At 63.8% G+C, this 56188-nt stretch carries 53 protein-coding genes, 4 tRNA genes and 1 pseudogene (1 of these 58 cut by a window edge); 21 read left to right on the forward strand and 37 right to left on the reverse strand.

The features are described from left to right. The 3 genes from L0G76_RS00005 to L0G76_RS00015 form a co-directional block, all read right to left on the reverse strand. Positions 1-261, reverse strand: a 261-nt coding sequence (locus L0G76_RS00005; protein ID WP_304355392.1) for a hypothetical protein, incomplete at its 3' end; no start/stop codon positions are given. Between the two features lie 96 nt (positions 262-357). Beyond that, complete coding sequence (locus L0G76_RS00010) at positions 358-1212, reverse strand: hypothetical protein (RefSeq protein WP_127364047.1); 855 nt, start codon at positions 1210-1212, stop codon at positions 358-360. Beyond that, complete coding sequence (locus L0G76_RS00015) at positions 1209-1469, reverse strand: helix-turn-helix domain-containing protein (protein ID WP_096158417.1); 261 nt, start codon at positions 1467-1469, stop codon at positions 1209-1211. The genes L0G76_RS00010 and L0G76_RS00015 overlap by 4 nt, the downstream gene beginning before the upstream one ends. Before the next feature lie 185 nt (positions 1470-1654). On the opposite strand from L0G76_RS00015, the pseudogene L0G76_RS16230 reads away from it, so the two are divergent. After that, positions 1655-1819 (forward strand): annotated as a pseudogene (locus L0G76_RS16230) (helix-turn-helix domain-containing protein); the annotation flags it as partial. A gap of 47 nt (positions 1820-1866) precedes the next feature. On the opposite strand, the gene L0G76_RS00020 reads toward L0G76_RS16230, so the two are convergent. From L0G76_RS00020 to L0G76_RS00030, 3 genes are all read right to left on the reverse strand, one after another. Next, a tRNA-Met gene (locus L0G76_RS00020) sits at positions 1867-1943 on the reverse strand. Between the two features lie 27 nt (positions 1944-1970). Then, positions 1971-2043 (reverse strand) — tRNA-Thr (locus L0G76_RS00025). Positions 2044-2121: 78 nt separating this feature from the next. Next, on the reverse strand, positions 2122-2922 hold the full coding sequence (locus L0G76_RS00030) for a glycerophosphodiester phosphodiesterase (RefSeq protein WP_304355393.1): 801 nt from the start codon (positions 2920-2922) through the stop codon (positions 2122-2124). Between the two features lie 249 nt (positions 2923-3171). Between L0G76_RS00030 and L0G76_RS00035 the strand changes: the two genes are divergently transcribed. Continuing rightward, positions 3172-4344, forward strand: coding sequence for a hypothetical protein (locus L0G76_RS00035; protein ID WP_304355394.1), 1173 nt, complete (start codon positions 3172-3174; stop codon positions 4342-4344). Continuing rightward, positions 4341-5546, forward strand: coding sequence for a M20 metallopeptidase family protein (locus tag L0G76_RS00040; protein ID WP_304355395.1), 1206 nt, complete (start codon positions 4341-4343; stop codon positions 5544-5546). The genes L0G76_RS00035 and L0G76_RS00040 overlap by 4 nt, the downstream gene beginning before the upstream one ends. Here L0G76_RS00040 and L0G76_RS00045 read toward each other — a convergent pair. Next, the gene (locus L0G76_RS00045; RefSeq protein WP_304355396.1) at positions 5543-6028 is read right to left on the reverse strand and encodes a DnaJ family domain-containing protein; all 486 of its coding nucleotides are present in this window, start codon (positions 6026-6028) and stop codon (positions 5543-5545) included. The two genes, L0G76_RS00040 and L0G76_RS00045, sit on opposite strands and share 4 nt — an antisense overlap. Positions 6029-6150: 122 nt before the next feature. Then, positions 6151-6232 (reverse strand) — tRNA-Tyr (locus L0G76_RS00050). A 145-nt stretch (positions 6233-6377) separates the two neighbouring features. On the opposite strand from L0G76_RS00050, the gene L0G76_RS00055 reads away from it, so the two are divergent. From L0G76_RS00055 to metE, 3 genes are all read left to right on the forward strand, one after another. After that, positions 6378-6869 (forward strand): YajQ family cyclic di-GMP-binding protein, encoded by a 492-nt coding sequence (locus L0G76_RS00055; RefSeq protein ID WP_304355397.1) that lies wholly within the window; start codon positions 6378-6380, stop codon positions 6867-6869. A gap of 186 nt (positions 6870-7055) precedes the next feature. After that, positions 7056-8108, forward strand: coding sequence for a methylenetetrahydrofolate reductase (locus L0G76_RS00060; RefSeq protein WP_304355398.1), 1053 nt, complete (start codon positions 7056-7058; stop codon positions 8106-8108). Further along, positions 8105-10417, forward strand: a complete 2313-nt coding sequence (metE, locus tag L0G76_RS00065) for a 5-methyltetrahydropteroyltriglutamate--homocysteine S-methyltransferase (RefSeq protein ID WP_304355399.1) — start codon at positions 8105-8107, stop codon at positions 10415-10417. Before L0G76_RS00060 ends, metE begins: the two co-directional genes overlap by 4 nt. A 60-nt stretch (positions 10418-10477) precedes the next feature. Here metE and L0G76_RS00070 read toward each other — a convergent pair whose 3' ends face one another. The 3 genes from L0G76_RS00070 to L0G76_RS00080 all read right to left on the reverse strand — a co-directional run bounded on the left by L0G76_RS00070 (position 10478) and on the right by L0G76_RS00080 (position 13593). Then, entirely contained in the window at positions 10478-11089 is a 612-nt protein-coding gene (locus L0G76_RS00070) for a TetR/AcrR family transcriptional regulator (protein WP_304355400.1), read from the reverse strand. Positions 11090-11160: 71 nt separating this feature from the next. Continuing rightward, positions 11161-12057 carry a GTP pyrophosphokinase gene (locus L0G76_RS00075; protein WP_304355401.1) on the reverse strand — a complete coding sequence of 299 codons (897 nt, stop codon included), beginning with the start codon at positions 12055-12057 and terminating at the stop codon, positions 11161-11163. Positions 12058-12174: 117 nt separating this feature from the next. Beyond that, on the reverse strand, positions 12175-13593 hold the full coding sequence (locus L0G76_RS00080) for an FAD-dependent oxidoreductase (RefSeq protein ID WP_304355402.1): 1419 nt from the start codon (positions 13591-13593) through the stop codon (positions 12175-12177). 139 nt (positions 13594-13732) lie between these two features. Here L0G76_RS00080 and rarD point away from each other — a divergent pair, with 139 nt between their 5' ends. The 4 genes from rarD (at position 13733) to L0G76_RS00100 (ending at position 16838) form a co-directional block, all read left to right on the forward strand. Beyond that, positions 13733-14647, forward strand: coding sequence for an EamA family transporter RarD (gene rarD / locus L0G76_RS00085; RefSeq protein WP_304355403.1), 915 nt, complete (start codon positions 13733-13735; stop codon positions 14645-14647). Positions 14648-14766: 119 nt separating this feature from the next. Further along, entirely contained in the window at positions 14767-15168 is a 402-nt protein-coding gene (locus tag L0G76_RS00090; RefSeq protein WP_304355404.1) for a GntR family transcriptional regulator, read from the forward strand. Between the two features lie 3 nt (positions 15169-15171). Then, a complete protein-coding gene (locus tag L0G76_RS00095; RefSeq protein WP_304355405.1) occupies positions 15172-16098 on the forward strand; it encodes an ABC transporter ATP-binding protein in 927 nt (308 codons plus the stop codon). An 80-nt stretch (positions 16099-16178) separates the two neighbouring features. Further along, entirely contained in the window at positions 16179-16838 is a 660-nt protein-coding gene (locus L0G76_RS00100; protein ID WP_304355406.1) for a hypothetical protein, read from the forward strand. 36 nt (positions 16839-16874) lie between these two features. Here L0G76_RS00100 and L0G76_RS00105 read toward each other — a convergent pair whose 3' ends face one another. Genes L0G76_RS00105 through L0G76_RS00120 form a run of 4 tightly spaced genes read right to left on the reverse strand, consistent with a single transcriptional unit; the run spans position 16875 to position 21014 of the window. Beyond that, entirely contained in the window at positions 16875-17966 is a 1092-nt protein-coding gene (locus L0G76_RS00105; RefSeq protein WP_304355407.1) for a permease, read from the reverse strand. Positions 17967-17968: 2 nt separating this feature from the next. Continuing rightward, positions 17969-18994 (reverse strand): polyprenyl synthetase family protein, encoded by a 1026-nt coding sequence (locus L0G76_RS00110; protein ID WP_304355408.1) that lies wholly within the window; start codon positions 18992-18994, stop codon positions 17969-17971. 29 nt (positions 18995-19023) lie between these two features. Then, positions 19024-20325 carry a geranylgeranyl reductase family protein gene (locus L0G76_RS00115; RefSeq protein WP_304355409.1) on the reverse strand — a complete coding sequence of 434 codons (1302 nt, stop codon included), beginning with the start codon at positions 20323-20325 and terminating at the stop codon, positions 19024-19026. Continuing rightward, positions 20322-21014 (reverse strand): demethylmenaquinone methyltransferase, encoded by a 693-nt coding sequence (locus L0G76_RS00120; protein WP_304355410.1) that lies wholly within the window; start codon positions 21012-21014, stop codon positions 20322-20324. The genes L0G76_RS00115 and L0G76_RS00120 overlap by 4 nt, the downstream gene beginning before the upstream one ends. Before the next feature lie 148 nt (positions 21015-21162). Between L0G76_RS00120 and L0G76_RS00125 the strand changes: the two genes are divergently transcribed. Together L0G76_RS00125 and L0G76_RS00130 are read left to right on the forward strand one after the other, a co-directional pair. Further along, entirely contained in the window at positions 21163-22527 is a 1365-nt protein-coding gene (locus tag L0G76_RS00125) for an isochorismate synthase (RefSeq protein ID WP_304355411.1), read from the forward strand. Between the two features lie 137 nt (positions 22528-22664). After that, complete coding sequence (locus L0G76_RS00130; protein WP_304355412.1) at positions 22665-24134, forward strand: HNH endonuclease; 1470 nt, start codon at positions 22665-22667, stop codon at positions 24132-24134. A gap of 47 nt (positions 24135-24181) precedes the next feature. Here L0G76_RS00130 and L0G76_RS00135 read toward each other — a convergent pair whose 3' ends face one another. Further along, entirely contained in the window at positions 24182-25861 is a 1680-nt protein-coding gene (locus L0G76_RS00135) for a thiamine pyrophosphate-binding protein (protein ID WP_304355413.1), read from the reverse strand. A 77-nt stretch (positions 25862-25938) separates the two neighbouring features. Between L0G76_RS00135 and L0G76_RS00140 the strand changes: the two genes are divergently transcribed. Both L0G76_RS00140 and L0G76_RS00145 read left to right on the forward strand, forming a co-directional pair. Then, positions 25939-27495, forward strand: coding sequence for an alpha/beta hydrolase (locus L0G76_RS00140; protein ID WP_304355414.1), 1557 nt, complete (start codon positions 25939-25941; stop codon positions 27493-27495). 170 nt (positions 27496-27665) lie between these two features. Then, positions 27666-28376 (forward strand): hypothetical protein, encoded by a 711-nt coding sequence (locus L0G76_RS00145; RefSeq protein ID WP_304355415.1) that lies wholly within the window; start codon positions 27666-27668, stop codon positions 28374-28376. A 6-nt stretch (positions 28377-28382) separates the two neighbouring features. On the opposite strand, the gene L0G76_RS00150 is transcribed toward L0G76_RS00145, so the two are convergent. Next, the gene (locus L0G76_RS00150) at positions 28383-29483 is read right to left on the reverse strand and encodes an o-succinylbenzoate synthase (RefSeq protein ID WP_304355416.1); all 1101 of its coding nucleotides are present in this window, start codon (positions 29481-29483) and stop codon (positions 28383-28385) included. Positions 29484-29527: 44 nt separating this feature from the next. Here L0G76_RS00150 and L0G76_RS00155 point away from each other — a divergent pair, with 44 nt between their 5' ends. The 3 genes from L0G76_RS00155 (at position 29528) to L0G76_RS00165 (ending at position 32716) form a co-directional block, all read left to right on the forward strand. Continuing rightward, the gene (locus L0G76_RS00155; protein ID WP_304355417.1) at positions 29528-30445 is read left to right on the forward strand and encodes a 1,4-dihydroxy-2-naphthoyl-CoA synthase; all 918 of its coding nucleotides are present in this window, start codon (positions 29528-29530) and stop codon (positions 30443-30445) included. Positions 30446-30458: 13 nt separating this feature from the next. Beyond that, positions 30459-31697: an AMP-binding protein gene (locus tag L0G76_RS00160; protein ID WP_304355418.1), complete on the forward strand. Its 1239-nt coding sequence runs from the start codon at positions 30459-30461 to the stop codon at positions 31695-31697. 86 nt (positions 31698-31783) lie between these two features. Then, positions 31784-32716: a 1,4-dihydroxy-2-naphthoate polyprenyltransferase gene (locus tag L0G76_RS00165; protein WP_304355419.1), complete on the forward strand. Its 933-nt coding sequence runs from the start codon at positions 31784-31786 to the stop codon at positions 32714-32716. Between the two features lie 24 nt (positions 32717-32740). On the opposite strand, the gene L0G76_RS00170 is transcribed toward L0G76_RS00165, so the two are convergent. Beyond that, positions 32741-33007 carry a DUF4229 domain-containing protein gene (locus tag L0G76_RS00170; RefSeq protein ID WP_304355420.1) on the reverse strand — a complete coding sequence of 89 codons (267 nt, stop codon included), beginning with the start codon at positions 33005-33007 and terminating at the stop codon, positions 32741-32743. An 84-nt stretch (positions 33008-33091) separates the two neighbouring features. On the opposite strand from L0G76_RS00170, the gene L0G76_RS00175 reads away from it, so the two are divergent. Beyond that, entirely contained in the window at positions 33092-33529 is a 438-nt protein-coding gene (locus tag L0G76_RS00175; RefSeq protein ID WP_304355421.1) for a PLD nuclease N-terminal domain-containing protein, read from the forward strand. A 343-nt stretch (positions 33530-33872) separates the two neighbouring features. On the opposite strand, the gene ccsB is transcribed toward L0G76_RS00175, so the two are convergent. The 14 genes from ccsB to L0G76_RS00245 all read right to left on the reverse strand — a co-directional run bounded on the left by ccsB (position 33873) and on the right by L0G76_RS00245 (position 48165). Beyond that, positions 33873-34877 (reverse strand): c-type cytochrome biogenesis protein CcsB, encoded by a 1005-nt coding sequence (gene ccsB / locus L0G76_RS00180; RefSeq protein WP_304355422.1) that lies wholly within the window; start codon positions 34875-34877, stop codon positions 33873-33875. Between the two features lie 114 nt (positions 34878-34991). After that, complete coding sequence (gene resB / locus L0G76_RS00185; protein ID WP_369696150.1) at positions 34992-36662, reverse strand: cytochrome c biogenesis protein ResB; 1671 nt, start codon at positions 36660-36662, stop codon at positions 34992-34994. Further along, complete coding sequence (locus L0G76_RS00190) at positions 36662-37417, reverse strand: cytochrome c biogenesis CcdA family protein (protein ID WP_304355458.1); 756 nt, start codon at positions 37415-37417, stop codon at positions 36662-36664. The genes resB and L0G76_RS00190 overlap by 1 nt, the downstream gene beginning before the upstream one ends. A 5-nt stretch (positions 37418-37422) precedes the next feature. Beyond that, positions 37423-38037 (reverse strand): TlpA family protein disulfide reductase, encoded by a 615-nt coding sequence (locus tag L0G76_RS00195; protein ID WP_304355423.1) that lies wholly within the window; start codon positions 38035-38037, stop codon positions 37423-37425. Continuing rightward, the gene (locus tag L0G76_RS00200) at positions 38034-38675 is read right to left on the reverse strand and encodes a histidine phosphatase family protein (protein ID WP_304355424.1); all 642 of its coding nucleotides are present in this window, start codon (positions 38673-38675) and stop codon (positions 38034-38036) included. Before L0G76_RS00200 ends, L0G76_RS00195 begins: the two co-directional genes overlap by 4 nt. Beyond that, on the reverse strand, positions 38675-40012 hold the full coding sequence (gene hemL / locus L0G76_RS00205; RefSeq protein ID WP_304355425.1) for a glutamate-1-semialdehyde 2,1-aminomutase: 1338 nt from the start codon (positions 40010-40012) through the stop codon (positions 38675-38677). Before hemL ends, L0G76_RS00200 begins: the two co-directional genes overlap by 1 nt. A 37-nt stretch (positions 40013-40049) precedes the next feature. Further along, positions 40050-40565 carry a MarR family winged helix-turn-helix transcriptional regulator gene (locus tag L0G76_RS00210; protein ID WP_304355426.1) on the reverse strand — a complete coding sequence of 172 codons (516 nt, stop codon included), beginning with the start codon at positions 40563-40565 and terminating at the stop codon, positions 40050-40052. Continuing rightward, positions 40565-41569: a porphobilinogen synthase gene (hemB, locus tag L0G76_RS00215; protein ID WP_304355427.1), complete on the reverse strand. Its 1005-nt coding sequence runs from the start codon at positions 41567-41569 to the stop codon at positions 40565-40567. Before hemB ends, L0G76_RS00210 begins: the two co-directional genes overlap by 1 nt. A 1-nt stretch (position 41570) precedes the next feature. Beyond that, on the reverse strand, positions 41571-43163 hold the full coding sequence (locus L0G76_RS00220) for a bifunctional uroporphyrinogen-III C-methyltransferase/uroporphyrinogen-III synthase (protein WP_304355428.1): 1593 nt from the start codon (positions 43161-43163) through the stop codon (positions 41571-41573). Next, positions 43160-45637: a glutamyl-tRNA reductase gene (gene hemA / locus L0G76_RS00225; RefSeq protein ID WP_304355429.1), complete on the reverse strand. Its 2478-nt coding sequence runs from the start codon at positions 45635-45637 to the stop codon at positions 43160-43162. The genes L0G76_RS00220 and hemA overlap by 4 nt, the downstream gene beginning before the upstream one ends. Then, positions 45634-46329 (reverse strand): redox-sensing transcriptional repressor Rex, encoded by a 696-nt coding sequence (locus L0G76_RS00230; RefSeq protein ID WP_304355430.1) that lies wholly within the window; start codon positions 46327-46329, stop codon positions 45634-45636. Before L0G76_RS00230 ends, hemA begins: the two co-directional genes overlap by 4 nt. A gap of 27 nt (positions 46330-46356) precedes the next feature. Further along, complete coding sequence (locus L0G76_RS00235) at positions 46357-46602, reverse strand: glutaredoxin family protein (RefSeq protein WP_304355431.1); 246 nt, start codon at positions 46600-46602, stop codon at positions 46357-46359. A 75-nt stretch (positions 46603-46677) separates the two neighbouring features. Next, the gene (locus L0G76_RS00240; protein WP_009882927.1) at positions 46678-46776 is read right to left on the reverse strand and encodes a 30S ribosomal protein bS22; all 99 of its coding nucleotides are present in this window, start codon (positions 46774-46776) and stop codon (positions 46678-46680) included. A 183-nt stretch (positions 46777-46959) separates the two neighbouring features. After that, a complete protein-coding gene (locus L0G76_RS00245; protein ID WP_487246971.1) occupies positions 46960-48165 on the reverse strand; it encodes an acetoin utilization protein AcuC in 1206 nt (401 codons plus the stop codon). A gap of 59 nt (positions 48166-48224) precedes the next feature. Between L0G76_RS00245 and L0G76_RS00250 the strand changes: the two genes are divergently transcribed. Continuing rightward, positions 48225-49634, forward strand: coding sequence for a TrkH family potassium uptake protein (locus L0G76_RS00250; RefSeq protein WP_240520299.1), 1410 nt, complete (start codon positions 48225-48227; stop codon positions 49632-49634). Beyond that, positions 49627-50289 carry a potassium channel family protein gene (locus tag L0G76_RS00255; protein WP_092103199.1) on the forward strand — a complete coding sequence of 221 codons (663 nt, stop codon included), beginning with the start codon at positions 49627-49629 and terminating at the stop codon, positions 50287-50289. Before L0G76_RS00250 ends, L0G76_RS00255 begins: the two co-directional genes overlap by 8 nt. A gap of 357 nt (positions 50290-50646) precedes the next feature. Here the strand turns inward: L0G76_RS00255 and L0G76_RS00260 are convergent, their stop codons facing one another. From L0G76_RS00260 to L0G76_RS00275, 4 genes are all read right to left on the reverse strand, one after another. Beyond that, positions 50647-51600: a hypothetical protein gene (locus tag L0G76_RS00260; protein ID WP_304355433.1), complete on the reverse strand. Its 954-nt coding sequence runs from the start codon at positions 51598-51600 to the stop codon at positions 50647-50649. Positions 51601-52145: 545 nt separating this feature from the next. Further along, a tRNA-Gly gene (locus L0G76_RS00265) sits at positions 52146-52219 on the reverse strand. Positions 52220-52518: 299 nt separating this feature from the next. Then, a complete protein-coding gene (locus L0G76_RS00270) occupies positions 52519-54165 on the reverse strand; it encodes a solute symporter family protein (protein ID WP_304355434.1) in 1647 nt (548 codons plus the stop codon). After that, positions 54162-54503, reverse strand: coding sequence for a DUF485 domain-containing protein (locus L0G76_RS00275; protein WP_101583976.1), 342 nt, complete (start codon positions 54501-54503; stop codon positions 54162-54164). The genes L0G76_RS00270 and L0G76_RS00275 overlap by 4 nt, the downstream gene beginning before the upstream one ends. A 111-nt stretch (positions 54504-54614) precedes the next feature. On the opposite strand from L0G76_RS00275, the gene L0G76_RS00280 reads away from it, so the two are divergent. Continuing rightward, positions 54615-55496: a helix-turn-helix transcriptional regulator gene (locus L0G76_RS00280; protein ID WP_304355435.1), complete on the forward strand. Its 882-nt coding sequence runs from the start codon at positions 54615-54617 to the stop codon at positions 55494-55496. A 45-nt stretch (positions 55497-55541) separates the two neighbouring features. On the opposite strand, the gene proC is transcribed toward L0G76_RS00280, so the two are convergent. Next, positions 55542-56188 carry the 3' portion of a pyrroline-5-carboxylate reductase gene (proC, locus tag L0G76_RS00285; protein WP_304355436.1) on the reverse strand. It continues 190 nt past the right edge of the window, so only the last 647 of its 837 coding nucleotides appear in the window; the start codon falls outside the window, past its right edge — the gene reads right to left on this strand; its stop codon occupies positions 55542-55544.

A 56188-nucleotide genomic window follows, 5' to 3' on the forward strand; every position in this document is an offset into this window, starting at 1 on the left:
CCCTGCATCAGTCCCTCCGCCTTGCCCGTTGTCACCGTCGTAGACGACGCAGGTGATCGTCCGCCCGTCTTCGAGGACGATGGGTTCTTCGTGCAGTCCTTGCCCGTCGCCTCGTTCATCAACAACCGAGGGGTCGTTAGTCTCGTTAGATTCGTCTTCGGGAGCGTCCTCGACCTTGGTGGGCTGGCATCCCGCCAATGCGGCGGTCAGGATCACTGTTGCCAGAAGAACGATCGGCCTTTTCACGGATGTGGTCTTCATGGGTCTTCCAATCACTTGGTCTTCGTGGTCGTGATCTGCTTCATCACGAACGGTTCGATTTCAGGGATCTTCACCACTTGGTCTCCGACGACGGGGTCATCCCCGGCCCCGGTCGATGACTTGGAGGTTCGTCATGGTCTTCTTGATAGACCCGACTGTGTCCGAGTGGGTCAGCGCGGCCTGGAACGTGGGTGCCGGCTGGGTTGCCATAGCGGAGAGCAGATCGGAGAGGACGCCGAGGGCATCGGCGACATCCCGGCCAAGATCTTCAACCTTGTCGGCTTCGAGAGTCGCGAGGTCGGACACTCCCCCGCTGAACGCAACTTCGAGGAGCTTTGACTGTTTCTTCACCATCGGCAGGGGTGCCGCTGCTCCGTAGTGGAGTTCCCGGATCGCACGCACGACATGCTCGCGGCCAGGAGTGTTGCTCGACTCAGTGAGATCCACGGAGGCGGGTTCGAGACCAGACGTAGAAGCGAGACCGAAGTCTTCCGTCTCGTCTTCGTCGATAACTTCAGCATCAACGATGTGCTCGTCCGATGGAGATTCAGGTGCTGGTTTCGGCATTGCCGCGGGACGAGCTTTCCCGTCCAAGCCGATCACCCGAGAGTCATCGTCAACTGTGCCATTTGGCACAGTTGAGTTCTCCACCCGCCGTGCCACGGTACGAGGGGCCATATCAACCGCTGACGCGATGCCTCTGGTTGACATTCCTGCTGCTCTAAGCTCACCGATCACTTGCTCTTCCAGCTCGCGCGGTGGCCGCAAACTCACATCTCGAAATTCCTCATCGAGGTAGTCCTGCCACGACTCGTACCCGAGTGCCAGCCAAATTCTTCCCTTCCAAGCGGTAACGATCTTGGTCTGTAGCGATCCGTAGTCGGCCTTGATCTCCTCTGTAAACTCTCGAGCTTCCGCCTCAGAAAAAGTGCTGACGAGTTCCGTGCTCATGAGGCTTTCACCGCCTTAGCATCACCGTTTGGTGCAAACGGGTCCTCTTCGGCCCCATCTAGAAGCGTCGCCAACGGGATATCCCAGGCTTTGGCCAATTTCAGCAACTCACCGAGTTTCCAATCCACGGCACCGTGTAGGCGTTTGGAAATGTTGTTCTGGGAGATTTCCAGAATCTCGGCTACATCCAGCTGGCGCAGTTCGCGCCTCCCCATCTCGGCCATCACGTTGGCCCTAACTTGCTTCGAATACCTCATACTCTCACCGTATACTGTGACCGTATACGCCTGCAAGGACCCGAACTACGTTTTCGACGTTTCGCATACGCGCAGTGGTTTACCGCCAGATGCTGAGCGTATACAGTAGGACCATGACGATACAGAGCGAGGAACAAACTGCAGTTTCTGAAAACGAGCGCATTGGGCTCGAGGTGCGGGCCTGGATGGTTCGGAAACAGTTGAAGCAGGCAGACGTTGCGCAGCTCCTAGGCTTCGCGCAAAAGAATGTCTCTAATCGGCTGAGGGGTCAGATCCCATTCCGAATTGATGAACTGTTGGCGATCGCCAACTACATGGACATCACGCTGGCTCAACTGCTGGGGAACGAGATTGTGAATGAGAAGAACCCCCATCCAGTGGATGGAGGTTCTTCGAATGGTAGCGGGAGGGGGACTCGATCCCCCGACCTCACGATTATGAGTCGTGCGCTCTAACCAGCTGAGCTACCCCGCCCCAGCGCCGCATTTTAAGCGGCACGAGAGCCCCGAAAGGGATTCGAACCCTTGACCTTCTCCTTACCATGGAGATGCTCTACCGACTGAGCTATCGGGGCAACAGGTAAGAATTTACACGGGTTCGCGCAACGAGGGCAAATCGGGGTTCAGTGACGTCACTCACAGGCTGCAGAGGTTCACTTCACCGGGTCGAATCGACCTGCCAGGAAGCCCTGCAGACGACCGGGCTGGTTGGTGATGATGCCATCGACCTCGGCGTCGAGGAGCTCGCGCCATTCGTCCATGGAATCGGCCGTCCAGACGAAGACACCCAGGTCGTTGTCGCGGATCTCGGTGACGATGGATCTGCGCATGGAGAAGCCTTTGAAGGAGGGATTGATCGCGACCGCACCCAGCGCTCGCGCGATCTCGATGTCTTCCGGACGTGGGACCATGCGCAGAAGAAACCGCGAGACCATCGGCATCATGTCTCTGCAGGCGGCCAGCGTCTCAGTGTTGAATGACTGTACGACCATCCTGTCAGCGGTGCCCGTTCCGACGACGAGTTCGGAGATCTGAGCTACTGCGCCGGAGGACCACTCCCCCTTGAGCTCGAGCAGGAGCTCGCCGCCTCGGTGCTCGATGTCTCGCATCACGGCCGCCAGCGTGGGAATCCGCACACCAGTGAATCCCGGCCCCATCCAGGATCCCGCGTCGACGAAGGAGAGCTCTTCGGCCGTCAGATTGGCCACCGGTCCCTTCCGGTTCGTGGTCCGATCGAGGTCCGGGTCATGGAGGATGATCGGAACCCCATCGGCGCTTGTCGAGGTGTCGACTTCGATGAAGTCGACGTCGAGAGCACGGGCGGCGTCCACCGCGGCGAGGCTGTTCTCCGGCGCCACTGCGGAATAGCCGCGGTGAGCGATCACCAAGGGGCGCTTCGCCGAACCGGGTCGCTCGGGGACGCCTCGTTCGTGCAGGAACTGCAGAAAACTCATACGCCCAGACTATGCCCTGCCTTGGCCCTCGCCTCAATCCGAATGCATTCCGTCTCCGCACAGATCTCCGGACACAGAACAGTGGGCCTTGACCTGAATCATCTTCAATATCTTGAATGTTGAGAAAGGCATAGGCGCAATGCGAAGACAGGCAATAACGTACTCTCTGTGAGGTGCTTCATATCGTCGCCGTCGAGGGTATGACTGACGACCTCGCCCACAGTGCTCACCACCGTTGAAAGGATCGCTATGGAAGCCATCTATGCTGCCGCGATCGTGCTCGGCTTCATCGCCCTCGGCGAATTGGTCTCGATCTGGTCCAAGGCCCGGATCCCCAGTCTGCTCGTGGCGATGCTGAGCATCTTCATCTTCGCGAAGCTCGGCATCGTCCCGGACACCATCATCGATGACTCGATGCTCGTCCAGGTCTATACCATCCTCGTCGCACCCCTGCTCTTCCACATGGGTACGCTCATTCCGCTGCGGGTGATGCTCAAGCAGTGGCGCTCGGTCGTCATCGCGCTGACCGGAATGGCTGTCGCAGTCGGACTCATCTTCCTCATCATCGCGCCCACCTTCGGGTTCGAAACCTCCATCGCCGGCTCCGGCCCACTGGCCGGCGGCATCGTCGCCACCAGCCTCACGACCGAGGGCCTGACCGCATCCGGAGCCGCCTCGGCGATCATCGTCCTCCCGGCTCTCGTGCTCATGCTGCAGTCGCTGCCGTCGATGCCGCTGACGAACTTCCTGCTCCGCCGCTACGCGAGAAAGCTGCGCGACAGCGGCGAACTCCACGAACTCGCCGCGGCCCACCACGCGGAGGAAGAGGACGCCGCGACGAAGAAGAAGTTGGTGACCCTGCCGGCCTTCCTCGTCGACAATCAGCTGTTCATGCTCTTCCTCATCCTCGTCGGCGGTTCGGTCGCCACGCTGCTGGCCGTCCCGACCCATATCCCATCCTCGATCCTCGCCCTCATTCTCGGCATCATCGCCACCTGGCTCGGACTTTCACCCGACAAGGCGATGGAGCGGTCGAACTCCTTCGGCATCGCCATGTCCGGTGTGATCGCGATCGTCATGGCCCCGCTGGTCACGGCCTCGGTCCAGGACGTCATCGATGCGTTCCTGCCTACCATCTCGATTCTCGTCATCGGCATCGTCGGCATCCTCGGCGGTGGCTTCATCGCCACGAAGCTGCTGCGGTGGAAGGCCCCGCTGGGCATGTCTGTGGCCCTGACCGCTATGTACGGATTCCCCGCCGACTACCTGCTGACCAATGAGGTCGCTCGCTCCCTCGCCCGCGATGACGATGAGAAGGAAGCTCTCCTCGATGTCATGCTGCCGCCGATGCTCGTCGGCGGCTTCACTTCGGTCAGCTCCGGCTCGGTCATCATCGCCAGCGTCCTCGTCGGCATGCTGTGAGCGCCCTCCTCGCCGAGGCGGCTGACCTCCTGCCCCAGCTGCAGGATCTGCGTCGCCGCCTCCATTCCCGTCCCGAGGTCGGCCTCGACCTCCCGCACACGCAGTCCGAGGTTCTCACCGCTCTGGAGGGCCTCGACCTGGAGGTGAGCACGGGAGTCGGGACCACCTCGGTGGTGGCGGTCCTCCGGGGCACACATCCGGACCGATCCGCAGATGCTCCATCCGTCCTCCTGCGTGGGGACATGGACGCGCTTCCCATCGAGGAGCTCACCGACGAACCGTTCAAGTCGACGAACGGGAACATGCATTCCTGTGGGCACGACCTGCACACCGCAGGTCTCGTCGGTGCCGCAAAGCTTCTGCACGCGCATCGGGAGTTGCTCGCCGGTGACGTCGTCTTCATGTTCCAGCCCGGCGAGGAGGGCTGCAACGGGGCATCGGTGATGATCGACGAAGGCGTGCTCGACGCGGCAGGCTCCCGGGCGATCGCCGCCTTCGGAGCCCACGTCCACATGGGGCCCAGAGGCGTCGTGACCACGAAGCCCGGGACTCTGCAGGCAGGTTCCAATGTCCTCCGCATCACCCTCCACGGACGCGGGGGCCACGGGTCCCAGCCGCAGTCGGCAATCGACCCGGTCCCAGCCCTGGCCGAAGTCGTCACCGCCCTGCAGAACATGGTCAGCCGTCGCATCAACGCCTTCGACCCGATCGCCTTGTCCGTGACACAGCTGAAGGCAGGTGAGGCGGTCAACGTCATCCCCGCCTCGGCGAGCCTCGGTGCCACCGTGCGCACGCTGTCACAGGAGTCATCGGACATCGTGCGCACCCAATCGAAGCAGCTGGCCAGAGGTATCGCCGAAGCTCACGGATGCACCGCCGAGGTGGACTTCGAGGTGCAGTATCCCGTGACCGTCAACGACGAGACCGAGACCGCATGGACCCTTGACCAGGTCCGCGGCCTGCTGGGCGCGGACCGGGTGGAGGTCGCGGACCAGCCGATCATGCCCAGCGAGGATTTCTCCTTCGTCCTGCAGGAGGTTCCGGGCACCTACATGATGCTCGGCGCCAAACGCACGGACGTGCCCGAGGACGAACAGGGTGACAACCATTCTCCCTTCGTCATTTTCGATGACACCGTGCTGGGAGATCAGGCCGCGCTGCTGGCGCACCTGGCCCTCGAACGGCTGCGCGCAGAGCTCTAGTGCCACCACCGCCGAGGCGGTCTGCCCGGACCTTCCGTCGGGGTCGGGTTCGTCGTTTCGCGACGAGCGACCCGGCGCTCGCGCCAGGCGGCGACCTCGTCCTCGATCTTCCGCGGTGGGGTGAAAACGGGTGGACCCTCACGCAGGTCCATGACCGCGTCGCGGACTCGACTGTTGAACCCGGCGAGATAGTCGCGGACATCGGCTTCGTTCGCAAACGCGTCGAGGGTGTCCTCGAGGACAGCGTTCTCCTTACGCAGCTGAAACGCGGCGGGAGCGACGCCGCTGATGCCCTCACCATCCATCTTCGCCTTGATCCACCAGTCGGGATCCTCGGAGTTGTGGAGACCGGTCAGGGGCTTGCCCAGGCCGGGGAGATCATCGAAGTCGCCGCGTCTGATGGCGGCCTCGAGTGCGGATTCGACGATCGCATTGCGATCCTCGAGTGAGTTCATGCGGCGAGGAGCGTCTTCCTCATTCATCGGGGGCCTCCGTTGCACTGTCCTGCGCACTTTTCTACACGCTGGCGCGGATCAGCGCAATGGAGGTGAATGCGAAGAAGCCCTGTGATCAGGTGATGATCACAGGGCTTCTCCCGTCTGCGTGGCAGATGAAGGATTCGAACCTTCGAAGGCAATGCCGGCTGATTTACAGTCAGCTCCCTTTGGCCGCTCGGGCAATCTGCCGCAGTGTGTGCTCGATGAGCACTTGAAAATACTACAAGCACCCGCCCGGTTTCACCAACTCGATAGACCCAGGTCACAATTGCGGGACTCGACTAGACTCTGTGATCAGATAGTCGTCCGTCCTCTCACCACAAAAGGAGCATTCATGGCCAGCGAATCCTCGTTCGACGTCGTCAGCAAGGTCGACCGGCAGGAAGCCGACAACGCACTCAATCAGGCGGCCAAAGAGATCAACTCCCGCTACGACTTTCGCGGCACCGACGCCTCGATCGCCTGGACCGGAGAGGCCATCCAGATGAAGGCCGTCAGCGAGGACCGTGTCAAGGCGATCCTCGACGTGTTCCAATCCAAACTGGTCAAGCGCGGCATCTCCCTGAAGTCACTCGAGGACGGTGAGGCCTACCCCTCGGGCAAGGAGCACCGCATCGATGCCACCCTCAAGGAGGGCATCGACAAGGAGAACGCGAAGAAGATCTCGAAGTTCATCCGCGACGAGGGCCCCAAGGGCGTCAAGTCCCAGATCCAGGGCGACGAGCTGCGCGTGAGCTCGAAGAAGCGCGATGACCTCCAGGAAGTCATCTCCCTGCTCAAGGGCAAGGACCTCGATCTTGACCTGCAGTTCATCAACTACCGCTGAGTCCCCGCTGCGACTCGGGCCGGCGCTCCCCTCCCCATACCCCACGACGGCATCACTTCAGACAACATGACGCAACAAGTCCCCCCTTGACCGGCTCGGTCGTTCTCTGACGTGTTGATGACGGACTGCGTCGCAGATCGTTCTTCCCGACGCGCACTTCACTGAGCCGGGCGGCAGGATGGCGGCATGTCCACCACCTTCTCCCCAGCCACGACCGCGCCCAGGGTCTCCGCTTCCGCCCCGCAGACATTCGACGATCCGCAACCGGCAGCATCCCATCGACTGCGCCGCGCCCTGTCCTTCGAGGTCATTCCCCCGCGGTCGGCGAAGCAGACCGCCAGGATGCCCGAGCTCCTGCGCTTTCTGGACTCGCTGAATCCGGACTACCTCGCCGTGACCTCCTCCGCGAAGAGCAACTGGCTGGAGGGCACCGCCGACTTCATCGAGCACGTCACCGCTCGCACTTCTCTGCGCCCACTGGCCCATCTGGCATGCACCGCCGGCACGGAAGCCGAACTGCTGGACTGGATCGACCACCTGCTGAACGTCGGCGTGCGCGGTTTCCTCGCCCTCCGCGGAGACTTCCCCACCGGGGTCTCCACCGTCCCGGCCGACCACCTGCCCCACGCCGATGCCCTCGTGCGTCTCCTGCGACAAGTCGAGCGCGACAACGTGGCGTGCCTGGCCGCCGGCCGTCTGGGGGTCGGCGTCGCCGCCTACCCCTCGGGGCATCCCGAATCCACCGGCACCGAGGAAGATCTCGACGTCCTGGCGGCCAAACAGCGCAACGGTGCCGACTTCGCCATCACCCAGCTCTTCTTCGACCCCTTTGCCTATGCGCAACTGTGCATGCGGGCCGAGCATGCCGGGATCACGATCCCGATCATCCCCGGCATCCTGCCCATCACCGACCTCAGACGCCTGCACACGATGGGCAGACTCTCCGGTCTCCCTGTCCCGGATCCTCTCCTCGCCCGCTTCGATCGGGCCCACGACGAGGCGAGCGCGCGCAGGATCGGCCTCGAGATCACGGCCGAGCACACTGCCGCACTGCTTGAGCAGGGGGCACACGGCCTGCACTTCTACACGTTCAACGATCCGGCCACGACCCAGGACCTCCTCTCCGCGCTCGACGCAGCAGGGGTCAGTCTCACGTCATTCCAACCGTCACCACCACCTCGGCGGTGGCCGCCCTCACCGATTCCAACAACCGCAGAACAGAAGGAGACACTGACATGACCAGCACATTTCCCACGGCCACCATCACCGGATACCCGCGCATCGGCCCGAAACGCGAGCAGAAGAAGGCTCTCGAGAGCTTCTGGGCAGGCCGCATCGACGCCGAGGTCTTCGCCCAGTCCGCACACACCCTGCGGCTGAGCACCTACCACCGCCTGCGGGAGCTGGGCCTGGACGAGGACTATTCGATCCCCGCTTCCTACAGCCACTACGACCATGTCCTCGACACCGCCCTGACCGTCGGGCTCATCGGCTCAGAGACGGCCGGCACCGACTTCGATCTCGACGAATACTTCGCTCTGGCACGGGGCACAGCACAGCGGCCACCGCTGGAGATGACCAAATGGTTCGACACCAACTACCACTATCTGGTGCCCGAGATCGAGGATTCCACCCGGTTCAGGGCCCACCCCCAACATCTGCTCTCCCTCGTGTCGGAGGCCCGCGCCGCCGGTCACACTATCCGGCCCGTCCTCGTCGGCCCCGTCACCCTGCTGGCCTTGGCGAAGACCGCTCCCGGCACGACCACCTCGGCGTTCGCACGTCTCGACGAGCTCACGGCCGTCTACCGCGACGTCATCAGCATCCTCGCCGCGGCCGGCGTCGACTGGGTCCAGCTGGACGAACCGGCGCTCGTCACCGACTTCACCGAGCACACCGATGAGCAGCTCGCCGAGGCGGCCTCCCGCGTTTACACCTCCCTGGCCGGGGCGAGCACCCACCCGCAGATCCTGGTCACGGCTCCGTACGGGAGCCTGCGCGCAGGGCTGCCCGCGCTGGCGCATTCGGGCATCGATGCACTCGGCGTGGATGTCTCCGCAGCCACCCGTGCGATCGATCCCAGTTATGTGGACCGCATCGCCGCCGAGGTCCCCGCCCCGGTCCACCTCGTCGCCGGTGTCATCGACGGACGCAACGTCTGGGCCGATGACCTGCGCTCCAGCTTGGCCGTCTTAGGCGATTTCGGTCGCGACTCTCTCAGCGCCTCTACCTCGACCTCGCTGCTCCACGTTCCCCACACCGTGTCCGGCGAAACGAGTCTGCCTGTCGACGTCGCCTCCTGGCTGTCCTTCGCCGAGGAGAAGGTCACCGAGGTGGCCGCCCTGGCAACCGCTCTGGAGAAAGGCGCAGAGTCCTGTGCGGAGGCCTTCGCCCGTGCCGATCGTGCGAAGCGCACTCGCACGGAATCCGCCCGAGTCCACAGCGCCGAGGTGGCCGCCCGCACCGCTGCCGTGTCCGGAGACGACGGCCTCCGCATCGACTTCGCGACCCGCGCCGTCGCCCAATCGTCACTCGATGTCCCCCGTCTGCCGACCACGACGATCGGTTCGTTCCCACAGACCGCCGAGGTCCGCCGCGCCCGCGCGGACCATCGCGGCGGCCGACTCGATGCCGGGGAATACTCTGCTGCGATGAGAGTCGAGATCGACCGTGTGGTCGAGCTGCAGGAGGAACTGGGCTTGGACGTCATCGTCCACGGAGAGCCTGAGCGCAACGACATGGTCCAGTACTTCGCGGAGAACCTCGACGGATTCGCCACCACGGACAACGGCTGGGTCCAGTCCTATGGCTCCCGGTGCACCCGTCCGCCGATCCTCTTCGGAGATGTCTCACGGCCCGAGGCCTTCACCGTCGAATGGTCGACCTATGCGGCCACGCGGACCCAGCGTCCGGTCAAGGGGATGCTCACCGGGCCGGTGACGATCCTCGCCTGGTCCTTCGTCCGCGATGATGTGCCTTTGGCCCAGTCGGCCGATCAGATCGCCCTGGCCCTTGCCGATGAGGTCGCCGATCTCGAGGCGGCCGGCATCTCAATCATTCAGGTCGATGAACCGGCGCTGCGTGAGCTCCTCCCCCTGCGCGACGATGATCGGCCCGACTACCTCGAGTGGTCCGTGAGGTCATTCCGGTTGGTCAACGCCAAGGTCGATCCGAGCACGCAGATCCACACGCACCTGTGCTATTCGGAGTTCGGCCAGATCATCGAGGCGATCAATGCACTCGATGCCGATGTCACGAGCATCGAGGCGGCCCGATCACGGATGGAGGTGCTCGCCGATATCGCCGACTTCGATTTCACTCGCGGCATCGGGCCGGGAATCTACGACATCCACTCGCCCCGCGTGCCCACGGTCGTGGAACTCACTGAGCTCATCGAGGCCGCATTGGTCGATGTCGGCGCCGATCGCCTGTGGATCAACCCCGACTGCGGACTGAAGACCCGGGGCTACGCCGAGGTGAGGCGGGCCCTGGCCAATCTGGTGGCCGCACGAGACGCTGTGCTGGCCGCGGAGCATGTGCCGGCCTGACGGCTGCAGATTCCCGCGGGCCACGAGGCAGCATCCGGGCTCACGCCCCGGCCCGCGGGCTCACCGCGTATACGTCGACCACATCGCTCTCTGCGAGAAGTCGGCGATGCGCAGCAGTTCATCACGCCCGACGCCGCGGTTCGATTGAGCGGACACGCCCTGCCAAATCGTCTGCACGAAACCGGTGACGACCTCGGCGTCGGTTCCGCCCAGGATCTCGCCCTCATCGATCGCTCGGCGGATCCGGGCCCGGAGAAGGCGCTCGTTGCGCATCAGCATGGTCGACACGTCCCCGCGCGCCTTCCTCGTCGCGGGGCTGGCGGCCATCGCTGCGCTGGTGATGAGACAACCGGGGTGTGAGTCGGCGGGCTGAGTGATTTCGATGATCAGTTCTCTCAGCAGCTCATCGATGGCAATTCCGATGGACTGCGCCGCCAGCGCCTTCTCATAGATGTCCGTGTACCGCCGGACGTAGAACGAAACGGATTCCTCGAACACGCCTGCCTTGCTGCCGAAGGCCGAATACAGACTCGAAGTCGAGACGCCGATCGCCGAGGTCAGATCCCGGGTCGAGGTTCCGCTGTAGCCACGACGCCAGAACAGTCGCGCGGCCTCGAGCACGGCCGCGTCCCGATCGAATTCGGGAGGTCGCCCACGGGTGTTCACGTCCATTCTCCGATGATAGATCAGCTGCTCCACAATGAGATCTGGAGCAGACGATCCACAAGAGGCTCCGGACTCGTTCAGGCCAGCGCCACCGGTATGTAGTAGAGACCCTTCGAGTCCTCTTCGACGGTGGCGCGCAGACGGTCATCAACACTGACGAAGTCGTTGACCTTGATCGTGCCCTTGGAGTCACTGAGCTTGCGAACGGCAAAGGCGGGAATGAGACCCTGACGGCCATCCCCGTCGACGGCCAGAGCGTACTTCGGACCTGTGGCCCTCACCTTGACCTCGATGGTGTCGTCGGTAGCGGTGAGCACATCGGTGTCCAGGTCGGGATTCGTCAGCGCAGAGAGCTCGACCGCGAGGGTATCGGCCATATCATCGACCGTCGCGAGCATGTTGGCCATGGCGCGGGCGAACTCACCATGCAGCTCACTGGGCTTCATCGCCGCCCCCGGTTTGTACATGTCCTCGTGGGTCAGCTCACCCCAGGCGTCCTGGAGCCTGGTCTTGACCTGGATCTCCGCGAAGACCGGGTCACCCTGGTCGGAGGGAATCTGCAGGGTCACGTGGCAGGCCCGGTAACCGCTGGGCTTGGGCGGGTCGACGTAGTTCTTCTGCTCGATGAGGACGAAGGCACCGAGCTGCTGCGGATCCCTGAGAGAGTCATACATCATCTTCTGGTCGCGCGGCGATTTGCACAGCACCTTCACTCCGACGATGTCGCGGATGTGATCCTCCACGTCGCGAGGAGTCGAAACCCGCAGCTGCGGATCATCGGCCGACTTCTCGACGAGCTTCGCCAAGGTGCGGGCCGGATCCTTGATGCGATGCCCATCGACGTCCAGGCGGGAGACGTCTTTGTCCTTGAGAAGTCCCTTCTGCTGCTGCTTGAGCCAGTGCTTGATCCGCACTGCGGCAGATTCCCAGGCGTCACGCCGTTGCGCATAAGCCTGCGAGACCACTTCTCTCATTGCCGAATCCGGGCTCACCGTACCTCCTCTGCCGCAGGGCTCATCACTGCACCCATCAAACCACGAGCGCGCCACCGATACAGTGACGCGCTCGCAGATTTCGGCGTTGAGTTGAGGTCAGTGCCCCGATGCGGGCTGGCCGGCCACTTCCGTCTGGAGGTGGCTGCGAGCCTCGGCGAGCATCCCCTCGCGCGTCGCCAGCTTCACACGCTCACGCCCCTCGGCCTCACCGAGAGCCTTCTCGGCTGTCTCCACCCGGTGGTAACCCTCCCAATCGACGTAATCGACGCCCTTTGCCTCGAACAATTCGACAATCGCGTTGTCATCCGGATACACCGGTTCGGTCAGCACACCCGCGGCCCGGTCATCGAGGATGTGCCCGATCGTCTCGAGGGCATCACCCTTCGTATGCCCGATGAGTCCGACAGGACCACGCTTGATCCAACCGGTCGCGTACACACCCTGAACCACGTCAGCCTCGCCAGAAGCCTTCTGATCATCGGCATCGACGACCCGGCCCTCATGGTTCGGAATGACTCCCCTACCCGAGTCAAAGGGCAACTGCGGCAACGCAGTCCCCGCATAGCCGACGGCCCGATACACAGCACCGAACTCCCAATCGTGGAAAGTCCCAGTCCCGACAACGCCGCCAGCACCGTCGAGCTCCTGACGCTCAGTACGCAGACCCGTGACTCGATCCTCACCGAGGATGGCAACCGGGGCATGCAGAAAGTGCAGGTGCAGACGGCGCTTGGCCCCCACCGGCTCACGCATCGTGAAATCGGTCAACGTCTTCGCAACCTGCTTGGTCTGGTTGCTCGACTCGATCGCGGCCAACGACCCATCATCGAACTCGAAGTCCTCAGGATAGACAACAATGTCAACATCCTTGACATGCCCAAGCTCACGCAACTCCAAAGGCGTGAACTTCGCCTGCGCCGGACCACGCCTGCCGAACACATGCACATCCGTGACCTTCGAATCCTTCAACCCCTCATACACATGATCAGGGATCTCGGTCGTGTGCATATCATCGGGCTGCTTGGCCAACACACGAGCCACATCGAGAGCAACATTCCCATTGCCGATGACAGCAACCTGCTCAGCATCCAACGGCCACGACTGACCCACATCCGGATGCGAGTCATACCAATTGACGAAGTCCGCAGCACCATACGACCCCGGCAGATCCACACCAGGAAGACTCAACGAAGCATCAATGAAGCAGCCGGTGGAGAAGATCACCGCATCATAGCGGTCCGTCAATTCCCCCAGGCTGATATCGGCACCGTACTCGACATTCGAGAACAGACGAATATCTCCCCGGTCGAGGACCTTGATCAAAGCGTTGATGATGCCCTTGATCCGCGGATGATCCGGAGCCACCCCATAACGGACCAACCCGAACGGAGTCGGCAACCGCTCGAAGAGATCGATGCTGATCTCGAAGTCACGCTCGGCCTTGGTCAACAGATCAGCCGCATAGATGCCGGCAGGACCGGCACCGATGATGGCCACACGGAAGGGACGCGTCATTCTCACACCTCTCTAGTAAGTCATCTCCAATTGTATCGGCAATGAAGGACCTCCTAACAAACACGTGACGAAACTCGCATTCCCATCCCACCTGTCAGACCGGGGCGGAATCCAGCCGCGACATCATTAGACTCTGCATGTGAGCCCAGATCCGACCCCAGACATGAACGCCATTCGCAGATCCGGACTGGTCAACGGCCTCTCCGCCTACCTGCTGTGGGGTCTCATCCCACTCCTCTTCGCTGCCGCCGCCCCGACCGGAGCCCTCGAACTCGTGTCGCATCGCGTCATCTGGTCGCTGCTCTTCTGTGTCATCCTCCTGTCCTTCACCGGAGGCTTCGAACGCACGTGGCAGGTCGTCCGCTCCGGTCGCACGTTCTGGCTGCTGGCCTTGGCCGCTGTCCTCATCGCCATCAATTGGACGGCGTTCGTCTATGGGGTCGAAACCGGCCACCTCGTCGAGGTGTCACTGGGCTATTACCTCAATCCCCTGATCTCCATCGGCCTGGGTGTCATCTTCCTCGGCGAGAAGCTGCGCCCCCTGCAGTGGACCGCCGCCGGGTTCGGGCTGCTCGCCGTCATCATCGTCGGCGTCGGCCTGGGCCGCATGCCGTACCTCTCATTCACGGTGGCCCTGTCCTTCGGGCTCTACGGACTGGTGAAGAACAAGGTGGGCAATCGAGTCGGTGCCCTGGAGGGAATGACCGTCGAGTCCGCCGTGCTGGCCGTACCCAGCGCCATCTTCCTCCTCGCCCTCGGAGCGCAGGGGCTGTCCACATTCACCGGGTTCGGGGCCAGTCACGTCATCATCATCCTCGTCACTGGTCCGGCAACCGCGATTCCCCTGATCCTCTTCAGCGCGGCGGCCAGGAGGATCCCCCTGTCCTGGGTGGGCATGCTGCAGTACATCACTCCGACGATGCAGTTCATCACCGGCGTGTTCATTCTCGGAGAGATGATGTCGACCACGCGCTGGGTCGGCTTCTTCGTCATCTGGATCGCGGTGCTTCTGCTCTGCATCGACCTCGTCCGCCAGAGTCGCCGCAAGCTGTAGCTGCTCCAGCTGCGCAATCTGCAGCCACTCCAGCGGAAGTCCCTCACATGATCTCTTGACACGACTCTCGCTTCCATGGTTAGTTGGTTGAGTAACTAACCAACACACATGGAGCTGATGTGATCGACGAAGCCAAGCCACTGTTCGCGCAGATCGCCGAGCAGGTCGAAGACTCGATCATCAATGGCACCCTGCCGGAGATGTCTCGAGCACCATCGACGAACGAGCTCTCCAGCTTCTACTCGATCAACCCCGCGACTGCGGCCAAGGGAGTCAACCAGCTCGTGGCCAAGGGAGTTCTGGAGAAGAGGCGCGGGATTGGAATGTTCGTGAAGGAAGGAGCCCGAACATTGCTCATCAACGAATACAGGACCGCCTTCTCCGAGAACTTCATCGCGCCACTCCTCTCCGAAGCGAGCCGGCTGGGACTTGACCACGATGACGTCATCACGCTCATCGCAGAACGATCTGCTGAACTCAGCGCTTCCCCCACCATGGATACAACCGCCACGAAGGGATGAAAGATGACTTCTGTCATCGAGGTGCGCAACCTCACGAAGCAGTACAAGCACACAACTGCGCTCGAGGACATCAACCTGTCGATCGAAAAAGACTCGATCTACGGCCTTCTGGGCCGCAACGGTGCCGGCAAGACGACACTGATGTCGATCCTCACAGCACAGGGCTTCGCCACCAGCGGTGAAGTTGAGGTCTTCGGTGAGCACCCCTATGAGAATGCCCGCGTTCTCAATCGCATGTGCTTCGTACGGGAGAGCCAGAAATATCCTGAGGACGCCACCGCGAAGCACGCAATCGCCACCGCTCGCCTCTTCTTCCCCCGCTGGGACCAATCATTCGCAGAGGAACTCGTCGACGACTTCCGTCTTCCGATGAAGACTGCGATCAAGAAGCTGTCCCGAGGCCAGCAGTCGGCAGTCGGAGTCATCATCGGTCTGGCGTCCCGGGCAGAAATCACGTTCTTCGATGAGCCTTATCTCGGCTTCGACGCCGTGGCTCGACAGATGTTCTACGACCACCTCATCGCCGACTATGCGCAGTGCCCACGAACAATTGTGCTCTCGAGTCATCTCATTGATGAGGTGGCAAACCTGCTCGAGAATGTCATCGTCATCGACCGCGGCCGGATCATCATGGATGAGTCCACGGAAGAGGCGCGCACACGTGCGGTCAACATCGTCGGAGACGCTGATTCGGTTCAACGTCTCGTCGCCGGCAGAGAGGTCATCCACCGTGAAGCGCTGGGACGTGTGTCGTCGGTGACGATCCTCGGTCAGCTCTCCGACGTCGATCGTGAGTTCATCGCGGACGCCAATCTGGACCTCACTCCGGTATCGCTCCAGCAGCTCATCGTGCGCACCACTCAAGCAGGTGCCGACCCCTCACAAGACGGTACGAGCACCGACACTGATGTCAGGAGTCTTCAGTCATGACCACCACAGCAGAAGCACCCGGCAATCAGACCTCGACTCAACCGAAGAGTCGAATACTCGGTGTCGTCAGGCTCCATTTCATGAACACTCAGACCTTCGTCTGGGTACCCGTCATCGTGCTCTGCGGAGTCTGGCTGATCACGCTGCTGATCTATTGGATCATCTCCGCCTCCGGAGCCGAAGGACCGATGTACAGCGGTGGATCTCAGGCACCTCTGTGGTACTTCGCCGTGGTCGGAACGCAGGCAATGAATCTGACCTTCTACTTCTCGCAGGCGATGAGCCTCACTCGACGCGAGTTCTATCTCGGATCGCTGACCGCAGCAACCATCAGCGCCGTGGCAATATCCACCGTCTTCGTGCTCCTTGGGCTCATCGAACAGGCCACCCATGGCTATGGCATCAACGGGTACTTCGCCTACTTCCCCTGGGTGTGGGCGGGTGGGCCGTTCGCAGCGGGGCTGACCTACTTCGTCCTCACGATGCTCATGTTCATCCTCGGCTTCTGGTTCGCCATTGTGCTCAAACGCTTCGGAACTCTCATCCTCATCACCACGCTGCTCGTCATCGCCCTCGTCCTGCTGGGCGGTGCCGCACTCATCAGCCTCAACGGAGCCTGGCTCGAGGTCTGGATGTGGGTCCTCGAGACACAGTGCATAGGACTGACACTGTGGGCCCTGGGATTCTGCGTAGTCTTCGCCGCCGGTTCGTATCTGACTCTGCGACGGCTGACGGCCTGAATGCGACTACCTGTCTGGCCTCGGTCAACGGGAGCCTCAGCTCACGAACATGAGGACGATCCCGGAGAGTACCCCGCCGAGCGCCACGGCACTGCCCATCGCCGAGGTGGTGCGCCACCCGAGTGACTTTCCGACCATGACCATGGACGGAATGCTCAGGGCCGGGAGCGCAATCAGCAGAGCTCCGGTGATGCCCGCACCCACTCCGACGCCGAGCAGCGCGATGATGATGGGGATCTCCCCACCGGTGGGGATCACCAGGAGCGTGCCCACAACAGCGGCGATGAGCACAGCGATGGCACCCACCTGAGCTTCGAGCCCGTAGACACCCGACAACCAGGGACTGATGAGCCCGATGACGAAGACCAGGGCGAGGTGCTCGGGCACGAGGATGAGAGTGAATTTCGACAGCGACCGCAGGTAGCGCACGGGAAGCGCCGACACTGTGATCGCTCCGGAACTCTGCGCGGGGACCGCCTCGGCGCGGCCCTTGATCCAACGGCCGATGAGCGCGCTGGCCCCGACAGCGATGAGGACGCCCACGACCAGGCGCGTCAGCACGTACTGCCACGGCAGAACGAGCCCGAGGAAGATCAGAACAGCAGGATTGAGGAGCGGGTTGCCCACCCAGTAGGCCAAGGCGGCACTTCGCATGACGCCGGAACTGCGCAGACCGGCAGCCACCGGAGCCGCGCAGCAGGTGCACATCATGGATGGCAGCGACAATGTCGCACCGACGAGCGACTGGCCGGTATGGGTCCGCCGATTCATCACTCGCAGCAGCCAGTCGCGCGGCACCAGCGCATCGATGGCGGCAGCCACCACCAGCGCCACGAGCAGCGCCTTCCACACAGCGGTGAAGTACACGAGGGTGAAGTCCCACGCCCCGGCAAGGGAGAACGTCTCCCCCGCAGCTTCGAAGAGCGGACTGCCGTCCCAGACGGAGGTCTGGCTCAGCGTCCAGGCTTTGCCCCAATAGGGCATCCACTTCGACCAGCTCAGCCCCACCACGAGGAACAGCAGGAGGACGCCCAATCCGATCCAATCGACCGGAGTCAGCCGTCGCCGAACGCCCGACCGATGTTCGGTCTGAGCCTCAATCGGCTGAGGCTGCACCGTATCCGACATGGTCAGGCGCTGCGCGAGACCACGGAATCGGCGAATGAGAACAGCGACTCCTTGACGAGTCCTTCGGGCAGCGGTGCAAGAGCAGCTTTCGCATCGTCGGCCCAGCGAACCGCCTCGGCGCGGGCTCGAGACGTCACCGGGTGGGCAGCCAACGCTGCGCGAGCGGTCTCGAGTGCTTCGTCAGAGCTCAGATCACCATCCAGCAGTTCGACCACCTCGACGGCGGCGACGTCACCGTCGGTTGCGGCGGCGCGGGCGTAGAGCACCGGCAGGGTGGGGACGCGTTCGCGCAGATCGGTCCCGGGGGTCTTGCCCGACACCGACGAGGAAGCCGTCAGGTCGATGATGTCATCAGCGAGCTGGAAGGCGATGCCGACGCGTTCGCCGAAGACCCGCACGGGCTCGGCCAAGGCCTGATCCGCACCTGAGAACATGACCCCGAACTGTGCCGAGGTGGCGATGAGGGATCCCGTCTTGTCCGCGAGTACGTGGATGTAGTGGTCGATCGCGTCCGCGTCCTCCGGTGGCCCCGCGAACTCGTTGAGCTGGCCGAGGACGAGACGCTCGAAGGTCTCGGACTGGACCGCGACGGCCTCGGGCCCGAGCTTTGCGGTGACCCCTGAAGCCTTCGAGAACAGAAGGTCACCGGTGAGGATGGCCACGGAATTGCCCCACACCTCGTGTGCGGCCGGGGCACCTCGGCGAACCGGGGCATCGTCCATCACATCGTCGTGATAGAGGGAGGCCAGGTGGATGAGCTCCACGGCGACGGCCGCGTCGATGATCTCATCACGATCAGCCTCGCCGAGGCGGGCTGTGAGCAGCAGCAGATTGGGACGGGCACGTTTTCCACCGGCTGCGAGGAGATGCTTGGACGTGGTGTCCGGCAGTTTCCGTGTCTGCTCGGTCACGTCATAGAGCCTGCGCTCGACGGATTCCAACTGAGTGGAGATATCCGCCGCAAGCTGGGCGTCGGCACCGATAAAAGTCGCCGGAGAGGCTAGGTGGCTCATGTCCTCGTCATTCATCGTAGTCAGTGTTGTAGTCGCTGGTGAGCTCAGGCATTGCTGGTAGCCGGCACGATTCGAGTGAGAGCTGAAATCACCCGGTCGATGAGATCGGCCTCAGAGACCTTCGAGTCGCGGTAGAGATTCGCCAACAACTTCACGACGAATTCCATCACAACGTCAACACCCATACCGTACTTGATTCCGAACTGCATGAGTGCAGGGTGGCCGATAATGGCTGAGAAAACGCGACCCAGGGTGAAGTAGCCGCCCAGGGAATCACCCACCAGCGCGGGATACTCCTGCAGTTTCTCCCGCATCACGCGCTGCGGGTAACGGGAATAGGTGGAGATCACCTCGGCGGCCAGACGAGCGGACTCAAGAGCATAGTCGATGCCCTCCCCATTGAAAGGGTTGACCATCCCACCCGAATCGCCGACGAGCAGGAGCCCCTTGTGGAAATGCGGGGTCCGGTTGAAGGCCATCGGCAGTGCCGCAGATTTGATCGGGCCCAGTGAGGTGGACTCGTCGATGCCCCATTCGTGTCCCATATCCGCAATCCAGTCGCCCATCATGGCGCGGAAGTCGACGGATCCGAACTGGGGGGAGGAGTCCAGCAGGCCGGCACCGATGTTGATCGTGCCGTCGCCCAGTGGGAAGAGCCAGCCGTACCCGGGCAGCACCTCGGACTCGCCCGCCGCATTGCTCGAGCGCATCTCGACCCAGCTCTCGATGTAGTCATCGGCATGCCTCGGCGAGGAATGATAGGCGCGCACGGCCACACCCATGGGGCGATCGTCGCGCTTCTCCAATCCCATGGCCACAGCCAGGCGTGAGGAGACGCCGTCGGCTGCAATGACGATCGGAGCCGTGAAATGGGCCGCGGGTCCGACCCTGCGACCGCGATGGTCGGTTCCGGAGGCGTGGACACCTTGGATCCAGCCGTCGTCCCCGACGTCCGGGGACATGGCCTTGACCTGCTCGAACAGCCTGGCACCGCTGCGCTGGGCGTGGCGGGCGAAGGCCTCGTCCATCGTCATCCGCGGCTTCGTCAGCCCATAGTTCGGCGTGCCGTCGATGTCGGGCCAGTCGAGTTCCAAGCGGTGTCCGCCGCCGATGAGACGCAGTCCTCTGTTCCTGTGCCACCCCTCGGATTCGGGAGTGTCCATGCCCAAGAAGCCGACCTCTTTGACCGCGCGGGGAGTCAGGGCATCGCCGCAGATCTTGTCCCGGGGGAACCCGGACTTCTCCAGGATGATGACCTCGTGGCCGGCCTGCGCGAGGTAGGCACCGATGGCCGATCCGGCAGGCCCCGCCCCGACGACGATGACCTCGGCGTCGAAGTTATTCACGGCTTGAGAGCGTGATGAACGGCGACGATTCCGCCGGTGAGGTTGCGATGTTTGACCTGGTCGAAGCCGGCGTCGAGGATCTTGTGGGCGAATTCGTCCTGGTCGGGCCAGGCACGGATCGATTCGGCCAGGTAGACGTAGGCCTCGGGGTTCGAGGACACGACCTTCGCCACGGCGGGCAGGGCCCGCATCAGGTATTCCTTGTAGACGAGGCTGAAAGGGTCGAAGGTCGGCGTCGAGAACTCGCAGATGATGAGGCGGCCACCGGGTTTGAGCACGCGCAGCATCTCCGAGAGTGCTGCATCCACGTCGTTGACGTTGCGAATGCCGAAGGAGATGGTGACGACGTCGAAGCTCTCAGCAGAGAACGGCAGATCCATCGCATCGGCGTAGATGAAGTCGATCTTGGGGTGCCTGCGACGGCCCTCGGCGAGCATGCCCTGTGAGATGTCACCCGCGACCACCTCGGCGCCGTGATGCGTGAACGTCATCGATGACGTTCCCGTTCCGGCCGCGAGATCGAGGACGCGTTCGCCGGGCCCGGCAGCCACCGAGTACGCAACCGTCCGGCGCCAGGTACGCGCCAAACCGAAGGTGAGCACATCGTTGGTGAGGTCGTAGCGGGAGGCGACATCATCGAACATCGACGCGACATCGTCGGGCTGCTTGTCCAGCTGAGCACGGTTCATGGCTCCATTCTCTCAACACCTGCACCCGGGGGGCGAATCCGCGAACTCGTTTCCGCGCTCGGCGTGGTGTGGAACTGGCCACAGTCAGCGCTCGGCGGTGCACTCCGGCGCGTCGGCGGCCCTGATTTCTCGACTAGAATGGGCCGAAATGACTACCACCTTCAGCACCTCCGATATCCGCACCGCACCCCCGCTACTGCACGTGCGCTCTCGCTTCGTCGACGACGTCGAACCGGGGCCGGGATTCCCCTTCGAATCCGGGCTGCCCACGACCGTCGAACAGACGCTGGAGCTCCTGCCCACCTCGGCGTTCTCCTGCTGGGTCCGCGACACCTCGGGCCTCATCGGCTTCGGCCGCACCCTGCGCATCAGGGCGCGCGGGCGCAGCCGATTCACCGAACTATCGGACGCGTGGAAGGCCATCACGGCAGCTGCGACCATCGAGGACGAGGTCGACCTGCTCGGCTCGGGGCTGATGTGCTTTTCCACCGTCGCATACTCGGGTGAATCCGAGATCGATTCCCTCATCCACGTCCCCGAATTCGTGCTCGGTCGCCGAGGCGGTCGCGTCTGGATGACATCCATCATCGCCGAGGGCGCCGCCCCCACCCCTCCCGTGCTCAAGGCCGAACCCCTGCGCCGTGTCACCTCGGCGACGTCCTCGCCCGGTGACCTCGACAGCGCTTCGTGGGCAAACCTGGTCGACAAGGTCTCGCACATGCTCACTCCCGTCGGAGATTCCGCCGAGGTCGACGCCTTCGCCGACGATTCCACGTTGCGCAAGATCGTGTTGGCCCGCGATGAGCTGGTCACCACGGACGATGACATCGACGTGCGATCCGTGCTGGGTGCGCTCAACCGCAGCTACCCCAGCTGCTGGACCTTCGACGTCGCCGGCCTCATCGGGTCCACGCCGGAACTGCTCATCGGCGTCGAGAACAACCGCGTGTCTTCTCGCGTGCTCGCGGGCACGTATCGGGTGGAGAGCGACCCGACCACGGAGCTGCCGGCGGCCCGGAAGCTGCTGAGCGCGCACAAGGACAGCACCGAACATGCCTTCGCAATCGCCTCGCTGCAGCGCAGCCTCAGCTCTGTCGCCGATGATGTGAGCGTCGATGAGCGGCCACACCTGCTGCCCTTGGCCAATGTCATCCACTCGGCATCGGACGCCGCGGCCCACCTGCCGGCAGACTCGTGCCTCAACGCCCTCGACATCGCGGCGGCCGTGCACCCGACCGCGGCTGTCGGCGGATACCCGCAGGCCAGCGCGGTCGCTCACGTGGATGAGCTGGAACCGCTCGACCGCGGACGGTATTCGGGCCCGGTCGGCTGGATGGACGATCGCGGCAACGGACAGTTCGGCATCGCCCTGCGCTGTGGACAGCTCGAGGACCGCAATCGGATCCGCCTGTTCGCCGGAGCGGGCATCATGCCCGATTCGGACCCCCTCGCCGAGGTGGCCGAAACCGAAGCCAAATTCTCTCCGATGCGCCGAGCACTGGGGTTGGAATAGGGCACTGGGGTTGGAATAGGGCACTGGGGTTGGAATGAGAGGCTGACGACCTCGCGGCCTTCCAAGCTTGACACGGTGTCAAGGTATGTCGATCTCGTGTCAGTGGCTGTGTCAGTGTCTCCACATAGTCTGGTCACATGTTCACGCACCCCGCGGATGACCCGGACCACCCCGATTATCGGGGCCCTGGTTCGTGGGCCCGGCTCCCGGGCATCACCACCGAGATCGATCGGTGGTGCCGGATTCTGCGTGACCTCGAACCGGCGGACAATGCTTGGGAGGCGCAGACCCGCATTCGCTCGCTCGAAGAGCTCGCAGCGGCCGCCGCAGCTGCTCAGGCGCGTGAGGCTGTAGCCTTCCATACGCATCGCCAGCGCGAAGACGCCGCCAATGACGTGCCCACGCGCGAACAGGGAAAGTACGCCGGCAATGAGATCGCGCTGGCCAAGAGAGTCTCACCTTCGACGGGTCGCAAGTTTCTGTCGACTTCCAAGGCAGTGGTCAACGATCTTCCTCGCACCTATGCGGCCCTGGCCACCGGTTCTATTTCCGAAGCCAAGGCTCGCATCATCGCCGATGAGACGGCATGGCTCACGTCCGAAGAGCGTCTCTTCGTCGATGAAGAGCTCAAGGACCGTGCCTCTGTGGCCGGTAATCGCCGGCTGCGGAACGAGGCCCGCTCTCTGGCGGCAAATGTGTCCTCTGACAATGCGCATGAGAGGGCCGAAGCGGCGAGCACGGGCCGACATGTGTCCTTGCAGGCGCTCAACAATGGCATGGCTCAGCTCAGTGCCACCCTGCCTCTGCAGCAGGCCGTCGCCGCCTATGAGAATCTGGAGGCCGATGCCGCCGAGCGCAAGATGGAAGGCCTGGACTTCGGCCGCACCCGCAATCAGCTGATGGCCGATGTATTGGTGGAACGACTCACTGGGCAGGGCTCTGCCGATGATGTCCCCACCGAAATCCACGTCGTCATGGAAGCTGAGAGCCTCTTCTCAGACGGGCAGGTGCCGGCATGGATTCCGAGCTATGGACCATTGCCCGCGAAAACAGCACGCAACTTCCTCGCCGCGAACCAGGCACGAACCTTCATCCGCCGTATGTTCACATCACCGGATACCGGGCAGCTGGTCGGCATGGATTCTCGACGGCGGACCTTCGGCGGCTTGCTGCGTCGCATGGTCGTCTTCCGCGACGATGTGTGTCGTACGCCGTGGTGTGACGCCCCGATCAGGCACGCCGATCATGTGACTCCGGTTGCCGAGGGCGGCGAGACGGAGTGGTCAAACGCATCGGGTCTGTGTGCGGCCTGCAACTATGCCAAGGAGCACCCCGGGTGGCGGCACGAGGCTACGGCCGAAGACCTCACCGTCTCAACCCCGACGGGAGAAGAGTATGAAACAGTCACTCCCCCGTTCGTCACCAAGTTCGGGGACGCCAAGTTCGGGGACGCCAAGCGAGGTCATTCCAGGCGGCGAAAACCCGGCGATGACGCTGGTGACGACGAGCCACCGGCCGGTGAGACAGCAGACGATATCGTCGACTTCCCGCATCGGAGTCCTGCGGAGGAGCTTTTCGAGGACCTGATCCTCAGAGATACCGGGTGACGAATCTCTGCGTCCACCGTGGCGCCGGGCTTACCCGAGCGTCGTGCTCACGCAAGATCAACTTCGATGATCTTCCGATGTGCGCCCTGGCGATCGCCCCGGTCCTTCTCGAACTCTGCGATAAAATCATCCAACTCGCTCACTTCTGCGTACCCCCACCCGTACGCGTTGGCGAGATCCCTGAAATCTCGACCGTGGGGAACAGTGAAGTATCTTTCGAGGTACGGGGCCACGTGATCCTGTGAGTGTTCGAGGCCCGAGAAGATCGCGCCCCCGTCGTCGTTGAGAGCGACGATGAGCACCTCCCCTTGTTCTTCTGCACTGGGGTTCAGCAGACCGCCCACATCGTGGAGCATTGCGACATCACCGATGACCAGCACAACCTGCTCGCCGAGAGCGAGTGAGATGCCAGTGGCAGTCGAGATGAGACCATCGATGCCGGCGAGCCCGCGAGAGGCATGGATGCGCGCCCGAATGTCGTTGGCTTCGCTGAGATAGCGGATCGCGTTCGAACTGGCAGCGAAGAGATTGATCGCACTGTCGGCCAAATATTCGGTGATCGCTCGCGCAAGTGCCTGCTTGGCCAGGGGCTGCGTCGCGGTCAACGTCCGACGGTCACGCCGCGAGTCGGCAACGACAGCTTCACCCGCCCCCACCCACTCATCGCACCAGGCCATAGCATCAGCCATCTCCCCACCTTCATCGGCAGACGCAGAGAGCGCGACTGCATCGACATCATCAGGCAGGCGTTGAATCAATATCTCCGGGTCCGCAAGAAGTGCCGCAACAGGTCTGGTCAGAGTCGGCTTTCCGTGCACAATCACAGAGCGGATCGCCGTGCGCAGATTTTCACAATCGGCAAGCACACGAGCATGTGCGGGAACAAGAATGTGCGAGGCCCGCAGTTCGAACGCCAGCGGGCTCGATGGTTCGGCCAAGACCGGAGTGGCGTACTCCTCGGCCAACGCGGACAGCGAATCGGCCGAGTGGCCACCAGCGTCTCCGGCAACGATGACCGTGCCCGGAAGAATGCGGACCGAGGCGGTTCGCTCAGCGGCAGGCGCGCTGCCCGTCATACTCGCGGACTTCGCCGCCAGCGTCCGAACGTGAGTCTTCCAATGGGCAAGCTCGTCGACCGTGGGCACGAGCGGCACATCGAATTGGACGTTGAACTGGACGGGCCCGGATTCGCGCCCGAGGCCATGCCTGTCATGACCTGCACCCAACGACCGGGCAGCTGCCTCGGCGATCAGGTCCTCTGCATCGGCACTTCCGGCGGGCACATCGAAACGGGCACGCACATCACTGAGCACCTGCGACTGATCATCGATCGTCTGGTTCGCACCTGTCCCCCGCAGTCGAGCGGGCCGATCTGCTGTGATCGCAATGAGCGGAAGATGCCCGTACGAGGCTTCAAGCACCGCAGGATGCAGGTTCGCCACAGCCGAACCGGAGGTCGTCACCAGCGCAACGGTGCCACACCCGCCAGCACTGGCCCCACCATCGGCAGCATCAGCCCCAGCACTCTGCTTTGCGCGCAGACCCCGTGCCAGTCCCAGTGCCAGGAACCCGGCATCGCGCTCATCGATGCGCACATGGGTACGGATCACCCCCGCCTCGGCGAGGGGGGCGAGCGCATAGATCAACGGTGCGGACCGGGACCCGGGCGCGATGACGACCTCGGTGACTCCGGACGACGCCAACCCCTGGGCAATCTGCTGCGCCACTGCGCTCGAATTCAACATCACCTGATATTCAACCACTAACCCACCTGCGGTTCACGTTGACTGTCTACGGTTGACCCATGCGCCGATCGATTCTCTTCGCGGTTGGGGCGCGTGCGATCCGTTCGCTGACCGCTGCCCGCTCCCACAGAGGACGCTTCCCAACCCTCGACCAGAACAGCTCGTTCCTCGGTCCCGAGCCACGCGGAAAGGACGCGAGGAAGTGGCACATCCGCGACAAACGCAAGCTGTCGAACCGACTGCGGGAGTTCTTCATCTACTCTCCCGCGCTGGGTCGCACCGTCGGTGTGCGCGTGCTGCTGCCCGGAATTCCACAGGAGGTCAGCCCTGTCATCCACCTCTATCACGGTGGCGGCGACGACTTCCGATCGTGGACGGACTTCGGTGCGGCCGAGGAGCTCACGCTCGACTCGCCCTACCTGGTCGTCATGCCCGATGCGGGAGCAGGAACCTACTCCCGGGTGGCGGTCGGCAGCGCGGTCCATGACTGGCCGAGCTTCCACACCAAGGAGATCCCAGAATTCCTGCGCAAGAACTACTCAGTGGACTTCGCGCCCGAGAACCAACTCCTGGCGGGACTGTCCATGGGCGGATACGGGGCGATGAAGTATGCCGCCTGGCACCCGGACCGCTACAGTTGGGCGGCGGCGTTCTCCTCCCCACTCGATCCCTTGTCTGCGATACCGGCCTTCGACATCATCGCCATGCGGGAGGGCGCGAAGTCGATGACCCTGTTCGGTGATCCCGTCGCCGACCGCAGCGAATGGATCGCCAACTCCCCCTACGGCCTGGCGGAGAACCTGCAGGGCCTGCACCTGTGGCTCAGCGCCGGCTCCGGCAGCCTCGAAGAGTCAAAGGACCGCGACCTCCTCGAATCAATGGTCAACCAGCAGGGTGAACGATTCTCCGCGCGGCTGAATGCGCTGGGCATCCGACACTCGTGGTTCCCTCGCACCACGGGCCTGCACAACTGGACCAGCTGGGAACGGGAGCTGGGCGCCTGGCTGAAGACTCTGCGTCGCCAACGCGATTACGCCAGCTCCGACAACCGCAGCGCCGAGCGCCGAGGCGGCAGTCTCGAAGATCGCAAAGGGAGCAGTTCCGACGGCCGCCGAGGTGGTCCCCGCGTCGCCGACGGTGGTGAGTTCTCGTATCTGACAGGTCATGCCCTCTTCGACATTCACGGGTGGCGAGTCGAGATCTCGCGACGGCGTGCCCAGATCGTGTGTTTCGGCTCCGTCAGCACGGCAGGCTTCTCCCTGACCGGCACCGGAAGCTTCCGGGTCCGCACACCTGGCCTGTACGAACCCCGCCGCCGATACGACATCTCCGTCGTCGGCCCCACCGGCACGAACGACTATCCGCAGCGAGCCGACAAGAAGGGGCGTCTGACATTCACCGGTCGACTGGCTGCGGCCATGCACGATCCGATCATCCCCGGCAAGCGCACCCAGCACTTTACGACGGTGGGTCAGTCCGAAGTCACGACGGTTCACATCGCGTCGGCGCCGGATGACTCGGCCCCGCACGTTCACGATGCTCAAATCCCCGAGGCACAGTCTGCGCAGGCGCAGGCTCGCCATACGCAGGGCGGAGCGACTGACAAGGCATTCTGAACCGCCGATGTGCCCGATTCGGCACATGATCACACCGAAACTCGACCTGACACTGTTTATGGTGATACCGATAAGGCTTATGGTGGGACCGACACAGATTATGGTGATGACGGTCGCAATGCCGTGACCATCCCTCCTACCGATTGAACGCTGTCCTCGAGAGGTCACCCATGAAACGCGTACTCCCAGCCATCGCTCTCATCGCCGGACTCAGCCTGACAGGCTGTACGGGAAATGATCCTCAGGACGACAAGGCAGAGAACGGTTCCACCGCCCAACCCGCCTCGGAAGAGACACCCGCGGCCACTCAGCTCGACAAGGATCAGCTCACAGAGATCATCGAATCCACCGATGTCGACGGACAGTCGTACACAACCTTCGACATGTCCGCGGCTTCGGGCAGCGACGCGGTCAAGGTACTCGAAACCTCCGAGTTCGAACCCGCAAAATGCAAGAACCTCTCGATGGCGGCCCTCAACGTCGCCCAGCAGAGCAAGGGAAACACCGTCGGCGGAATCTCGTCCGACGACACATTGAGCGTGGCGCTCATGAGCTTCTCCGACGATGATGCCGCGGGTTCACAGCTGAAGAACTCCACCAAGATCACCGAGGAGTGCAAGGACGTCACGGTCGAATCTCAGGGCGTCGAGATGAAGATGTCCTACGAAACCTTCGATGCCGCAGTCCCCAGTGCCGACGAAACAGTCGGCGTCCGCGCCAAGATCAGCGCCGGTGGTCAGACGGTCCTCAACGCGGACACAGTCACCGGCCGAGTCGGTAACAACATCGTCACCGCCGCCAATGTCGCCGACACCGATGATGAGAAGTCAGTGCCCGACACCGCCGAGGCATTCGTCGACGCCGTCAAGAACGTGGGCTGAGCAACCTCACGGCAATGAGCTGAGCAGCGTCGGCCGCAGTGCTCTCCAGCACTCCTGCAGCCGTGTTGACCACCAGTCGAATCGCCCCCGATCCACTGCCAGCCCCTTCAGGCGCCGTGGGTCCGGGACGATTCGCGTGACCGGGATCTGTCCGTCGACGGGGCTGAGGCCGAGATCCGTGCTCACCACATCCTCGGCGAAGAGTCGCGCCGTGCCCAGACCGCACGCCGGCTTCTCGCCGAGGATCTCCCGACTTCGCTGTGTGCTCGGCAGCGTGGCAGCCAACTGAGCACCGGCGCCCAGCCCAACCGAGGACTCCAGCGCCGACGACACCACAGCCGGCAGACCGCAGGCTTCGAGCACCGACCGTGCGGCAGCGACCCCGCCCAGCGGCTGGACTTTGACGATGACGACCTCGGCGGCGCCCAATTCCGCCACACGGAGGGGGTCCTCGGCCTTTCGGATCGATTCGTCTGCGGCCAGGACCACCGGCAGTCCCTGAGCCGAGAGGTGCTCGCGCAGCCGCGCCATATCCTCGACGGCTGCGACGGGCTGTTCGAGGTACTGCAGGTCGAAGGACGCGAATTCGGTGCAGGCGGTCAGCGCGTCGGGCAGCGCATACCCGGCATTCGCATCAAGTCGCAGCGTCGTCGTGGGAAACAACCGCCGGAATTCTCGCAGCCGCTCCAGATCCTCGGGCAGGGAAGCGATTCCGTGTTCGGCGACCTTCGCCTTGACCGTACCAACGGGACCGTAGCGGGCAAGGAGCGAACCGACCTCAGATGTCGCACACGCAGGCAGAGTCGCATTGACCGCGACAGACTGAACGACAGGCTGGCCGACAGACTGGCCGACGGTCGCAGATCCAGCCTCGGCTGCCCCCGGCAGCAGCCCTGCGAACTCGAGCGCGGCCCGCAGCCACCGGGAGGATTCGACCGAGCCGTATTCGGTGAATGGGGAGAATTCAGCCCATCCGTCGGGACCTTCGAAGAGCATGACCTCGCGTTCGGTGATTGACCGGAACCGGGTGACCATGGGGAGAGCGAGAACGTGGAAATTCGGCACGAGTTCGGTGATCGACTCGGGAATCTGCTGCGTATCAGCCATGGGCCAACCATAGCGGTCGGGCGACAGGCGATAGGCTGGGGGCCATGACGGTTTCTGAAATCTTTGACCCCTCCCAGTGGCGCGAAGTCTCCGGATTCGACTTCACCGACATCACCTACCACCGCGCGGTCAAACCCGACGGCACCGACCTGGGCTGCGTACGCATCGCCTTCGACCGTCCCGATATCCGCAACGCCTTCCGCCCCCACACCGTCGACGAACTCTATCGAGCCCTCGACCACGCCCGCCAGACCTCGGACGTCGGCGCGGTCCTGCTCACAGGCAACGGCCCCAGCTCACGCGACGGCGGCTGGGCCTTCTGCTCCGGCGGTGACCAGCGCATCCGTGGCCGCTCCGGCTACCAGTACGCAACCGGTGAGACCCGCGAATCTGTGGACCCGGCCCGTGCCGGTCGTCTCCACATCCTCGAGGTCCAACGACTCATCCGCACCATGCCGAAGGTCGTCATCGCCGTCGTCCCCGGCTGGGCGGCCGGGGGCGGACACAGCCTCCACGTCGTCTGCGACATCACCATCGCCTCACGCCAGCATGCGAAGTTCAAACAGACCGATGCCGACGTCGGCTCATACGACGCCGGCTACGGCTCTGCTTACCTCGCGAAGATGGTCGGCCAGAAGAAGGCCCGAGAGATCTTCTTCCTCGGCCGCACCTACTCGGCCCAGGACATGGCCGACATGGGTGCTGTCAACGAGGTCGTGAACCATGAGGACCTCGAGACCGCGGCGATGACCATGGCCACGGAGATCCTCGGCAAGTCCCCCAACGCCCAGCGGATGTTGAAGTTCGCCTTCAACCTCGTCGACGACGGCCTCATGGGCCAGCAGGTCTTCGCAGGTGAGGCTACTCGTCTGGGTTATATGACCGACGAGGCCGTCGAGGGCCGCGACTCCTTCCTGGAAAAACGCGACCCCGACTGGTCCCCCTATCCCTGGTACTACTGAGCACTTCCACTCCATGACCACACAGCCCGTTGAGGATCTTCCCAGTGCAATCGATCGTGCCCTGGAGGGCCGGTCGATCCTCGTCCTGCCCCGCAATCGTGATGAATCCATCACCGAGGTGGCTCCGAGTCAGTGGACCGGTGCCGGCCGTGCACCGGCGCTGGTCCTGTTCACATCGGGTTCGACCGGGGCGGCCAAGGCCGTCGCCCTGTCCGCCGAGGCTCTGACCACCTCGGCGCGGGCAACCGAACGATTCCTCGCCGGCCCCGGCGATTGGCATCTGAGCCTGCCCATCAACCATATTGCGGGGTTCCAAGTGGAGCTGCGCGCCCGGCTCGCGGGCCGGGAGCCGGTCCGGGCCGCCTCGGCGACATTCACCGCTGAGGCCTTCGCGGACGAAGTCGCCGAACTTCTCGCACGATCCGGTGACCGGCCCAGCTACACCTCGCTGGTGCCCACCCAGCTGCACCGGATCCTCGCCGACGAACGGGCCAGCGAAGCAGCGGCGAAGTTCGACGCGATCCTCCTCGGCGGATCCGCGATCTCGCCGGCACTGCTCGAGCGCGCCGATGCACGCGGACTCCACATCGTGCGCACCTATGGGATGAGTGAAACCGCAGGTGGATGCGTGTACAACGGAGTGCCCTTCGATGGCGTCGAGATCACGATCACGAACTCCTCGACGATCCACCTGCGCGGTCGGGTCGTGGCCGATTCCTATGTCGAGATCACCCCTGAGGGGCACATCTCTCCCGTCGACGACCAGGCGCTGACCACCGACGATGACGGGGCGAGGTCCATGCGCACAAGCGATCTGGGTCGGCTCGACGATGGGGTGCTCACGGTGCTCGGCCGGGCCGACGACATCATCGTCTCCGGAGGCACGAACGTCTCACCTCATGCGCTCGAAACCGGGCTGCTGCCCACCTGGCAGCACCATGGGATCGCCGAGGTGCTCGTGACCTGGGTGCCCGATGAGGAGTGGGGCAAGCTGCTCGTGGCTCTCGTGAGGATCGAGGGCCGGGTTCCACCTGCTGCGGCGAAGGTTGAGGATTCGCCGCGTGAGTTCGCGCGCTATCTGGGCGGACTCGACCACCACATGCAAGGACAACTTCTGCCGCGGCTGGCCTTTCCTGTCACGGAGATCCCCCACCGTTCAATCGGCAAACCCGACAGACAGGCTGCGGCCAGGCTCGCGGACGAGTTGGCTGGGCTAGCTGAACCGGCTGAAGCTGCTGAGACGGAGGAATGATCGGCTTCGGAGCGCGAATACCCTAATAAGTGAACTATCGGTAATATGAAACGGTTCGAATTCTCGTGAGGAAGGTATCCCGCCCAATGGCAACTGCCGCGCAGTGGATCTCCGGCGCCCGATTACGAACATTGCCGCTGGCTGTTGCACCCGTCCTCATCGGCACTGGTGCCGCAATCGGCTCCGTCGGCGGCTTCACCTCATTCATCATCGGCGACTACACGCGCAACGGCCACGACCATTCGCTTCCGCAGATCTTCCTGCGGGCGGTGCTGGCCCTCATGGTCTCACTCTGCCTGCAGATCGGGTCGAACTACGCCAATGACTACTCTGACGGCGTCCGCGGCACCGACGACGTGCGCGTCGGTCCGGTCCGTCTCACGGCCACGGGCCTGGCCGAGCCGAGCACGGTCAAACGTGCGGCTTTCCTCTTCTTCGGTCTCGCCGGGGTCGTCGGAATCGTCCTCGTCCTCATCTCTCAGGCGTGGTGGTTCCTCATCGTCGGCGCCGCTGCAGTAGCGGCCGCCTGGTTCTACACAGGCGGCAAGAAGCCCTACGGATACATGGGTCTGGGCGAAGTCTTCGTCTTCGTCTTCTTCGGTCTCGTGGCCACCCTGGGAACGATGTGGATGCTGGTCGGCGGACTCAGCCTCGCCGGCTGGGCCGGTGCCGTTGCCATCGGTTCCCTCGCCTCGGCGGTGCTCATGGTCAACAACCTTCGCGACATCCCGACCGACATCGCGGCGGACAAGATCACTCTGGCCGTTCGCCTCGGCGACAATCGGTCACGGATCGCGTATGCGAGCCTCGTGCTGGTGCCCTTCGCGCTGCTGGCTCTGGCGATCCTCGATGGGCATCCGGCCGTGGCACTGGCCATCCTCGCGTTGGTGCCCGCGCTCAATCCGTTGAAGACGGTGCTGCGGGGAACCACCGGCCCCGGGCTCATTCCGCCGATCAAGTCAACAGGGTTGACCGCGCTGGCCTTCGCCGCTCTGCTGGGACTGGGACTGGCCCTCTAGTCCGACCCGAGCCCGTAGCCTGGATCAGTTCTCGTCGTCGACGATTCGGTCTTCCGCGTCCTCGTCTTCGCCCTTCCGTTTGGGGGTCGTGGCCCGTTTGGCCACGCGGGTCTCGATATCGTCTGCCACCTTGGCGCGCATGCCGCCCAGGAAGAGGTAGCTGAGGATTGCTCCGATGATGATCGCAGCCATGGCCATGACGAGATTGAATCCGAGGAATGGCTGCAGAATCAGCCCCACGGCGACGATGATGCCAAGACGGGCCAATGTGTAGATCCAGAAGTTGCGCATTGCACCTATTTTAGTCCGTCCGAATCAGTGATTCATCACAGCCCGTGTGGGCAGGTGTTCAGGTTAGTGGACTATCCTGGATGCATGGCTCGATTTCTCATTGCCGCGATTGTCCTTGCGGCAGCGGTCACACTGTACGGACTCTTCGATTGCCTTCTGCGCGATCGTGGTCTGATTCGAGTCCTGCCCAAACCCGTCTGGGCGATCATCATCCTGGTCATTCCCGTGATCGGCTTCGTCCTGTGGTATCTTTTCGGTCGCGGTTCCGAAGACAAGCCCTCAGCAGCACCTCGCCGTCGCGGCCCCAGCGCCCCCGACGATGACGACGACTACCTGCGGCAGGTTGATCGCGACGTGAAACTCGGCAAGCACGCTCCCGAGGTACAGGAGCCCGAGGACACGACTCCCGACGCTGATGACAGCGACGACGAAGATTCCTCCGATTCCGACACTCATTCCGCCGACACCGACGAACATGGTTCGAACGGATCCACCGGCGACGGCCGCGGCCACTCGAACTGAGCGACCACTCGAACTCACCCGGGGCTCGAAGCGACACGGAGGCTCACGGGTTCCGGGCAGACAGGGTCTCCGGGCGGAGGACATCCTGACCGCCTGGTGCCTGGCCTGAAGCCCGTACAGTGCTGAGGACCGATCCGGATGCACCCCTCGGCGGACTCCTTCGCAGACTTCCCGGACTCCCTGCAGCTCGTGCAGTCCGAGCCTCAGCGTGTGACCGGATCTCCGTGTGTGCCCGGGAAACTGACATGATCAGCTTCGACTCGGCCATCGCTCATCGGAATCGAGTGTGTGATCAGTCAGGGCCGCAGACGGTGAGCTCGCAGGCGTCAACTGATCGGCTCGGCTACAGTCCCGAGTACGAGTGCAGGCCGTTGAAGTACATGTTGACGACGGTGAAGTTGAAGATCACGGTGGCGATGCCGATGAGGTTGAGCACGGCGACCTTCGTCGGTCCCCAGCCGCGTGTGGCTCGGGCGTGCAGGTATGCGGCGTAGATGACCCAGACGACGAATGTCCAGATCTCCTTCGAGTCCCAGCCCCAGTAGCGGCTCCAGGCCACCTCGGCCCAGATGGCGCCGGCGATGAGGGTGAACGTCCAGGTGATGAAGCCGACCGCGGCGATCGTGTAGGAGAACCGTTCCAGGTCGATGCTTGCGGGCATCCGTCGCATGAATCGCAGCCACTTCGGGTCCTTGTTCTCCTGCGTAGCCTTGAGGATCTGGAACACGGCGAGGATCGCGGAGATGTAGAGCAGCGAGGTCGACAGGATCGCGATCGGCACGTGAATGGCGATCCAATACGAGTCGAGCGCCGGGATGAGCTTCGCAGCAGGGGTGTAGAAGACCGTGATCGCCAACCCCAGGCACAGGAGCACTCCGCCTGCCACGATGGTTCCCAGGTAGCGGATGTCCTTCTTCACGTTGACGATGAGGAACACGATGACGGTGATCGCAGTTGCGGTGAGGACGTACTCCATCATGTTGCCCCACGGGACACGCATCACGGACAGTGCACGCGTCAGCACAGCAGCCGCATGGAGGATGACTGCAAGAACGAGAAGCGAGGTGCCGATCCTCGCCCCGCGCCGAGGCTTGTCCCTGCCCGATCCGGTCGTGGTCTCAACCGAAGCGTCGGTCTGCGGCGGATCGAGAAGTGCTGTGGTGGCCTTCCTGTTCGTCCGTCGCACAGTGGACGGCTTCGCAGCGCTGGCCGCGCCGGATTCGGCCTGTTTGAGCTCTCGCCCGCCGAACAGGTCGAAAGCATAGAAGATCATGGCGACGGCGTAGACGATCATCGCCGAGATGATGAGCTGGTTCGACCACATTGCGAGGTCAGTGTTGACGTCCATACATCCTCCGCACCTTACGGTGCTCTTCCATTGCGCCGGGCTGTTGCTGTGTTCGGGCCGCCTGTGTCGGGGCCGACCCGCGACAATTCTACTCCGCGTAGTACTTAAAGCTAATCACTCGTCTCCCCCGGCCTTGCGACCCCGGGCATTCCGCTGCCCACGGCTCCGACCCTCGGCTTCGTCGCCAGATTCGTCGGCGAGATCCTTCGCGAGGTCCTCCGCCGCCCGTTCGACCATCGAGTCCTCGCCGCGGGCCAGAGCCGCGACTTCTGCCTGGCCGTCCTTGATCCGCACCCACATGCGTCGACGCGGGATGAACAGGGACAGCCCCAGCCCCAGCAGCACTGCGATCGCGCTGGCGAGCATCAGACCCTGCGTCGGGTCCTGGGAGATGTCGACGGCGATGTAGCGTTTGACTCCGTCGAATGTCACCGAACCGCCATCGGGAAGCTCCCGAGTCTCTCCCTGGGACAGCTGGATGAGCAGAGGATTGCCGTCAGGATCGGTCATCTCCGTCATATTCTCGGCCTCGATCGTGTACACCGACTGCGGCGTCCCGTCGTCGAGACCCAGGTCACCGGTGTATCCGCTCATCACAAGGTAGGGGTTGCGCAGACCGGCAAAGCTCGACACCAGTTCGCCGTTCTCATTCTGAGTCGCGGTCGGCAGGAAGACACCGACGAATCCCATCTGAGTCCCCGCAGCGTCCGGGACCTTGATGACGCCCTCGGAGGTGTAGCCGGGGTCTCCGCCGTCAGGGATGAACACCTGCGGGCCGGACTGCACTACCTGCCCCTTGGCATCTTTGACCGTGACTTCCGGGGCATACCCGTTTCCTGTCAGGTAGACGCCCGTCCCGGCCACGCGCACGGGTTCGTTGACCCGCAGAGTGTGCTTCTCACTCTTCCCATCGGCAGTGGTCGTGACCTTCGCATCAAAGGTACGAGGCTGACCGAACTGGCTGCCCGGGGCCTGGTCGTCGAAGGTGGCGTCGAAGTCGTCGAGTTTGAGCCGGAAGTCCGGCAGGTTGTCTGCGTCATAGTAGGAGCCCGGTTCGAACGAGTCGTAGGCGACCAGAGAGTTCGTGAAGGTGTCGCCCTCGACGAGGATCCGCTGACCCTCATATCCGAACAGGGAACCGATCGCCATCGTCAGAGTCGCGACGAGGAGAGCGATGTGGAAGACGAGGTTGCCGGTCTCGCGCAGATAGCCTCGTTCAGCCGCCACATGATCCGTGTTGCGCACGGTCCGGTAGCCGAGCCTCTTCAGTCGGGCTTGGGCTGCGTCGAGGAAATCCTGGTCTGCGGTTTCGCGGGATTCGGCAGATCCCGTCGCCGAGGTGAAGGTTTCGTATCCGGGCATCCGACCCAACCGCCTCGGTGCCTTGGGCGGGGCCGAACGCATGGCCTTCCAATGCTGGGCCGAACGTGGGATCACACAGCCGATGAGCGAGATCATCAGCAGGAGATAGATGGCGGAGAACCAGATCGAGGAGTACACATCGAACATCTGTACGCGATCGAGGAACTGGCCCCAGGCGCCGTTGGATTCGAGGAACGTGTTGACCCGGCCCGGATCCTGGATGCGCTGCGGCAGCAATGAGCCCGGAATCGCCGCCATGGCGAGGACGAGGAGGAGGATCAGCGCCACCCGCATGGTCGTCAGCTGGCGCCACGCCCACCGGCACATGCCGATGAAGCCCAGCTGCGGCTGGGTCACACCGGACTTGTGGCTGCCACCCTGCTTGCTGTTGTCAGCCTTCTTGTCGGCGGTCTTCTTCGCCACTAGATCACCACTTCGAAATCATAGATCAGCCCCTGCAGAGAGGTCATCCACGCGTTCCACAGCCCCGAGGCCATGAGCACGCCCAACACGATGAGCATGATGCCCCCGGCACGCACGATCGCCGTCTGGTGCCTGCGTACCCAGGTGAGACGGCCGGCGCCCTTGTGGATCGCCACCGCCAAGATGATGAACGGAATGCCCAGGCCCAGGCAGTACACGAATGCCAGGAGTGCCCCGCGCCAGATCGTTCCGTCTCCGCCGAAGCTCACCGACATCGACAGCACTGCCGACAGCGTCGGGCCCACGCAGGGTGCCCAGCCGAGGGCGAAGGTGGCGCCGAGGACCGGTGCACCCCAGAGGCCGGCCTTGGGACGGGCCCGGATCCGATGCTCGGTCTGGAGCAGGCCGAAACCGCCCATGAAGACGAAGCCGGCGATGATGACGACGACGCCGAGGACCCTGATGAGGATGTCCTGCCATTGTGAGAACATCGCGCCCAGGGCCGAGAACCCGGTTCCCAGCAGCACGAAGACGATGGTGAAGCCGAGGACGAAGAGTGCAATCCCGACGACGACCCGCCAGGTCTCTTTGTCCCTGAGGGAGGATCCGCTCAGCCCGGTGACATAGCCGACGTAGCCGGGAACCAAAGGCAGCACGCAGGGTGAGGCGAAGGAGACGAGCCCGGCCAGTGCGGCCGCGCCGGCAGCCAGAAGCAGCGGCCCGGTGAGAACCGTTTGGGCGAAGTCCGCCCCGATCCCACTCACTCCGCCTGCACGTCCTCGATGAGTCCCTTGAGCGTCGACTCATCGACTTCTCCCACGACGCGGGCCGCGGCGCGGCCCTGCGCATCGAGGACGACCGTGGAAGGCGTGGCCTGCGGTGGGAGGACGCCCGAGAGCAGCGCGACCATGGCGCCGTCGGTGTCGAGCATATTCGCGTAGGGAATCTGGTAATTCGAGATGAACGCGTTGGCCGCGGCCTCCTGATCTCGGACGTTGACGCCCAGGAACTGGACCTCATCGCCGAACTCTTCGGCCAGGGATTTCAGTGCCGGGGCTTCCTTCCGGCACGGCGGGCAGGCCGCGTACCAGAGGTTGATGACGATCGGGGTGGGCCGGATATCGGCCAGCGACATCGACGTCCCCTCGAGCGTCTCGAAGCTCAGCTCCAGCGGCTCGCCGCGTTCCTCGACAGCCACCTGTGACACGACACCGGATCCGGACACATAGCCCTGGTCGGATCCGGCCTGATCGGCCAGCTCATCGTTCTCGCTGCAGGCGCTGAGCACAACAGCGGTGCCGGCGACCAGTCCGGTCAGGAGGGTGCGGCGGTTCATCGGGTTGGTGCGGTTGAACCGATTGGGGCGGGCATTCATGCTCCCGCCACCGCTTGCCCGGGCTGCAGATCTGCACAGATGCTCTCGTAACTCACGGATACAAGTGTGGACGATTCGAATGTGAAACTGGTGATAGATGCCAGGTCACACTCCCGTTTCCGAGGGTCGTGGACGAGTGAGCGCGACTCCCCCGCCAGACGTGTCATCCAGATCGGAAGCTGATGGGAGACGATGACCCCCTCGGCCTCGGGGCCGTGTTTGGCGAGCTTGGCGCGCAGGCTGGCCATGGCTGCCTGCATGCGCAGCACGATCTGCCTGTAGGGCTCGCCCCAAGACGGTGTCAGCGGGTTGTACAGACGCACCAGATTGCGCGGCTCGGCCAGCCTGCGACCGTTGACCTTCTGCCCCTCGAAGGAGTTTGCGGCCTCGATCACACGGTCGTCGGTGAAGACAGGCAGGTCGAGTCGCTGATGCAGCGGAGCGATCGTCTGCTGTGCCCGCAGCAGCGGGGAGGCCACGAGCTCGACCGGAGGCGCCGAGGCGGCGGCGAAATGCTCGCCGACGCGTCGGGCCATCTCGTGGCCGCGTTCGGTCAGGCCGAAGTTCGGCAGCCGACCATAGAGGATGCCCTCGGGGTTGTCGACCTCCCCATGTCTGACCAGGTGGATCGTGGTCATCAGTTCACCTGTGTGTTCGGTACCGATGCTGCGGCCTTGGCCGCGGCGGGCAGGGCCGAGATGATCTGATCGAGGATCTCATCGGTGTGGGCGTAGGAGAGGAACCAGGCTTCGAAGGCACTCGGCGGCATGTGGATACCCTGATCGAGCATCGAGTTGAAGAACGCGGAATAGCGTTCGACGTTCTGCGTGCGTGCATCGTCGTAGTTGATGACCTCACGGTCGGTGAAGAAGACGGAGAACATCGAATTCGCCGACTGGATGGTGTGTGCGACCCCTTCGGCCTCCAGCGCCGAGGTGACCGCGGGCCGCAGAGCCTCCGCCGCGCGAGAGATGTGAGAGTACACATCGAGTTCGGTCGTCAGCTTCAGTGTGGTCAGACCGGCGGCCGTGGCCACAGGATTCCCCGACAGGGTCCCGGCCTGGTAGACGGGCCCGGTCGGTGCCAGGTGCTCCATCACGTCGGCGCGTCCGCCGAACGCCGCGGCGGGGAAGCCTCCGCCCATGACCTTCCCGAAGGTGAACAGGTCGGCAGGGCCTTCCGGGTAGCCGAGCGATTCGGCTTCGAAGCCGTACCAGCCTGCGGCGGAGACGCGGAAGCCGGTCATCACCTCGTCGCTGATCATCAGTGCGCCGTGGGCCTTGGTCAGGCGCCGGATGGTGTTGGTGAAGCCATCGCGTGGAGGCACGACGCCCATGTTTCCCGGGCTGGCCTCTGTGATGACGCAGGCGATCTCGTCACCGTGTTCGTTGAAGACGGCCTCCAGGCCGGCCGCATCGTTGTAGTCGACGACGATCGTGTCCGAGGCCTGGGCGCCGGTCACGCCCGGGGTGTCGGGCAGGGAGAAGGTGGCCAGACCGGAGCCGGCCTGGGCCAGCAGAGAGTCGACGTGGCCGTGGTAGCAGCCGGCGAACTTCACGATCTTCGCTCGCCCTGTGTAGCCGCGGGCCAGTCGGATGGCGCTCATGGTGGCTTCGGTGCCCGAGGACACGAGCCGGACCTGGTCGACGGGGTCGACGCGGGCCACGATCTCCTCGGCGAGTTCGACCTCACCGGTCGACGGGGTGCCGAAGGAGAAGCCCTTCACGGCGGCTTCCTGCACGGCGGCGAGCACCTCGGGGCGGGAATGTCCCATGATCATGGGACCCCACGAACCGATGAGATCGATGTAATCATTGCCGTCGGCGTCGCGCAGCCACGCTCCCGTCGCCGAGGTGACGAAGCGCGGGGTGCCTCCGACGGCCTTGAATGCCCGCACCGGTGAGTTCACTCCACCGGGGATGACGTGTTCGGCGCGCTCGAACAGCGCTGCCGACTTCGCGGTCTCGTGGTTCATGGGTTCTCCTGAAGTAGTCGCCGGTTCGGTGATCTGCTCAGTCGGCAGACGTCGTTGGTTCGATGTCGGACGGTGGTGTGTCGACGGGGCCCTTGCCGATCTCACGCATATGTGCGGTGACCTTTCCGAACACACGCCCCAGGGTCGCCATCTCCTCCGGTTCGAGGAGATCGACGAGGTGGTCGCGGACGCCTCCCACGTGGAGGGGCGCCATGGTGACGAGGAGTTCCCAGCCGACCTCGGTCATCTGGCAGTTGACCCCGCGCCCGTCTTCGGGGATGGCGAAGCGCTCGAGGAGGCCCTTCTTCTCCATCCGGGCCACACTGTGGGTCAGCCGGGAGCGCGACATCGTGGTGTCCATCGCGAGCAGAGCCATCCGCATCGTGCGGTTCTCATGTTCGCTCAGCCGCACCAGGATCTCGTATTCGGGCATGCCGATGCCGTGGTTGTCACGCAGCTCCTTGTCCAGCTGCACGGTCAGCAGCTGTGAGCCGGTGAGGTAGCTCCTCCAGGCCTTCTGATCGGGACTGCTCAGCCATCGTGGCTCGCTCATCAGTACGCTCCGCCCGGTTTCTGAGCATTCAGTCGCTGAGCGACTTCCGTGGCCCAGTAGGTCAGCACCGCGTCGGCACCGGCGCGTTTGAAGGCGATGAGGGACTCCTCGATGGCGCGGTCGCGGTCGATGGCTCCGGCTGCGGCCGCGAATTCGATCATCGCGTATTCTCCGGACACCTGGTAGGCCCACACGGGCACCGGCGATTCGCAGGCCGCCTCGGCGAGGACGTCGAGGTAGGGCATGCCGGGTTTGACCATGACGACGTCGGCGCCTTCGGCCAGGTCGAGGTCGAGTTCGCGCATCGCCTCACGGCCGTTCGCGGGATCCTGCTGGTAGGTCTTACGGTCGCCCTGAAGTTCCGAGTCAACGGCCTCGCGGAAGGGACCGAAGAACGCCGAAGCATACTTCGCGGAGTAGGCCATCACGACGACGTCGGTGAAGCCTTCGAGGTCGAGGGCCTCCCGGCAGACCCCGACCTGACCATCCATCATGCCCGACAGTCCCACCACGTGGGCTCCGGAGCGTGCCTGGGCCACGGCCATGGAAGCGTAGCGCGTCAGTGTTGCGTCGTTGTCGACGCCGCCGGCGGAGTCGAGGACTCCGCAGTGCCCGTGGGAGGTGAACTCGTCGAGGCAGAGATCGGCCATGATGACCGTCGTATCGCCGAGGTTGTCCCGCAGCAGCGTCAATGCGCGGTTGAGGATGCCCTCGGGGTCATCGGCTTGGGAGCCGTCGTTGTCCTTGTGCTCCGGGATTCCGAACAGCATGAGTCCCCCGACTCCGGCATCGACAGCCTCATTGGCGGCTTCGAGCAGGGAGTCCAAGGTGTGCTGGACGACCCCGGGCATGCTGGTCAGCGGCACCGGCTCGCTCAGTGTCTCCTTGACGAACAGGGGCAGGATGAGATCGGCCGGGTGCAGGCGCGCCTCGGAGACGAGCCGGCGCAGGGCCGGTGTCGTCCGCAGGCGACGGGGCCGAACGGTTCCGGGGACCAATGTCATGTCAGGCCTTCTTTCTGCGGCGCTTCTGGCTGGGGCGCGTCGGGGTGGTCCCCGCCGCCAGGTCATCCTCGCGTGCGGACATCGCGAACTCGACGAGTCCGTCGATGAGGGAGGTGAGGTTGGCCTCCTCGGCGAGGACGTCGACTCGCAGTCCGTGTTCGGCCGCGGTGTTCGCCGTGGCCGGTCCGATGCAGCAGATCACCGAGGTCGGAGCCGGTTTGCCCGCAATACCGACGAGGTTGCGCACCGTGGAGGATGAGGTGAAGAGGAAGGCGTCGAAGTCGCCGGCCTTGATGGCCTCCCGAATCGGGGCAGGCGGCGGTGAGGCGCGCACGGTTCGGTAAGCCGTGACGTCGTCGGGATCCCACCCCTTCTCCAGCAGACCGGCCACGAGCACCTCGGTGGCGATGTCGGCGCGCGGCAGCAGCACCGCGTTCATGGGATCGATGTCATCGACGTAGTCGGGCCAGGCCGCCGCCAGGCCGCGGGCCGAATGCTCGCCGTCGGGAACCAGGTCAGGGGTGATGCCCCAGTCGACGAGGGCGGCGGCGGTGCGTCCGCCCACGGCCGCGACCTTCACGCCCGAGAGTGAGCGGGAGTCGAGGCCGAAGTCCTCGAACCACATGCGCACCGCGCGAACAGCGTTGACCGAGGTGAAGCCCACCCATTCGTATGATCCGTCGACGAGGCCGCGGATCGCCTTCTCCATCTGCGTCGGTGTGCGCGGGGGTTGGACGGCGATCGTGGGAACAACGGTGCCGACAGCACCCAGCTCACCGAGCGCCTCGGCGGTGGAGGTGCCCTGTTCTTTCGTCCGAGGGATGAGGACCTGCCAGCCGAAGAGCGGTTTCGACTCGAACCAGCTGAGTGCACCTCTGGATTCCACGCCCTGTCCCATGATGACCACCATACGATCTCCGCCGGTCTGTGCCATCGTCAGGGCCTGTCGCAGGCTGGTCTCCACACTCGTCTGATCTGTGGTGGAGATGCCCCAGCCCAGAAGCACCTTCGTGTCCTCGTCCCATCCGTCGTCGAGCAGGGCGCGGATGGCCTGCTCGTGGTCGGCGGCGGTGCCCGTGAGCACGTGGGTCGTATTGCGGTGCCGGGAGACGTCGACGTGGGTCTGCGGGCCGGCCTCGATGAAGCGGACCGAACGGACGCGGTTCGTCGTCAGGGCAGTGCCCGTGTACGCGGAGGTGGCCGCGGACAGTCCGACCCCGGGCACGATCTCGACCTCAACCTCGGCCTTGCGGCACACCGCGGCCTCAGCCGTCGTCGTGGTGAAGAGGATGCCGTCGTCGGAGCTCAGCCTCACCACGGTCTTATCGGGCCTGGCGAGTTCAGCGAGCTTGCGTCCCCGGGTGGAAGCCGTGGCACCGAGCTGGGCGGCCTCGATGATCTCGGTGGCCTGCGGCACGTAGGCGGTGACGATCTCCGAATGCACGTGGGTGTCGTAGACGACGATCTCTGCGTTCGCGAGGATGTCGGCGCCGCGGATCGTCATCAGAGCCGACTCACCGGGACCGCTGCCGACGAATACGACGCGGGGCGAGACGGGCAGAAGGCGACGGGGCTGGACCTGGCCGGTTGTCATACCTGCTCCTGGACTTTGACAGGGGTGAGGTGATCTGCGGACCGCGCCGGATCGATGCCGAGCTGTCCGAGCAGATCCTCGGCCGCCGCGGTGCCGAGTTCATCGGCGAGACGAGCGAGCTCCTTGCCTGTGATCGACAGTTGGTTCGCGCTGCTCGAACCCAGATCCACGTCCGGAGTCACGGGCAGCGGGGCGCTCTTGCGGGTGCGGGCGAGGACTCCGTCGTCATCGGCCATGACCGCGTCGACGACGAACTCCGAGCCCTGGATCGCGGCCAAGGCACCGATGGGAGCCGAACAGCCGGCCTCTGCCCGGGACAGGATCGCTCTCTCGCAGGTCACAGCCAGGTCGGTGGTTTCGTCATGGAGACGCTTGAGCTCATCGCGGACTTCGGCATCTGCGACCATGACCTCGTTGTCGAGGGCGAAGGGACTGTCGGCGCCTCGGGTCTCCACGGCCAGGGCGCCCTGCCCGGGGGCCGGAAGCATCGTGTCGAAGTCGAGCAGATCGGTGGCCTCGGCCAGACGACCGATGCGGCGGACTCCGGCCGCAGCCAGCACGACGGCGTCGAGCCGACCGTCGCGGACGTGGGCGATGCGGGTGTCGACGTTTCCGCGCACCCCGCGGACCTCGATGTCGGGCCGCGCGGCACGCAGCTGCACGGCGCGCCTGGGTGATCCGGTGCCGACGACGCTGCCCGCAGGCAGATCCGCGAAGCTGAGGCCGTCGCGTCCGATGAGGACATCGGCAGGGTCGACCCGCGGCGGGATGGCGGCCATCTGGATGCCCGCCTCGGGGGTGGTCGGGAGATCCTTGAGCGAGTGCACGGCGATGTCGATCTTGCCCTGGTGCAGGGCCTGTCGCACGGCGGAGACGAAGACCCCGGTACCGCCGAATCCGGTCAGGGGCGACATATTGACGTCGCCTTCGGTCACGACCTCGACGATCTCGACGCGCCAACCTGTCAGTGCCGCCAGCTGATGGGCGATCGCCGTGGACTGGGAGCGTGCGAGCTTCGAGCGGCGGGTGCCCAGGCGAATCGTGCGACCGGAGAAGTGCTCGGGTTCGACGATGTCGAGGGTGTGATCGGCCACCGGCCTAACACCGTCTGCTTCGACGTGGTTCGCACTCGAGGCAGTTGCCACCTTGGTCTCGGGTTCGGTGATCGCGTGGGCGATCTTGTTCGTGGGCAGGTCGAAGAGCTGCATGAGCGCCTGTGCGTAGTCGACGTCGGACTCCGTGACGGCCAGTTCCTTGACCTTGACCGTCGGCGTGTGGATGAGCTTCTCCGCCACCCGGTGCAGGGACTTGCGGATCTCGGCGAAGGCCTTGTCGTCGACCTCTGCGCCGATCTTCTTCTCCAGACGCTTCGTCTCCGCGGCGAGCACGTCCTTGGCATGGCTGCGCAGGGCCGTGACCGTGGGTGCGACCGCTCGTTCCTTGGCACCTGACTCGAGCTTGGTCAGCTCCTCCGCGATGATCGCGCGCACCGCTTCGACGGTCTCGACGACCGCAGCGTCGCGCTGGTTCGCGGAGCTGGTGAGCATGGTCCGGATCTCGCCAAGGCCGAAGAGTGCGACATGCTCGAATTCGCGCACCGTGGGATCGATGTCGTGCGGCAGAGCAAGATCGACGAAGGCCTTGTTCGCTGCGCCCTTGGGGTTCTGGGACAGGCCGGCCTGGATGTCCTCGCGGGTGACGACGACTTCGCGGGCACCGGTGCAGGAGATGATGAGATCGGCGTCGGCGATCTCCTCGGCCAGGATCCGGGAGGTCAGTTCGCGGGCCCGACCGCCGACCTCGGCGACGAGGCGCTCCGCCTTGTCCACGGTCCGGTTGAGCACGGTGGTCTGAGCCACGCCCTCCTTGTGCAGTCCCGCGACTACGAGGCCCGACATGGCACCGGCACCGATGACCAGCGCATTCGCAGCCCGCAGAGAACCGATGTGAGCCTGAGAGGCTTCGAGCGCGGCGCTGAAGAGTGAGCGGGCAACCTCGTCGAGTCCGGTCTCCGAGTGGGCGCGTTTGCCCACCCGCAGGCTTTGCTGCAGCGCATGGGAGAGGCCGGAGGTCAGCGCGCCGGCCTGCAGGGATTCGGTGAAGGTCGAGCGAAGCTGCCCCAGGATCTGGGCTTCACCGATCGCCATCGAGTCCAGGCCGCAGGAGACCTTGAGCAGGTGTTCGAGGGCCTGAGTGTCGTAGTGGGCATAGAAGTGCCCGGCGATGTCCTGCCATTCCTTGTCGATCGAGGACACGAGGGCGTCGCCGAGGTCGGCGAGCCCGCCGTGGAAGGCGGTGACATCGGCGATGAGCTCGAGACGGTTGCATGTCGAAAGGACCGCGAGCCCCTCGACATTGTCACCGGCCAGAGCGTCGGTGCGCAGTGCTCCGACCTCGCCGGTGCCGAATGCGAGAGCGTCCAACATGTCGATCGGAGCCGACTGATGGGAAATGCCGAGAACCAAGAGAGTCAATTCCTGTGCTCCTCAAAACCTGGATTGAGCGGTGCCGAATCAAGCGCCGAATAGTATGCGAGTACTTGCAGCTCACTGGCCAGATCAACTTGATGCACCCGAACCGAGTCCGGGGCGTCGAGCACGGTGGGTGCGAAGTTCAGGATGCCGCGCACGCCTGCCTCGGCGGCGATGTGCGCCGCCGCCGGTGCCGCGGATGCGGGTACTGCCATGACGACGAGGTCGATGTCCTCGGGCCAGGTGGAAAGCTCGATGAGGTCGGAGACCGGCAGAGAGCCGATCACGGTTCCGATCTTGGACTCATCGGTGTCGAAGATCGCGGTCAACGAGAGACCGCGACGCTTGAATCCTGCGTAGTCGGCCAGGGCAGAACCCAGGCGACCGGCACCGATGATGGCGACGGTGCGCGCCCGGTCGAGGCCGAGGAATGTCCGCAGAGTCGAGGCGAGATCCTCGCAGGAGTAGCCGACCCCGCGCCGACCCGAGCGTCCCAGCTGGGACAGGTCCTTGCGCAGAATCGACGACGAGACGCCGCTGCGGGCCGCCAACGCCTCCGAAGAGATGGTTGACTGGCCCGTCGCGGCGATCGTCTCAACCGTCTGCAGGTAGATCGGGAGTCGGGAGATGACGCGTTCGGGCACGTCCTTGCGAAAGACACCCTCAATGCTGTTGGCGGACAGAATCTCGCCCACGAAAACGCGTCACTCCTTCAATCGATCTCATGCGCCCAAGGCCGCGAGGGCCTTGGACAGCCGGTTCGCATCGACACGATGGAAGCTGTGCTGCCGACCGTCGAGCAGGACGACTGGGACGTCCCAACCGTACTGTCCGGACAGATCGTCATCGGTGTCGATGTCGATCTCTCTCACGCTCACGTCTCTGCCTGCCACCGCCTCGGCGATGGTGTCCCTGGCTGTGTCGCACAGGTGGCAGTCGGCGCGTGTCAGGAAGGTCAATGCGACCACTGCATACTCCTCATCGGGCGACAACAAACCCCGCCGAATTCAGATTCGAGCGGGGGCGTAGGACCTTATTCGGTCTTACTTCTTGTTGCGACGCTGGTGACGTGTCTTGCGAAGCTGCTTACGGTGCTTCTTCTTCGACATACGCTTGCGGCGCTTCTTGATGACTGAGCCCACGCGGGTACCCCTTGTGATCGTCGGTGGAGGTGAACATCAGGTGCCCACCCTTTGAACTAACCGTACGATTCTATCGCTTGGGCCTCTGCTTTCCCAAAACTGTGTCGAGATCCACAGCGGTGATCACGCCAACTCAGGAACAGTGATCGCACGATCGGCCAATTGGCGGTCCGGGGCCCGACTTCAGTCGAAGTAGGCGTCGAGGCCGAAGAACGGGAACAGGTTCTTCCGGGTGCCCATCACGGCTCGGTCGAGTTCGGATTCGGGGTCGAAGCCGTTCGACCAGCGGGTGAAGGACCCGTCGAAGCCATCGGTCATCGACAGAGGGGCTTCACGTCCGGTCTTCGTCTGCGCATAGTTGGCCCAGCGGCCGGGGATGCGGGCGCCGGGGTCGATGTCGAGCCCCGCGGAGATCGCCAGCAGATTGGTCCAGGCCCGGGGCACCACGTCGATGATCGCGTAGCCGCCACCCCCGGTTGCCAACCACTTGCCGTCCGCGTGCTCTGCGGCGAGGTCACGGACCCGTTCGGTGGCCACCCGCATCGCATCGACGCTGAGGCGCATATGCGTCAGAGGGTCGCTGCGGTGCCCGTCGCAGCCGTGCTGGGAGACGATGACCTGCGGTTCGAATCCCCCGACGATCGCGGGAATCGTGGCGTCGAAGGCCCGCAGCCAGTCCGCATCGAGGGTGCGCGGGGGCAGTGCGATATTGGCCGCCGAGGCGGCCGCGCGCAGTCCCCCGATGTCTGCGGGGAAGCCGGAGCCGGGGAACAGGAATTTCCCGGATTCGTGCATGGAGATCGTCAGCACCCGCGGATCATCCCAGAAGAACTGCTCGACACCGTCCCCGTGGTGGGCGTCGAGGTCGATGTAGGCGATGCGTTCGTATCCGGCACCCAGAAATTCGGTGATCGCGCCGGCGATGTCGTTGTAGACGCAGAACCCGCTCGCATGATCGGGCATCGCATGGTGCATCCCGCCGGTGAAATTCACGGCGTGGCGATAGTCGCCGGAGGTGATCGCCCGTGCAGAGTCGACAGACCCCTGAAACAGCATCCCCGAGGCCGCGTGCATGTTCTCGAAGCCGGGGACGTCCTCGGTGCCGATGCCGTATTTCCTCGCGTCCTCGTCGCTGAGTTCAGCTCCGTCCCCGATCGCCTTCACCGCTGCGATGAAGTCCGCGTCGTGGAGGTTCGCCAGAGTGTCCTCTTCGACCTCGCCGATGCCGTGGACATGGACGTTATCGGCATCGAAGAGGCCGAAGTCCATGGACAGTTTCGCGGTCAGATCGAGCCTGAGGGGGTGCATGGGATGGCTGGGACCGAAGTTGTATCCGGTCACCGCATCGTCCCAGACGACATACACATCGCTATCGGCCATGCAGACCATGCTATATGGCGCACCTCACCTACGGAGATTCCGGCCCGGCGGCATCTACCATTGAACTTGTGTCAAAGAATTCCACGCCGCGCTTCGACCGGCTCCTGCGACCTGGCCGGTGGGTCCGCGACTTCGTCGACGACCTCGCCGTCGCCTCGCCGGCACGCCTGGCGATCGGCTCCTTCGTCGCGGTCGTGGCGCTTTTCGCGATCCTCCTGATGCTGCCGGCCAGCGTGCGCGATCCCGGTTCGGTGCCCCAGACCGAGCACATTGCGAATGCTGTGTTCGTGGCCGTCTCGGCCGTCTGTGTGACGGGGCTGACGCCGGTTGCGACGGAGATCTACTGGTCGGACTTCGGAATCTCGGTCATCACCGCCGGCATCCAGGTCGGCGGTCTTGGGATCTTGACCCTCGCCTCGGTGCTGGGGATGGCGGTCTCTCGGAGGCTGGGAGTCAGGCAGCGCCTCATCGCCCAGCAGGCCACCTCGGCGCTCAATCTGGGTCAGGTCGGCAGCCTTCTGAAGACCGTCGTCATCACCATCGTCACCGCCGAGGCGATTCTGGCGGTGCTCTTCTTCCCGCGGTTCCTCATCCGCGGTGAGAGCATCGGCGATGCACTGTGGTATTCGGTGTTCTACTCCATCTCCGCGTTCAACAATGCGGGCTTCACGATCCACCCCGGCGGCGGAGCCCATTTCGCCTCCGATCCGTGGATCCTCTCACTTCTGATGCTCGGTGTCTTCGTCGGGGCGCTGGGCTTCCCTGTCGTGCTCATGATCGCGATGCAGTGGAACCATCCGAAGAGGTGGGATCTGCACACGAAGCTGACGCTGACGACGACGACCGCGGTCCTGGCCATCGGCCTCCTGTTCCTGCTCATCTTCGAATCCGCCAATCCCGCCACCCTGGGCGACAAGAACGCGGGCCACACCTTCGTCGAGGTTCTGTTCATGGCGGTGATGCCGCGTTCGGGCGGGTTCTCGACCATGGAGATCGCGGATATGAGTCAGTCCTCGCATCTGCTCATGGACCTCATGATGTTCATCGGCGGCGGATCGTCGTCGACGGCCGGCGGCATCAAGGTCACGACCGTCGCTGTGCTGGTCTTGGCCGCCTACACTGAGGCCCGAGGTCTGCAGAACGTGCACGTCTTCGGTCGGCGCCTGACCTCGTCGACGATCAAGCTCTCCATCTCGGTTCTGCTCACGGGTGCGATCATCGTCTTCATCGGTACCCTGACGATGCTCCAGATCAGTGCAGAGCCACTCGACAAAGTGCTGTTCGAGGTGATCTCCGCGTTCGGCACCGTCGGACTGAGCTCCGGCGTGTCTTCCACTGTCGATGAGGTGGGGCTGTACTGCCTGTCCGTAATTATGCTCATCGGCCGTCTCGGTACGATTACACTGGCGGCAGCCCTGTCCATGCAGGACTCGCTTCGCCTGTACCGCTATCCCGAAGAAAGGCCGGTCGTTGGCTAACGAACACACTTCAATCTTGGTCATCGGCCTCGGACGCTTCGGATCATCGACCGCGGCCACGCTGGCGAAGCTCGGCCGAGAGGTCATGGCGATCGAGCACAGTGCCGAACTGGTCAAGGACTGGAGCGGAAAGCTCACCCACGTCGTCGAAGCCGATGCCACGAACATCGATGCGCTGCGGCAGGTAGGTGCCAGTGACTTCTCCACGGCCGTGGTCGGCATCGGGACCTCGATCGAGGACAGCGTGCTGACGACGGCCAACCTCGTCGATCTGGGCGTGGGCCAGGTGTGGGCGAAGGCCATCTCCCCCGCGCACGGCAAGATCCTCCACCGCATCGGTGCCCACCACGTGCTCTACCCCGAATCGGATGCCGGACGACGCGTGGCGCACCTGGTGAGCTCGCGGATGATGGAGTACATCGAATTCGACGAGGGCCACTTCGCGGTCGTGAAGATGCGGCCCCCGCGTGAGATCCAGGGGTTCACCCTCAGCGAGTCGGGGGTGCGCGACAAGTACGGCGTGACGATCGTGGGCATCAAGAGCCCCGGCCGTGACTTCACCTACGCCGAGCCCACGACCCGCGTGGGCAAGCAGGACCTTCTCATCGTCGCCGGCCACGTGGAGCTGCTGGGACGTTTCGCCGGCCGCCCGTAGGGCGCCCTGGGGCGCTGGGGAGCTTGCGGAGCTGGGGTGCTTGCGGGGCTGGGCCTGTGCGGCGCTGTGGTTCTGGGGCGCTTGCGGGGCTGTGGCTGCTTGCGGGGCCGTGGCTCTGGGTCTGTGCGCTGCGGGGCTGGGCCAGTGCGGCGCTGCGGCGCTGGGCCTGTGCGCAGTGTGCTGTGCGCGGGACCGTTGCGGTGCGGACACCAAACGCGCGCGGCACAGCAGGGCAGATAGGATCCGCTTGCCGAACGTGCTCAGGTAGGGCACACATGACGAACGAATACACGTTTGGCAAGCTGAAGCTCCGCAATTGGACTTCACAGCTTCGCAGGAGCGATTCACCACGTCTGCTCAGCGGCTCCGGGCGGCGCGCAGCCACGGTGCTTGACCGAACAGTTTGGTGGCCAGGGCTTCCAGATCGAGAGTTTCATCGAAGCTGAGTCGGATGATTCGATACCCCATCGCGATGAGCCGGTTGTACTGTGCCGATTCTTTTCGCATGAGTGAGAACCCGTGGTCGACGTACTTCGTGACACCATCAACAAGGATGATCGTCTTCGTCTCCCTGTGCATGAAATCAACTCGCGCGATGTGGCGACTGCCATCGAACACATCGACTTGCTGATCGAAACCCTCAATCTTCAGGAGCGCAAGGTTATAGCCGCATCTGCTTTCAGCGTAGCTCTCCGACAGCGGCCCGACGCCGACCAGGAGACGTTCCGCCCGCGTCTGGCCTTTCGAGAGCCTTCGGAGCGCCGGAACAAAACTCTCCTCCATCTTCGCCCGAGCCATCAACTCGGTGTTCTTCGGATAACCGAATCGCGCCGCATTGTCGGCGTTGATGTCCGAACCGAACACCGCCTTTCGCAGGACCCTCTCCAGCGCGGCAAATGCCTCCGGCTCCCCGAGCTGGCCGATGAGATCGAATGCCGTCCTGACGGGTGCGGTGAGTGCCAGTTTGCCGATGTGGACTGTGTCTTCTGCCGGTATCGACTTGGTCGTGCGGGAGAGATCATTGCTCTTCCACCTCAGGGAGGGGTTCGCCACATGGATCAGACCACGAGGCGGCCGGTACAGCGGCAGATCATGGATGTAGGCCGCCGAGACTCCGCACACCACATCGTCGTTCCGGTACAGCGGATATGACGCGACCCGCAGCTTCTCGATCGTGTCGAGGAGAGTGAAGCTCTTGCGTCCCGACGCGTCCGTCTGAGCACCAACCTGCTCTATCCACGCATCGTCACTGATGAGGTTCCCAATTCTGCTGTGACGTGGGTTCTGGCACCTGGCGACGATCGAGTACATCCCGTGTGTGAGCTTGAGCAGGCAACAGCCGACCGCACTTCTGATGGCCCGGCTGAGAACCCCTTGGGCATTCAGTTGTCGAGTTCGCACAATGTTGTACATGAGTCAATGCTCGAGCTCGGACCCGGCGCCATTCAAGAGACTCGCACATCCCTGTGGAAACCGGTACTTCGTCCACAGGCATGATGCACGCGAGTCCATATGTCATCCACGATGAAACGAACACGAGTCAGCAGCGGGCACTGCGAGGGCACAATGGGCACCGGGACAGCCAGAGACGCAGGACGAAGCGAAGAAATCACCACCGCCGGGCTGGCACAGTACCAATGACTGCCTGTCCTTCTCGCGTTGCGCGGTGCCGACTTCTGATGGCGGCCTGCACAACCGCTGGACATAAGTGCGCGGGTAGAGCACACATGACGAACGAATGCATGTTCGCCTAGCGGTTGTGCTCTTCGGCGCAGGCAGGGCCTCAGAAAAGACTGGAACGCCTCAGAATGGGCGACCGGAAAGAGCCACTGGAATGGGCGACCGGAAAGAGCCACTGGAGCGGGCGACGGGAATCGAACCCGCGTCATCGGCTTGGGAAGCCGAGGCTCTACCATTAAGCTACGCCCGCATATCGCCGCCGGGAAGCAGGCCCACCAGCACTGATGATGTGCTGCGACAATGGGTCACCCCTGACGACTCGCTCCCCAGTGTATATCCTCGGCACGAAGTCGAGGCACGGTGGCCCCACCTTCCTGCATACGGCCATCTGCGACAACGCCTTTCGCCCGCGCTGCGGAAACTTCTGAGGGGGCGGCCACAGCCGCCCCCTCAGAAGTTTCCGCGCTCGGTGTCCCGCTCAGTGCAATGCCACTTTCAGTGCAATGCCACGCTGACTGAGCTGCGTCCGATGCGGACGCACCAGCACACTCAGTGCTCGTTTGCCTCCTCTGCGCCGAAACCGGTGTGGGCGCGCACGTCCATCTCCGCTGCGAGCTCAGGGCTCTCCTCGGTCTTGTCGGTGACAGACGCGATCCAGCCGAGGAGGAAGCCGAGTGGAATCGAGATGATTCCGGGATTCGACAGGGGGAAGATCACGAAGTCAGCGCTCGATATCATCGCGGTCTCCGAACCGGAGACGACCGGCGAGAACGCGATCAGCAGGATCGCCGATCCCAGACCGCCGTAGATCGACCACACCGCACCGCGCGTGGTGAAGCGCTTCCAGAACAGCGAGTAGATGATCGTCGGCAGGTTCGCACTGGCCGCGACGGCGAAGGCGAGTGCCACGAGGAACGCGATGTTCTGGCCCTGCACTCCGATGCCGCCGATGATCGCCACAGCACCGATGACGACGACCGTCCGGCGCGCAATCTTGACCTCCGCATCGGGGTCCTCGACCTTGCCCTTCTTGATGACGCTGGCGTAGATGTCGTGGGCAAAGGATGCAGCCGCGGTGATTGCAAGACCTGCAACAACCGCGAGGATCGTCGCAAAGGCCACAGCCGAGATGAAGCCCATGAGGATGGGCCCGCCGAGGTGGAGCGCCAGCAGCGGTGCCGCCGAATTCACTCCGCCCGGTGCGTTCTCGATCGCGTCGGCACCCACGAGTGCCGCCGCACCGTATCCGAGGATGAGGGTGAACAGGTAGAACCCACCGATGAGCCAGATCGCCCAGACGACCGAACGACGAGCCTCCTTCGCTGAAGGCACCGTGTAGAAGCGCATCAGGACGTGGGGCAGACCGGCGGTGCCGAGGACCAGCGCAAGCGCCAAGGAGATGAAGTCGAGCGGATTCTCACCGTACTTCTGTCCCGGTTCGAGGATGGCCTCGCCCACGCCCGAATTGTTGACTGCTGAAGAGAGCAGCGTCGACAGGTTGAAGCCGTTGAGCGCGAGCACCCAGATGGTCATTGCGAAGGCACCGAGGATGAGCAGCACCGCTTTGACGATCTGCACCCAGGTCGTTCCCTTCATCCCGCCGACGAGCACGTAGATGATCATGAGCGCACCGACCACGGCGACGACCAGCGATTGGCCGACCTTGCCGTCGATGCCCATGAGCAGCGACACCAGGCCACCGGCTCCGGCCATCTGGGCCAGTAGATAGAAGAAGCAGACCGCCAGGGTCGACAGGGCTGCCGCCATCCGCACAGGGCGCTGTTTGAGGCGGAACGACAGCACGTCGGCCATCGTGAACTTGCCCGTGTTGCGCATCAGCTCTGCGACGATGAGCAGGGCGACGAGCCAGGCGACGAGGAAGCCGATCGAGTACAGGAAGCCGTCGTAGCCGTTGACCGCGATGGCGCCGCAGATGCCCAGGAACGAGGCCGCAGACAGGTAGTCACCTGAGATCGCGAATCCGTTCTGCGGGCCGGTGAAGGACCTGCCGCCCGCGTAGTAGTCGGAGGCCGACTTGTTGTTCCGGCTGGCTCGCAGGACGATGAACATCGTCACCGCGACGAAAGCCGCGAAGATCGTGATGTTGAGAACCGGGTTGTTCTCGACCTCGGTCACGCCTTGGGACACTTTGTCGAGACTGGAAGCGAAGAGGTCTCCTATGGCGACTGTGCTCATGGGGTGGTTCCTTCCGACTGCTGCTGGAGGCGTTCACGGATCGCCGAGGCCGGCGGATCGAGTTTCTTGTTCGCGAACGAGACGTAGAACATCGTGATCGCGAAGGTCGTCACGAACTGCAGGAGTCCGAGGATCAGCCCGAGGTTGATCTCACCGATGACCTTCGTGGACATGAAATCGTGCGCGTAGGTGCTCAGGATGACGTAGAGGAAGTACCACGCCATGAATCCGATCGACAGTGGTATCACCACCGAGAACCGTTTGCGCTTGAGTGCTTTGAATTCGGGATTCTCCTCTTCGACGAGGAAATCGACCCGAGTACTGACGGGATCGGTCATTGCTTCTCCATTCGAAACGTGCGTCGAGCATCAGTGGTCTGAATCACACAGCTTTAAACTAACGGTCAGTTGGCGCTGGGGAATACCACCGAAAGTTGGTAGCTTGTTCACATGAATGCCAAAACCAGAGAATCTCGGGCGCTGAAGACCGAATCACGTCGACTCTATGTCGAGGCCATCGACTCTCTGCATCGAAGCGGGACCGGTGATGTCGTCTTCGGCGGCATGGTCGAAGGAGGCGAGGTCTCCGTGCAAGCAGTGGCCGGAGGGGGCAAAGATCGCCTCTCCTCGCTCATCGTCAGCTCCGGACGCGGGCTCGGCGGACGGGCGCTGACAGAAGGCACCCCACAGCTGACGAAGGACTACGGACTCGACCCCTTCATCACCCATCATTACGACGAAGAGATCCTCGGCGAGGGAATCAAGGTTCTCATCGCCGTCCCGACGCTGCGCGGCGGTGACGTCACTGGCATGATCTACTGCGGTCATCGCATGAACTACAACTCTGCGGCGCCGCAGACGAGCGACCTGGTCAAACGTGTCAGGCAGCTGTCAGTGGATCTGGGTCGGCTCGATCAGCCCCCACAACCCGAGGAACCAGTCGAGCCCGAGCGCCTGTACTCCGATCTCGAGTCCTCGAGCAGGGAAGCTCTGCGCCGCACCTATGCGGAGCTGCGCTCGATCCGTTCAGGCGTCGATGAGACCGAGATGCGCCAGCGACTGACCGTCGTGGAGAACCGCCTGGCCGATATCCTCTCCGGCCACAATTCAGATCTGTTCCCGAACCCGACGCCCACTGTCAGCCTCTCCCCCAGGGAAACCGACATTCTCTCGCATGTGGCATTGGGATGGTCGAATGTCCGGATCGCCGAGGGGCTGGGACTGCGGGAGTCGACCGTGAAGTCCTACCTGAATACGGCCATGGTCAAACTTTCGGCCGGCACCCGGCATGAGGCGGTGTCCATCGCAAGGTCGGCCGGGGCCCTTCCCTGATTCGCACTGCCGCGCTGCCCCGGGCTGCCGGGTTGGCCTTGGCTATCAGCCGTTGATGACCTCGGAGTTCTCCTTCTCCATCTCGAGGGAGCGGTCGCCCGCGGCCTGCGCAGCCGCCTCGGCGATGTCGAAGATTCCCGCATCGATGAAGGTGTTCAGCCCGGCGAGTGTGGTACCGCCCTTGCTGGACACGGCCTGCCGCAGTGCGCTTGGGTCCGGCTTCTCGGTCAGGAGCCGTCCGGCTCCGTCTGCGGTGGCCACGACCATCTGCTTGGCGGTCTCCTCGCTCAGCCCCATCTTCACACCGGCCGCGATCATCGTCTCCGCCAGGAGGAAGAAGTAGGCCACACCTGAACCGGAGATCCCGGTCATGGCGGGAATCTCGGTCTCGTCCAGTTCCACGACGAGACCGGCCCCGGACAGCAGGGCCCGCAGAGTCTCCGCGGTCGTCTCGGCCACCTCGGCGGAGGGGGCCAGCGCAATGACGCCGCGCCCGATGGAGCTGGGGGTGTTGGGCATGATGCGCACGATCGGGCTCTCGGGAGCCAGAGCGGCCAGGTCGGCCATGGCGACGCCGGCGGCCATCGACACGAGCACTGTGTCGGCGCTCAGGCTCGGGGCCAGGTCCCGCACTGTCTCGGCCATCATCCAGGGTTTGACCCCGAGGAAGACGAAGTCAGCGCCTGCGGCGG

Source organism: Brevibacterium picturae (assembly GCF_030453725.1).
GTDB lineage: Bacteria > Actinomycetota > Actinomycetes > Actinomycetales > Brevibacteriaceae > Brevibacterium > Brevibacterium sandarakinum_A.

Excerpts from the sequence above, each read along its gene's own strand:
- L0G76_RS00010 (WP_127364047.1), bottom strand. The coding sequence starts at position 1,212 with ATGAGCACGGAACTCGTCAGCACTTTTTCTGAGGCGGAAGCTCGAGAG.
- L0G76_RS00015 (WP_096158417.1), bottom strand. The coding sequence starts at position 1,469 with ATGAGGTATTCGAAGCAAGTTAGGGCCAACGTGATGGCCGAGATGGGG.
- L0G76_RS00030 (WP_304355393.1), bottom strand. The coding sequence starts at position 2,922 with ATGAGTTTTCTGCAGTTCCTGCACGAACGAGGCGTCCCCGAGCGACCC.
- L0G76_RS00035 (WP_304355394.1), top strand. The coding sequence starts at position 3,172 with ATGGAAGCCATCTATGCTGCCGCGATCGTGCTCGGCTTCATCGCCCTC.
- L0G76_RS00045 (WP_304355396.1), bottom strand. The coding sequence starts at position 6,028 with ATGAATGAGGAAGACGCTCCTCGCCGCATGAACTCACTCGAGGATCGC.
- L0G76_RS00055 (WP_304355397.1), top strand. The coding sequence starts at position 6,378 with ATGGCCAGCGAATCCTCGTTCGACGTCGTCAGCAAGGTCGACCGGCAG.
- L0G76_RS00060 (WP_304355398.1), top strand. The coding sequence starts at position 7,056 with ATGTCCACCACCTTCTCCCCAGCCACGACCGCGCCCAGGGTCTCCGCT.
- metE (WP_304355399.1), top strand. The coding sequence starts at position 8,105 with ATGACCAGCACATTTCCCACGGCCACCATCACCGGATACCCGCGCATC.
- L0G76_RS00070 (WP_304355400.1), bottom strand. The coding sequence starts at position 11,089 with ATGGACGTGAACACCCGTGGGCGACCTCCCGAATTCGATCGGGACGCG.
- L0G76_RS00075 (WP_304355401.1), bottom strand. The coding sequence starts at position 12,057 with ATGAGAGAAGTGGTCTCGCAGGCTTATGCGCAACGGCGTGACGCCTGG.
- L0G76_RS00080 (WP_304355402.1), bottom strand. The coding sequence starts at position 13,593 with ATGACGCGTCCCTTCCGTGTGGCCATCATCGGTGCCGGTCCTGCCGGC.
- L0G76_RS00095 (WP_304355405.1), top strand. The coding sequence starts at position 15,172 with ATGACTTCTGTCATCGAGGTGCGCAACCTCACGAAGCAGTACAAGCAC.
- L0G76_RS00100 (WP_304355406.1), top strand. The coding sequence starts at position 16,179 with ATGAACACTCAGACCTTCGTCTGGGTACCCGTCATCGTGCTCTGCGGA.
- L0G76_RS00105 (WP_304355407.1), bottom strand. The coding sequence starts at position 17,966 with ATGTCGGATACGGTGCAGCCTCAGCCGATTGAGGCTCAGACCGAACAT.
- L0G76_RS00110 (WP_304355408.1), bottom strand. The coding sequence starts at position 18,994 with ATGAATGACGAGGACATGAGCCACCTAGCCTCTCCGGCGACTTTTATC.
- L0G76_RS00120 (WP_304355410.1), bottom strand. The coding sequence starts at position 21,014 with ATGAACCGTGCTCAGCTGGACAAGCAGCCCGACGATGTCGCGTCGATG.
- L0G76_RS00125 (WP_304355411.1), top strand. The coding sequence starts at position 21,163 with ATGACTACCACCTTCAGCACCTCCGATATCCGCACCGCACCCCCGCTA.
- L0G76_RS00130 (WP_304355412.1), top strand. The coding sequence starts at position 22,665 with ATGTTCACGCACCCCGCGGATGACCCGGACCACCCCGATTATCGGGGC.
- L0G76_RS00140 (WP_304355414.1), top strand. The coding sequence starts at position 25,939 with ATGCGCCGATCGATTCTCTTCGCGGTTGGGGCGCGTGCGATCCGTTCG.
- L0G76_RS00145 (WP_304355415.1), top strand. The coding sequence starts at position 27,666 with ATGAAACGCGTACTCCCAGCCATCGCTCTCATCGCCGGACTCAGCCTG.
- L0G76_RS00150 (WP_304355416.1), bottom strand. The coding sequence starts at position 29,483 with ATGGCTGATACGCAGCAGATTCCCGAGTCGATCACCGAACTCGTGCCG.
- L0G76_RS00155 (WP_304355417.1), top strand. The coding sequence starts at position 29,528 with ATGACGGTTTCTGAAATCTTTGACCCCTCCCAGTGGCGCGAAGTCTCC.
- L0G76_RS00160 (WP_304355418.1), top strand. The coding sequence starts at position 30,459 with ATGACCACACAGCCCGTTGAGGATCTTCCCAGTGCAATCGATCGTGCC.
- L0G76_RS00165 (WP_304355419.1), top strand. The coding sequence starts at position 31,784 with ATGGCAACTGCCGCGCAGTGGATCTCCGGCGCCCGATTACGAACATTG.
- L0G76_RS00170 (WP_304355420.1), bottom strand. The coding sequence starts at position 33,007 with ATGCGCAACTTCTGGATCTACACATTGGCCCGTCTTGGCATCATCGTC.
- L0G76_RS00175 (WP_304355421.1), top strand. The coding sequence starts at position 33,092 with ATGGCTCGATTTCTCATTGCCGCGATTGTCCTTGCGGCAGCGGTCACA.
- ccsB (WP_304355422.1), bottom strand. The coding sequence starts at position 34,877 with ATGGACGTCAACACTGACCTCGCAATGTGGTCGAACCAGCTCATCATC.
- L0G76_RS00195 (WP_304355423.1), bottom strand. The coding sequence starts at position 38,037 with ATGAATGCCCGCCCCAATCGGTTCAACCGCACCAACCCGATGAACCGC.
- L0G76_RS00200 (WP_304355424.1), bottom strand. The coding sequence starts at position 38,675 with ATGACCACGATCCACCTGGTCAGACATGGGGAGGTCGACAACCCCGAG.
- hemL (WP_304355425.1), bottom strand. The coding sequence starts at position 40,012 with ATGAACCACGAGACCGCGAAGTCGGCAGCGCTGTTCGAGCGCGCCGAA.
- L0G76_RS00210 (WP_304355426.1), bottom strand. The coding sequence starts at position 40,565 with ATGAGCGAGCCACGATGGCTGAGCAGTCCCGATCAGAAGGCCTGGAGG.
- hemB (WP_304355427.1), bottom strand. The coding sequence starts at position 41,569 with ATGACATTGGTCCCCGGAACCGTTCGGCCCCGTCGCCTGCGGACGACA.
- L0G76_RS00220 (WP_304355428.1), bottom strand. The coding sequence starts at position 43,163 with ATGACAACCGGCCAGGTCCAGCCCCGTCGCCTTCTGCCCGTCTCGCCC.
- L0G76_RS00245 (WP_487246971.1), bottom strand. The coding sequence starts at position 48,165 with ATGGTCTGCATGGCCGATAGCGATGTGTATGTCGTCTGGGACGATGCG.
- L0G76_RS00260 (WP_304355433.1), bottom strand. The coding sequence starts at position 51,600 with ATGTACTCGATCGTCGCCAGGTGCCAGAACCCACGTCACAGCAGAATT.
- L0G76_RS00270 (WP_304355434.1), bottom strand. The coding sequence starts at position 54,165 with ATGAGCACAGTCGCCATAGGAGACCTCTTCGCTTCCAGTCTCGACAAA.
- L0G76_RS00275 (WP_101583976.1), bottom strand. The coding sequence starts at position 54,503 with ATGACCGATCCCGTCAGTACTCGGGTCGATTTCCTCGTCGAAGAGGAG.
- L0G76_RS00280 (WP_304355435.1), top strand. The coding sequence starts at position 54,615 with ATGAATGCCAAAACCAGAGAATCTCGGGCGCTGAAGACCGAATCACGT.